Raw genomic sequence first — 50,192 nt, 5'->3', positions numbered from 1 at the left:
CACCAACTGGAGGGCCGAACCCGCATCTGTTGCAATAGATTGGGATGACTTGTGGCTAGGGTGAAAGGCCAATCAAACTCGGAGATAGCTGGTTCTCCGCGAAATCTATTTAGGTAGAGCGTCGAGCGAATACCCACGGGGGTAGAGCACTGGATGGGCTATGGGGACTCACCGTCTTACTGATCCTAACCAAACTCCGAATACCGTGGAGTACTACTCGGCAGACACACGGCGGGTGCTAACGTCCGTCGTGAAGAGGGCAACAACCCTGACCTCCAGCTAAGGTCCCCAAGTCATGGCTAAGTGGGAAAGGATGTGAGGATCCCAAAACAACCAGGATGTTGGCTTAGAAGCAGCCATCATTTAAAGAAAGCGTAACAGCTCACTGGTCTAAATAAGGGTCTTTGCGCCGAAAATGTAACGGGGCTAAAGCCATGCACCGAAGCTGAGGATGTGCCGCAAGGCATGTGGTAGCGGAGCGTTCCGTAAGCCTGTGAAGGAGGACCCGTGAGGGCCTCTGGAGGTATCGGAAGTGCGAATGTTGACATGAGTAACGACAAAGGGGGTGAGAGACCCCCTCGCCGAAAGACCAAGGGTTCCTGCTTAAAGTTAATCTGAGCAGGGTTAGCCGGCCCCTAAGACGAGGCGGACACGCGTAGTCGATGGGAACCACGTTAATATTCGTGGGCCTGGTGGACGTGACGGATCACGACTGTCGTACGATCTTATTGGATTGATTGTGCGGCTTAGTGGTTCCAGGAAAGAGCGCCACCATTATAGACCGTACCCGAAACCGACACAGGTGGTCAGGTAGAGTATACCAAGGCGCTTGAGAGAACTATGTTGAAGGAACTCGGCAAATTGCACGCGTAACTTCGGAAGAAGCGTGACCTCCAGATACGCAAGTGTTTGGAGGTGGCACAGACCAGGGGGTAGCGACTGTTTATCAAAAACACAGGGCTCTGCGAAGTCTTTAAGACGACGTATAGGGTCTGACGCCTGCCCGGTGCTGGAAGGTTAAGAGGAGAGGTGCAAGCTTTGAATCGAAGCCCCAGTAAACGGCGGCCGTAACTATAACGGTCCTAAGGTAGCGAAATTCCTTGTCGGGTAAGTTCCGACCTGCACGAATGGCGTAACGACTTCCCCGCTGTCTCCAACATAGACTCAGTGAAATTGAATTCCCCGTGAAGATGCGGGGTTCCTGCGGTCAGACGGAAAGACCCCGTGCACCTTTACTATAGCTTTACACTGGCATTCGTGTCGGCATGTGTAGGATAGGTGGTAGGCTTTGAAGCTTGGACGCCAGTCTGAGTGGAGCCATCCTTGAAATACCACCCTTATCGTCATGGATGTCTAACCGCGACCCGTTATCCGGGCCCGGGACAGTGTATGGTGGGTAGTTTGACTGGGGCGGTCGCCTCCGAAAGAGTAACGGAGGCGCGCGATGGTGGGCTCAGAGCGGTCGGAAATCGCTCGTCGAGTGCAATGGCATAAGCCCGCCTGACTGCGAGACTGACAAGTCGAGCAGAGACGAAAGTCGGTCATAGTGATCCGGTGGTCCCGCGTGGAAGGGCCATCGCTCAACGGATAAAAGGTACGCCGGGGATAACAGGCTGATGACCCCAAGAGTCCATATCGACGGGGTTGTTTGGCACCTCGATGTCGGCTCATCGCATCCTGGGGCTGGAGCAGGTCCCAAGGGTTTGGCTGTTCGCCAATTAAAGCGGTACGTGAGCTGGGTTCAGAACGTCGTGAGACAGTTCGGTCCCTATCTGCCGTGGGTGTAGGAATATTGACAGGATCTGTCCCTAGTACGAGAGGACCGGGATGGACATATCTCTGGTGGACCTGTTGTCGCGCCAGCGGCATAGCAGGGTAGCTATATATGGAAGGGATAACCGCTGAAGGCATCTAAGCGGGAAACCCACCTGAAAACGAGTATTCCCTATCAGGGCCGTGGAAGACGACCACGTTGATAGGAGGCGTGTGGACGTGCGGTAACGCATGAAGCTTAGCCTTACTAATAGCCCGATCGACTTCATCGTTCTCATTGTTCATGCTCATCAAACATGAGCCATCTGTCTTGTCCTGACGCGTGAAACACGCTGCTGACGGCCCGCACCACCCGGTGCGACGGCCGACCGGCCTGTACGGGTGCCATACCCGAACAGGCTCAAGACAAGCAAAAAGACGTGTTCAAAAAAAAGACTGTTGCCTATCGCCTACTGGCTAAGCCCTCAGTCACCAGCTTCTCGAACAATAAGCGGCGCACCACCATGCGCCGCGCACATTGCCCTTAGCCGACCTGGTGGTCATGGCGGGGCGGCCGCACCCGTTCCCATTCCGAACACGGCCGTGAAACGCCCCAGCGCCAATGGTACTTCGTCTCAAGACGCGGGAGAGTAGGTCGCTGCCAGGTCTGCTAAAGGCAATGTCAAAACAAATCTTCTCGCGCACAACAAAACCAACCGGACAAACATCCAGCATTGCAAGACCATGACGCGGGGTGGAGCAGCCCCGTCCGCCCGCAGCGCAAGCCACACCGCGCGAGGACGGACAAACAAAAGACCGGGCAAAAACAGCCGGTCCGCCAGGCAAACAGCCCAAGGCACGCTCGAAACTAACGCGGGGTGGAGCAGCCCGGTAGCTCGTCAGGCTCATAACCTGAAGGCCGCAGGTTCAAATCCTGCCCCCGCAACCACTGAAACTTGTAAATTCTCCCATTCGGGAAACTTCTTCAAAAGCTCCTCGGCGTAAGCCTCGAGGAGCTTTTTCTTTTTGTGCTCCGTGTCGATCTCGCCAGATGCAATGCGGGACATCAGGTCGTTCTGGGCGGCGGCGACGAACTGCTGCTGCATGATGTCGATCACATCCATCGAGGCCATAATGTTGGCAATGTCGCCATGCACCTGCAGGCTTGCCGGCTGATGGCCAGGTGTCTTGCCGATCACGACCGTCTGGATGAGGCCGCGCACGATCGGCATCAGCCGGCGCTTGGCCTGTTCGTCGGCATTGTTGCGGGCAAGGAACAGCAGCTTGCGGATGGCGATCTCGGTATTGGCCGCATTGAACTGTGCCTTCAGCCTGGCAATTTTCTCCTGAAAATCCTCCGCGGCGGGTTCTTCGGCCGCGGAAAGTTCCATGACCAGCCTCTCACGATTGACTTCCAACTGATCCAGGTGGTCGTCGAGGATCGCAAGACGCGGCCGGCCTTCGGCATGCCGGTCCTGGATCTGTTGCATCAGGCTTGCCTGCTGCGACTTGATGGTCGCAAGCTCGGCGGTCAACTGGTTCTTCCGGGAGGGAGCGCTCTCCAGCTTGCTCACCTCGTGAGCAACCATCTTCTGCGAAATCCGGTCAAAAATGTCGAGCGAGTAGAAGGCGGCCGGAATGCAGTTGAGGACGCGCTCTTCGAGTTCATGGCGAGTGATTGTCTTGCTGTTGCCGCAGCAGGCGCCGCCGAGGTCGTCGATCGGCAGGCGCTTCTTGCGGTTGGTGCAGCTATAGCGATCCTTGCCGGAGATGGCGTAGGGACCGCCGCATTCCGCGCATTCCAGCATGCCGCTCAAAAGATATTCCGGCCGGTGCGTCGCATTGAGCCGGTTGCTCTGCCCGAAATCGAACAGCTCGCCCACTTGCCTCTGCCGATCCTTGACGCGCTGCCACAGCTCATCCGATACGATGCGCATCTCCGGGACTTCCTTGAATACCCACTCGGTGGCGTCGTTGGCACGGGCGGTTCGTCGTTCGGTCTCCGGGTTCTTGCGGTACTGGCGCCTGTTCCAGACGATTCGGCCGATATAGCTCTCGTTGTTGAGAATGCCGCTGCCACGGCGGACATGGCCGCGGATCGCCGTATCGCGCCACTTGCGGCCGCGCGGGCCGGGGACGCGTTCATTGTTGAGGAGGTGCGCGATGTCGCGCGGAGACATCCCGTCGGCATAGAGCTGATAGATGCGACGAACAATCTCCGCCTTGACCGGATCGACATCCCGCAGACCTCGGATGCGGTCACCGTTGGCATCACGCTGCTGCGACAGCTTGTAGCCGTAAGCGAGGCAGGTCGATGCCTTGCCCTTCTTTACAGCCATCTTCATGCCTTCGCGGGTGCGGTAGCGGATCTGCCCGACCAGTTCATGGCTGAGGGCTGCTCTCAGCGCCATCTCAAGATCGGTGACCGGCGTGCCGGCATGGACGGTCCAGATGTCGGTGTCGCGATAGCGCAGTTCCTTGAGGATCTTGGCGCTGTGCTCGATGTCGCGCGACAGGCGGTCGACCGTCACGCAAAGCACGACATCGATGCGCTCGCGCTTCACATGCGCCATCAGGCTCTGGATGCCGGAGCGGAGTTGATAGCTCGTGCCGCTGACCGCGGCATCGGAATAAGTGGCGGCCAGCTTCCAGCCCTTCTGCCTGACGAAGGCTTCGCCCAGCTCGATCTGCGTTTCGATCGACACTTCGTGCTGGCGGTCGGTGGAGTAGCGGGCATAAAACAGGACGGTCTTGGTCATGTTCTGGATTCCATCTCAAACGATATCATGGGGAACACTGGCCGGCAGCGCCGGCCAGTGTGATGTCTTGGCGATGGCGTTACGGCGATGCCGCGGCACGCCGGCAGGCTAAATCCTGGCGCAGCTTCACGCGCTTCCAGAGTTCATCGCTGACGATCCTCAGGGCTGGCGCGAGATCATACTCACGACCCGGTACCCAGGACCGGCCGATATAGATCTCGTCATTGAGAATGCCGGTTCGCCGATTGCGGCCGCCGCGGATGGTGGCGTCCCGCCACATCCTGCCATGGGGGGTGGGAATGCCTGCAGCGTTCAGGGCGTCGGCGATTTTTGCCGGCGACATTCCGTCGGCATACATCTGGAAAATCCGCACGACGACTGCGGCGGTCTCGTCTTCGAGAGTCCTGAACCCAAAAATGTACGTCCCATCGGCATTGTAGGCTCCGGTGTAGCGGTAGCCGTAGGGCAGGGGCACAAGATGCTCGACCTCATAGAGGTCATCGGGCATCGGCGAACGACGGCGACCTCGTGCGAGCGTTCCGTCGGGGTCGTTGTAGTAATAGTCGATGAGATCTGCGGCCTTGATCCGCACGCCGGGATCGGCGGCCCAGACCTCGACGCCTTTAGCTTCGAGTTCATGCATCAGCCGTTCCGCGACGGCGAAACGCGAGCACAAGCGGTCCAGCGTATGACACAGGACGATATCGATCGATCCGATATCGACCTCTTCGAGGAGCTTGTGGACGCCGGGCTGTGCGGTGAACACGACTTCGCCGATGTCTTCGTCAAGGCAGGTCAGTTCCAGGTTCCAGCCGTTCTTCTTGATGAAGGCCTTCACATGGAAGAGCTGCGAGTCGGCGCAGGCGGTGTTCAGCGTGCTGTGGGGATCGCGGAGGTAAGCCAGTACTTTCTTCGGCATGGTACTCTCTTGGTGTTCGGGGTGATTTTGGATTATCGTAGCCTGGCGCGGAACGCGTGGGAGCCCGCGCCAGCCGCCAGGTCATCATGTCCAGGCGGTGGTGCGTGATGGGGGCAGCGTCGAGCGAGCTGCCCTTGCGTGTCGAAGCGTATCGAGGACTGGGGGCGAGATGGTCTTGCGCGGCAATAATTGCCGCGATCACGCTCGCCACGCGGAGGTCGCTAGTGCCCCATCGCCGCGCGATAGGCGGCGGCCGCGTCGGTGTTGCCGGCAAGACGGTTGTCCGAACGCGGCATCAGGATCTGATCCTCGACGTTCTCGCGGCTGCCCAGCCAATACCAACCCGTCTCATTGGGCCGAATTACAAACACCTCGTGCGGCGTGATCTTCACGCGCGCCGCCTTGGTCTCGGCCTTGATCGCCTCGTGGAAGAGCCGGTCGAGCTTGGAACTCGCACCCGTCTTGGGCGCCGGCGTTCTGGAGGCGATCTTCGAGGGCGCGATCCGCTTGGTCAGAACGAGAACACGACTGACCTTCTTGCGGCGGCCTTTTGCGTCGTCGATATCGATGACGATACCGCGGCTGAGAACATCGCAGAAGACGCCGCCGCTCACAGCGACGGCGTGCGTGCTGAGAAACACGACGCTGGGATGGTCGCGCTCCACGCCGGTGCGGCTCTTCAGATAGGCGGCGAGCGTCGGCTGATCAGACAACCAGCGCCACTGCCCGACATATCCAAGCAAACGCAAAGCCTGCTCGATCTCGTTACCCTGCGTGTGTCTGATCGGCGGGGTGTAGGAGAAGTCGAGCCAGCCTGCGCCGTAACGCACCTGGCGGATGGCATCGGCAGCCTGAGACACGGTCACGCCGGTGAGGGAGGCGATGACGACGGTCCCGGGATAGAGGCGAGACCTGGTATCCTTGATGGCGTCGCTGAGGTGGCGGAGTTTGATTGCTACGAGGGTGGGCGCAAGTTTGGTAGGAGTCTGCACGGTACTGTCCTTCGGGTCCAAAGTGGATTTTGAAGGAATGCGCTTGCCACTGTGGATCCCTCAGGCGTCCGCTCGCCCTCGATCCGATCATCTTATGCCTGCTTAAAGCGCACCACACGGAATAAGGTGCTGCAGGCTGCGTCGATATCTATCTTCATCGGTACTGCCGGTCGTTTCCCGATACCGCGGCAGAGCACATTTGAGCTTTTACCACCTCTGCCTCACATCGGAATGAGGAGTGGCGCCGGGAGTTGGCCTTGCGTCGTCCGTCCCAGGATGTCGTTTCAAAAAAAAAGTTTACTCCCAACTTCCCTCGCGCAAGCAGGTCTGTTGGTGCGCATTCCAGCTTTGGCGATTGCCACTGCTAACTGTTCCTATGAAACAAAAGAGATGAGCCGGTCAATCTTGCACTCAGGATTCTTTCCGCTCAGACTGAACAAGAGCTGAGCTGATTCATTTGAATTTTAATAAACAAATGCTCAGGCAACGTCTATGCCGGCCCACGCTGTCGAACCGATCCCGCTCAAGCCATCATAGAACGATGGCGCTGTAATAACTCTGGAAATCCGATTCAGAATCGAACGGCGTTTTATGAAGTAACGGGGGGAAACGTGTCAGAACTTGCAAACGCCGTCAGGCGTTGACCGGCACCTATTGATGGAAAGGTGAGATCGACGCAGAGCAGGCTGATGCCGCCTCAAGGGTCCCGATCGCGATCCTCGGGATGGAGAAGGTGGACCTTGCGACGAAACGGCCAGTCGCCTGTGCGATACTTGGCGACGAGTTCCTCGAAGACGATGTCGGACTCCCGCTCGTCAAATCCCTGCTCTAAAAGCATCCTGACCACCCGGTCCTGAAAATCCTCCAGCACCTCTTTCGCGTCCCTGGCCGCCATGCTGGAAATCGTCATGAAGAGCGCCGTGCGGGCAATATCGTCCCGGTTCGGACGCCTTGCCTTGCGATCGGCGTCACGCAGCTTCTGCTGGCGTTCGCGCTGCTCGCGATTGCGGACCTCTTCTGACTTTCTGGCCATGATGCCACTCCCATACGCCTTGCGGCCTCCTTGCCAGACGGGCGCCTTACCGGCAACGCCGCTTGTGCCGGAATCAGTAATCTTGGCTCGTGAATCGGAAATCCGCAGTTCGGAATCGCGGATGCGCAACTTGAGATGACCTGCGGGCACGTCGAGCTGGATCGAGACGACGTGCGTAGACGAAACGGCGTTTGCGGAATCATGGCTTCACAGCTCTGAATCGGAAATCCAGAGACCGGAATCAAAAATGCGCAATCTGTCTCGATGTGCGGGCACGTTGAGATGACATACCCGCGCATTGAGACGATGCCTGCCAGATTGTCTTCTTTGCCGGATCCTGTTCATCAGCGCTTCGTATCGTGCTTTCCGCTCCAGGCGGCGGTTCCTGCCGCGCCTCGCTACCGGGCGTGTCTGTGGGAGGGACTGAAGAGAGTGATTGCGGTCTGAATCCGGGAGGAATTGTTGGAAAGCAACGCTAAAGTAAAAGATATTTTGACGATATCGAAATATGGTTAATTTGGACGTTTGGGGAAATGATAACTGTATTTATAAAAGTAAATAATTACACAGTACTCATGCGATGATCAGTGGCCGATTTGACAATTATTGGTGATGCGGTGACCATATGTGTGTTCGATGTTTTAGTCGAACGTACAGTATCAGTAACCAGTGAGGTTTTATCGTGAGTAAATCCAAGTTTGTTCTGCCTGCCGCCTTCGCCCATCACTATGAAAAGCTTGGGATCGCAGATGCGGCTCTTCGTGACCAGCTCGAAATCGCTGCCGGGAATATCTCTGATCTCGGCCGCCGCACGACCGAGCAGAGCTACCTACTCGGGGAGTATCTTGTTGCCGCTTCTGGACTGCTCCCCGACGGCCTCTTTGACAAGTGGGTCAAGAGGCGGTGCAGCTTGGCCGCCCGCACTGCGAGGGCCTACATGTCCGTCGCGCGCAATCTCGGCGATTACCGGGATGATCTGGTCGACTTGTCGGCCAGCCCGACGGTGATGTTCCATCTGGCGCACGCGCCGCACGACAAGATCCGCGATGTGATCGCCCATGGCGAGGAGCATGGTCGGCTTCGCGTGCTCGATGTGAAAACCATCCTGGGGGGAAGCGAGGAGGGTAAGGTGAAGACTGCCCGCGGTGACCTCCATGGAGCGGGGGGTGTGACCGGCCTGAAGGCGCTGATCGCGGTCAAGACCCGTGATGGCCTGAAGATGTTCGTGATGCATATCGAGGTCATTGTGCAGGCCATCAACACGGCGCTGGAACAGAAGCGGGTGATCAAGGAGGCGCTGGCCAGGGAGGTTGAAGATCTCGCTCGTGTCGCGCGCATGGAACTGGAGAGCCTGGCGCAGTTCGTGGAACCGGACAGCGACCTGCGTCGCCATCCGCGCTCGACCCAGTTCCCGAAGGAGACCGAGTGGGCGGTGGTGAACGAAACGCTGCAGAAGCTTGGGCTCTTCGATGCCTGGCCGAAATCCAAGGCATTGCCCGGTTGGCTTCGCGATGAGGTCTTGCCGGTCCTTGAATGGTCGATCTCGAAGGAGCGCAAGCCGAAATGGCCGCTCGCGCAGTCGGTAGAGAAGATGGTCGTCGCTGATGGTGAGATCGAGCAGACCCCTGAGGCGGAGGCAGAGCAGGACAAGGATCAGGCCGAAGTCTCGGTCGGGACCGATCTGGATCGCTTCACCGAGCGGTTCGGCGAAACGCTTGAGCGGGCGACAGACGGGCTGATGGTCGTCAGCCGCGAAACACCCAAGCTCCGCAAGCAGGTCGTGGCGGTTCCGCCGCTGGCAGCGGACGATGCGGCGGATGATCTGAACGAAACGCTCCTGGATGAAGTCGCATCCGCACCGGCGGTGACCGCGTAAAGCTTCTGACATGCTGGGAGGCCGATCGAGCGGCCTTCCAGCCAAACTTTCAAGGGCCGCTTGTCGGCCCTTTGCTTTGCCCGGCTTTGGCCTCGAGATGTTTTGGCCGCGGGCGGGCGTTCGAACTTCGGCTGATAGCTAGACGGAACCCATCGTGAGCCCGGCGTTAACCTTGTTCCGGTCCTGTTCTCATTTTTTGGCCCAGGGGTCCTTGAGCCCGAGCGCCGGTCCTGCCAGGGTAAGTGCGTTCCGGATGGCCGGAACAAAGCGGCCCCTGCCGATGCTGGTAACATCGACAAGGGCCTGACCGTCAACCTTGTACAAGAAGGAATCGGGCTATGAGCACGAATACCGTTTCTGTCCCCGCTGGGGAAGTTCTCCGCTCCATGATCGCCGCGGCCGAAGCTGCCGCAGCTTCCGGATCCCGCCCGCGCCCGTTCGGCTTTGGCCGCAATGCGGCTCCGACTGCGGTTCGCGAACCGGCGTTGCTGCGCCGTCACCCGCATCTGGTTCGCTTCGCCGATGTCGAGGCCGATCTCGACCTGCTGATCGATCGCGCCATTGCCGCCGTTGCCGACGGCGAACCGATCGAGGACGCGATCCTCGGCCATTATGTCCACATCGCTTCCCTTGTCCGGGCGGTGTCGTTCCGCGAGGGCAAGCTGTTGGAGCAGGCGGTCGAACGGTTGGCGAGAGCCAATCCCAACATCCTCGTATTGACGCAGTCGTTGAAGCTGCCGCTGGTCAAGGCCGCCATGGAAGCGGTGGCCGGAAACGACTGGTCGAGCCTCGACGGCGTGAAGCTCGATTGCGAGGCCCCGGCCAAGGGCAGCTACACACCCGACCTCATCATCGTGAACCGAGCCCGGCACACCGCCTACATCCTCGACTTGAAGCGGTCGTTGGCATCCTATGGCGACACCAGCCGGCTCGAAGAGTTGAAGCTCAAGATGATGGCCTCGGCCATGGTCCTGCCGGACTGGCTCTACAAGAACCAGAAGCGGCTGATGGTGGATGCGGTCGAAGTCGCCATCGTCGATGGCGCCAGCCGTCCGAGCGATCATGCCACTGGCATCTGGGCGCTCTCTGAGATTGACGACCTGCTGGAGATCGATGGTGTGGCCGACTGCATGGCCGAACTTCGTCTGCGCTTCGGCATCCGGGTGCAGCAGCTTCTCGAAACCGAGGCGCGCAAGGCGCTTGGTTTGGACAAGATGCCCGTCATGCATCCGGCAGCGATGTCCACAACTGTGACTGCGGCGCTCCATCCGCGCATCAACCTCAATGGACCAAGCCGGACTTATGAAGAAGATCTGGCTGCCCGGTCTTGCTACGATGACAATCTGCGCGATCGTCTCGATGATGACGGCTTCAGGGACGCCGATGAAGCCGAGGATGATGAACCGGTCCCCATGTTTGTTCGGGTTGGCTTTGCCCGGCGCCCTCGGCACTGATCGAGCACGTCATCCGACTGCCGTTTATGCCTATTGCCTGATGGCCTGACCGCCGCGCCCTGACGCTTGCCGTCAGGCGCCTGATGTCGACCGCCATGCGTGCCCATCAGTCCTTAAGGCCGCGGCTTTCCCATTCCATCTCTCATTGACGCTGGACCCGAGCGCGGTTCGGCGAAGGAGTTCCCATGTCTTCCGACATCACTCCGGATGTGCCGCGGCGCATCCGCTGCGAGGCGATCGAATCGCCCTCGACGTCACTGAACCCTACCTGCCATCGTTCGCATGGCACCGTCCTCCGCTATCCCGGATCTGGTCCACTGGGTCTGCCCAACGACGATCCGGCCTTCCTGATCGGACTGACCCTAGGTCATGTCAGGCAGGGCGCTGGTCTGACCGGCACCGTGCCGGACACGGTCATCAAACGCCTGCAGGCGCAGGCCGGGCTTGGCAATCCCGCCTGCCGCCTGCTGCTCGACTGGCTCGCGCACCGCAACCGCGATCTGGTTGCTTCGTCTCGACCTGATCCGAGCCAGCCGCATCGGACACAGCATTGCCTGGGCCGTCGCCTGATCCGGGAGCGCCGACAGGCGGGGCCAGGGAGCTTGAAGAAACGCACGGCGCTGAAGGCGGGATCATCCGGTCCCAAAACGGCAATTATTGCTGCGATGAAAGAGGGCAGGGCCGATGAATAAACTCGCCCGTCTTCTGCTGCGCCGTCTCGACCGTGTCGCCCGTCGGGACGCCCAGCGCAATGCTCATGCCAATGGTCTTCTGTCTCTGAAGATCGTCGAGGTCGATGGTCATATTCTCCGTCGCTACAGTCCCGCATTCGATACCGATCGCATGCGTGGCGATCGGGATCGGGACCTCGCCTGGATCCGCCGCACCTTCGCGGCCTATCTGTTGCCGCCACCCCAGCAGTCCGACATTGTGGTGACAGAGGCTAAGGCGTCGACATCGTTCCTGCCGTCTTTAGACCGGCTCGGTCAGGTGACCGCCGAGGAACATGCCGCAGCAGTCGATCACAGACGCCGGGCGTACGCCGTCAGCCTCGTTGGCCGGGCGGGCAGGGCACCGCTGGTCAGTAACGTCGTGGCGGCTCTGGTGCTGGCCCGCGCAATCGAAAACACGCGTATGCCACTTGCGAGGATTGTCCAGGCGATTGCCATGGCGGCGCCCGTGGTCTCATTGCACGCACCCGTGCCCGGCTTCGAACGCGCCATGCGGCGGCTGCTCGAATTGCCGGGCTTTCTTCCCGGGACTGTTCCGAACGGCATCGACGGTGACTATGTCTATGACGATGGCAGCTTCGCCGCGGCCGAAGGCATGGGGCGTCCGTACATCCAGTTCATCGGCGGGTCGGTTCATCGCCTGACAGGCGCCACGCTTCAGCGGCGGCTGGTCAATGCGCTGACGCGGGATTATCCGGTCGTGGCGATCTCGGAGACGGCACAGCACATCCCATCCGAAATCAGCATCGCCGCCGATGTCGCCCTGGTGGGCGGGTTCCTCGACTACCCCTTCATCAGCATGATGCTTGAGGCCATGTATGGTGACACCGGTCTGGCGGCGCTCACCCGATGGACGACCGCTTATGACGCGCATTACCTGACGATCGATGACGTCGTGCTGGCGTTCCGGCCGGGTCGAGGCGCGTCCGAGGCGATCGACGTGCTGGCTTCACTAACCGAGCGCAATCGTGTTGCCGCTCGCGATGGTGATGATGACGATGACGAGCCGCGATCCAAGGCCACCGGAAAATCTTCGAAGTCGAAACAGGATAGGACATCTTCGGAGAAATCCTCCTCCGGGAAAGACAGTGGCGGCGGCTGGAAACGTGACAAGCCGTCGGGGGCCGAGATCATCCAGCCGGAGCCATGGGGGCCGGGGGAAGACGATCGCCCGTCGCTCGTGGTCGAGACCTTGTCCGGATATGGCAAGGCCAAGACCTGGGCGCTGGAGCTCAAGGCCGATCTCGCCGATCACAGGGCAGGGGCTCTCGCATGGTCTGATATGAGCACCAAACTATTGCTGCACGGTCCGCCCGGGACCGGCAAGACGACGTTTGCGCGGGCGCTGTGCAACAGCCTGCAGGTGCCGCTGGTCGTCACATCGGTCTCGACCTGGCTGCAGGGCGGCCATCTCAACGATGTCATAGCCAAGATGGCCAAGACGTTTGCCGAGGCGCGGGCCATCGCCCCGTCCATCCTGTTCATCGACGAGATCGATGGCATCGGCAAACGGCAGCCGGCCGAACGGGAATATGCCGACTATTGGAATACGGTGGTCAACAAGGCGCTGGAGTTGCTCGATGGGGCCGTGAAATCCGAAGGGCTTGTCATCGTCGGCGCCACCAACAGACCGGACCAGATCGATGATGCGATCAAGCGCTCCGGGCGGCTGGAGACGCACATCGAAATCCCCATGCCCGACGTCACAGCGCTTGCGGCCATCTTCATGCATCATCTCGGTGACGATCTGGCGGTGCTGGTTGGCGATGCTGGAAAACTGAACGGCGAGGCTCACGACGAGGGGGAGGCGGACGCCGCGGGAATGCATGTGGAAGGCCCACCGCCACCAGAAAATGATGCCAACAGGGACATCGATGAACACGGCTCAGGTGACACCCGGAAAGGAACAACGACATGACAACGACATCGAAGCATATCGAACCGGGCACACCTAAGGCGGCCGCGTCGGTGCTAAAGCGGCTGGCAACGAGGGCGATGGGCCTGACGGGCGCCGACATCGAGCGGATCGTTCGCCAGGCACGCCTGAAAGCCCGACGGGAAAAGCGGCCGATCCGGTTCGACGATCTTGAGGAAGGTATCCGCATGGATCGGCCGCAGGTGCCTTACGATCTGCGCTGGCGCTTCGCGATCCATGAAGCCGGACATGCGGTCGTTCATCATGCGCTGCGGCTCGGGCCGATCCACGGCCTGAACATCGACACATCCGGAGGCGGTGGCTATAGCCAGCTTGGCTTCACCGCATCCGGCAGCGATACGCTCGGCTATCGCGAGGACATGCTTGCCATGCTGATGGCCGGGCGGGCTGCGGAACAGATTGTGGTCGGTGCGGTCTCCTCGGGCTCCGGCGGCGCTGAGGACAGCGATCTGGCGCGGGCGACCAGGCTGGCGCTTGCCATGCAGCGTTCCCTGGGCTTCGGCGCGATCCAGCCGCTGCTCTATCGTGACGACAAGGATCCGACCGCTGTGCTCGACAGCAATCCGGACCTCGCGGCCCGCATCCATGCACGGCTGGAAAAGGCTCTGGTGCGGGCAGTCGAGGTTCTGAGCAAGAACAGGGACAAGCTCGATGCCCTCATCAACGCCCTATTCGATGCCCAGGCGCTGGATGGGGCGCTTGTGAGTGAGATTTTAAGGGATGGTTGATCTTTGAGGCAACGAACTGTCTCCCCTCAATGGAGATGTATCGTTCTCATTTGGTAAACCGATCGGCCGACCTTCAGAAGGAGATAGACCGGTAATGCGGCATGCATTCCCGGTCTATTCTCAAAGCACCAACTGGGCAGTTCTGCCTTTCAGATGTCGGGGAAGTCGACGTCAGTCCCCGCAACGTTGTTGATCAGATTGGTGAAGAAGTTTTCCGCAACGACAGCGGAAATTTCTATGATCTGGGCATCGGTGAAGCCGGCTTCACGAACAGCGTCGATATCGGCCTGGGAAACCTTTCCACGTGTTTCCGCCACCTTTTTCGCGAATGCCAGTGCTGCCGCTGCCTTCGGCTCCTCTGAAGTGCCCTGCCTTGCCAGTTCGATTTCCTCGCGGCTGAGCTTGAAAAACGTGTGGCCGGTAAACGTGTGGGCGGCATTGCAGTATTCGCAGCCGTTAACCGCGGCAACCGCGAGCGCGATCCGTTCGCGGGTTTTGACGTCAAGCGCCTTGCTCAGCCCTTGGTTCAGGCCGGCATGCGCACCGATGACGGCGGGACTGTTGGACAGGACACGGAAAAAGTTCGGCACACGACCGAGCTTTGCATTGATCGCGTTGAGTGTCGGCTGGGATGCCTCTGGAGCTGAGTGAGGCTCAGGGATGGAAATGCGTGACATGGGAGGTCCTTTCGGGTTTTGATTTGATGGGATTGTATTTGAGACGGAAACGCTGACGGGCAGGTTGCCGCCGCCTGCAGCGACACCCTTATGTTAGGCGCCGACAGGAATAGGGTTATCGAAGATACTCTGGTTGAACGCCTGGAACAGGGCATGCTCATTTGCGCCGGGATTATCCCGCATCGGCCGGATGGCATCGACGATGACCTCCGGATCATCGGTCGAAAGGGCCGCGAGCGTCTGTTCAATGAACTGCGACAGTGGCATGGCACGCGGATCGCCGCTCTTGTAGATGAGATCCGTATCCACCCAGGGCGGTGCGATTTCCTGCACCCTGACGCTGGTGTCGCGCAGTTGGAAGCGCTGCGACAACGCATAGGAGTGAAGGGCCGCCTTGGTGGCAGAATAGATTGCGTTGCTGGCAATCGGCACAAAAGCCAGAACACTGCTCGTGTAAAGGACGGTTGCTTCCGGCTGCGTCTTGAGATGTTCGATGAAGGCGGACGTCACCCGAAGGGGACCAAGCAGGTTTGTCGTGATCAGATCTTGTGCCACAGTGTCGTCGATCGGGCCGGAGACATCGTCGAAGGGCATGAAGCCGGCGTTGTTGAACACCACGTTGAGAGAGGGATAGGCACCGATCAGTTCGCGTGCGGCCTTCCGGATGCTGTCCAGATTGGTCACGTCCAGCTCTATCGATGCCATGCCGGGGTTGGCTTCCGTGACCTCTCTTAGCAAGGCAGTCCGCCGTCCCGAAATGATGACCTGATTTCCAAGCCGGTGAAATGCTTCAGCCATGCCGCGGCCGATGCCGCTGGTGCCGCCGGTGATGAAGATGGTGTTGCCCGTGAGTTTCATGGCAATTGTCCTTTGCAATTGGGGGAGGGGCTAGAAATTCAGATCGTGGTCTTGAAGCGAGGTGCTGCCTGCGTTGCAGACAGTTGCGGCCCCAGCGCACGACGCGCGGCTTCAAAGGTCTGCCAAAGCTCGACATCTCTCAAGGCGGGGATTGTGGTCGTCTCACCCTGATCCAGTCCGGCAATAGCAGCATCGACCATATCGTCCGCCTGCATCACGATCTCGGAGGGCAAATTCTCGACCGGCAGGCCACCGAGAGCCCAGAAGTCGGTACGGGTGGCGCCGGGCAGGACGGCCTGCGCGCGGATGCCCTTGTCGGCAAGCTCGTGGTTCAGCGAGGTGGTGAAGGCCTGGACGAAGGCTTTCGTGCCGCCATAGACCCCGTTCAGCAATTCTGGCGCGACCGCTACGATCGACGAGATATTGATTATGGTGCCGCTGCCGCGCGCGACAAAACCCGGCACCGCGGCGTAGGTCAACCGCATCAGGGCGGTCACGTTGAGGCGCACCATGGCCTCCATGCGCTCGACATCGCTGTCTAGCAACGTCGTGTGGGTGCCAATTCCAGCATTGTTGACGAGCATGGTGATGCTGGCATCCTCGCGCAGTGTCTTCTCCACGCGGGCCAGATCAACCGGGTTTGCGAGGTCGGCAGCAAGCACGTCCACGGCGCGCCCGGTCTTGTCCGAAATCGAAGATGCAAGCGCCTGAAGCTTGTCCGTATTGCGGGCAACCAGCGTGAGATCGTAGCCGCGGGCGGCAAGGCGATCGGCATAGATTGCGCCGATGCCGGTCGAGGCGCCGGTGATAAGGGCGGTTCCCAAGGTAGCCATGTCTTTAATCCTCTTGAAAAGGAGCGCCAGTCGCTCCCGACGAGAATGTTATGGACGAAGATCCTCGTGTCCGATATGACGTATAAACTACGTTTTCAGGACATGAAGGCAGAGATGGTATGCCGCATATTTCCATGGTGCTCACCCCCGGTTTTCAGTTCCTGGCGCTCGGCGTGCAGGCGGCCTTCGAACTGGCGAATGCGTTGAGGGAGGACAGCTATTACGCCCTGTCCATTGCATCGGTCGGTGGTGGTCCCGTTCTCTCCTCGAGCGGCTTTGCCGTGCCGACCACGAAGCTTTCCGATCTGGAGACGGTGGATACACTGCTGCTTCTCGCAGGACTGGTTCCGCCTCCGCAGCAGGATGAGGCAACGCTTGACACCCTGCGCGCGACGGCACGGCAGGCGCGGCGCGTTGCCGGTCTGTGCACGGGCTCGTTCCTGCTTGGGCAAATGGGGCTTCTCGACGGGCGACGGGCCACCACACACTGGTCGTATGCGCGGCAGATGCGTGAGACGTTTTCCAATGTGCGGGTCGAGGAGGATCGCATTTTCATCAATGAGGGTCCGGTGTGGACCTCGGCAGGACTGACGGCTGGCCTTGATCTCGCCGTCGCCTTGATCGAGAAGGATCTCGGCCGAGACATGGCCAGTGCCATTGCCCGGCGCCTGGTGATGCATCATCGCCGCGCGGGCGGCCAATCCCAGCATTCGGAACTGCTCGAACTCGCGCCAAGCAGCGACCGTATCCAGAAGGCGTTGATTCATGCGAAAGCGCATCTTTCCAATCCTCTGACAGTGGATGAACTGGCGGATGTAGCCGCTCTCTCGCCCCGTCAGTTCAGCCGCGCCTTCCGCGCTGAAACGGGGCAGACGCCTGCCAAGGCTGTAGAGCAAATCAGGCTCGATGCGGCTCGCCTGATGATCGAAGAAACACATCACTCCTTCGATCAGATCGCGCAGCAGGCGGGCTTCATCGACCTGCGGCGCATGCGCGAAGCGTTCATGCGCCAATACGGTCAACCGCCACAGGCGCTGCGGCGGCTGGCGAGAGCACCATAGTGCCGCCTCCGCGAACGACTGACGGCTTCATACGAGCCGGATGTCGGAGAGATCGATCGACACCACCAGCGGCTCGGCCATGGCTTGACCGTCTGGCTGACGCGGAAAAATCCGCCGGATCGTCGGGAATTTCAGGCCCTGCACTTCGACATAACGATCGATGTAATGCGCTCCGGGTGTGTTGCCTGCAATTTCCACGTCATAGTCATGACGCTTCAGTAGACCGTGAGCATCCACATAAATCGTCTGGATCGTGCTGTGGGTGGCGATCGTCGGCGGGAATGTCACCTTCAGCCGGGTCCAGGTTTCCTCTTTTTCCTGCCAGGGGCCAACCTCCTCAACCTGCACGCCGGGGGCGGCCAGAAGGAACGGCATAGTGAGATAGGTCCACATGGCAATGCCCGCGAAGTAGGCGAGTTGTATCTGGCTCCACGGGGTATCCAGCGCGTGCCCCGCAAAGGAGGCGCGAGGATTGTAAAGGCTTTCGATTACGTTGCCGGCTGCGTCCTTCAACTGAACGAGGTCTGGCGTGAAGGATGAGACAAGGCCCTCCTCCCCAAACGGATGATGTGACGCCCACTCCTCATGGAGGCCGACGGTGACGTTGGTATCGTCCAGACGCCCGGCGTGGCCCTTCAACATCCACAGTGCACCGCCCTGCTGCAGATGCGCTGTCAGCATGGAGAAAGACGACCAGCGCTGAAGTCCACCATGAGCGTTAATGATTTTCTCGACGAGCGGATGCATGGACTTACCTATTGAATGATGGAGTTGACTTGCCTCCTTTCTACCCCAGCGTAATCGCCCACATATTTGATGATCCAGCCGCAACAAGTGCCGGAGAGCGGACAGCTACGCAGCCTCAGGCCGTTTGGTAGCGACCGCCAAGCAGACCGAATGCAGCCGGATTGTTCAATCGCGCATGCCGAACATGCCCCAGGCTGGGCGACTACCGTCCACCCGCGGCGATGTGCGTGGCGTTCATTTATCTTAGTTTGAAATCAGGAATGACGGCTCATGCGGGTCTTGGTCCTGTTTGCGCATCCGGCGCAGCGGAAGAAAAGTATCAACCTGGCAATGGCAGACCGCGCGCGCCTTGTGGAAGGGATTACGGTTGCTGATCTTTATGCAGAATATCCCCGTTTCTTGATCGACGTGGATCGCGAGCAGCGACGCCTGCTGACGCACGACGTGATCGTCTTCCAGTTTCCGCTCTTCTGGTACTCAACGCCTGCACTTCTCAAACAGTGGCAAGATCTGGTTCTCGAGTATGGCTTCGCTTATGGGCCCGCCGGCAAGAAATTGGCAGGCAAGCATGCACTTGTCTGCGTCACGACCGGAGGAAGCCGCGATGACTATTCGGCCATCGGCGGCAACGAGCATCCTATTGAGGAGTTTCTGCTTCCTTTGCGGCAGACGTCGCTCCTCTGTGGGATGGACTTTCTGCCGCCGTTCGTACTTCACGCCGCCAATCATATCGAAGCCAGCAGGGTACAGGCACACATCGAAACCTATCCTCTCTTGCTGACGGCTCTGCGGGATGACCATTTCGATTTTTCCGCTGCTCACACCCACCAAGTTCTGTCGGTGGACGATCTCGTTCGCCTGATGGGAGGATAGGCCGATGGAGGAACTGGCATTCTACGCATTCGCCTACCTGGCAGCAGCCGTCTTTACGGTGATTATCTCGCAACGGTTGGGACTTGGTACCGTTGTCGGCTACATCGTTGCCGGTGTCATCATCGGCCCTGTTCTGCAGGTTTCGACAGGGGGGACGGGCTATCTGGAGCACTTCTCGGAATTCGGTATCGTCATGATGCTGTTCCTGATCGGGCTGGAGATCGACCCGCAAATGGTCTGGAAACTGCGCACCAAGCTGCTCGGTCTTGGAGGTCTACAGGTGGTTGCGACGGTCTGCCTCCTCACCGCTCTCGGCGTGGCCCTCGGCTTTACCTGGCAGCAAAGCGTGCTGTTTGGTTTTATCGGCGCCCTGTCTTCCACCGCCATCGTGCTGCAGACGCTGGAAGAAAAGGGCGTGCTGGACTCTGACGGTGGAATAGCAGGCTTCGCCGTTCTTCTGTTTCAGGATTTCGCCGTCATCCCCATGCTTGCCTGTATCCCGTTGATGACGGACGCCGGAAGCGCAGCCCCTTCAGGCCATGGTCCCACCTTGCTTCAGAGCCTGCCTGGCTGGGCCTCTGCTCTCCTGACACTCGCAGCCGTGGCCTTTGTGGTGATCGCCGGACAGTACCTGTCGCGCCCCGTCTTCCGAGTGATCGCGCTTCTGCGTCTCAGGGAAATATTCACGGCGATGGCGCTGCTGCTGGTGGTCGCCATCTCGCTGCTGATGTCTGCGGTGGGATTGTCGCCAGCGCTAGGCGCGTTTCTCGGAGGTGTGGTGCTTGCCAACAGTGAATTCAAGCATGAGTTGCAAAACGATGTGGAGCCCTTCAAAGGGCTGCTGCTTGGCCTGTTCTTCATGACGATCGGAGCCAAGATCGATCTTGCAATCCTGCGTGACAACTGGCTGATCATATGTGCTGCGACCCTGGGTCTGGTGATTGTCAAGGTCGCCGTGCTGTTGCCTCTCGGCTGGCTTTTCAAACTTCGGGCCGCGGCTGGGTGGCTGTTTGCACTCGGCCTTGCCCAAGCTGGAGAGTTCGGTTTCGTTCTGCTCTCTATTGGACGAGACCGAGAGATCCTGACGGAACAGATGACGTCCGTTTCCATCCTTGTGATTACGATGGGGATGATTCTGACGCCGTCGCTCTTTGCGCTCTATAACCGTATTGCAGTGCTGATCGATGACCGACAAGGACAGGCAGAGTCCGAACAGCCGGATGAAGCAACGATCATCATCGCCGGCGTCGGGCGTTTCGGACAGATCGTCAATCGCATGCTGCTGGCCAACGGCCACAGGCCGGTCGTTCTCGATTACCGGGCCGATGTGGTAGACGACGTCCGCAGGTTCGGTGTCAGATCATTCTTCGGCGATGCCAGCAGGCCCGATCTTCTGAAATCGGCCGGACTTGCAAAAGCAGGCCTCCTGGTTGTGGCGATCGATGATCGCGAGCGTGCCAACGAGATCATCCGTCATGCGCGCCAGCACAATCCGGATATAATCATCATTGCCCGAGCCTATGATCGGCTCCACTACTACCAACTGATGGAGGCTGGCGCTACCCATATCGTCCGCGAGCTGTTTGGGAGTTCAATCGAGGTGGCGGGCCTCGCGCTCCAATCGCTTGGGATGCATCCCTACGAGGTGGAGAAACGCAAGAGCATTTTCGTCGAGGAGGATGTCGCCGGCCTCAACCGCATGGCATCCCTGGTGGATGCCTCGATGCGCGCACCCGACAATCCCACCTTCATCGCCGGCTTTAACGACATTGGCCGTGTTATCGAGAGCGCGATGCGCGGCGAACGCGCGATTTATGATGACATCGTCCGGCGGGGTTGGAGCCTGCCGGAGCTAGATGAGGTTCATTCGGTCCAGAATGCGAAAGATCGCATTTAGCGATAGGCGCTATGTCTTCTGAGATGAGGGAAACGCAATCAATCAGGCATTATAGCCGCCGTCGACATCGATGATCGCCCCATTGATGAACGAGGCCGCCGGACTTGCCAGAAAGGCAATGGCCGCTGCCGCCTCTTGTGCAGTTCCTAGTCGCTTCATCGCGTTCGCCGCGATTTCCGCTTCCAATTGCGCAGCGGGAGCGTCCATAAGCAATGCGTCGATAGCGCCGAGTTGAACGACGTTCACGGTGATACCGCGCGGTCCAACATCGTGCGCAGCGCCTTTGCAAAAGGCGACGATAGCGGCACGGGTGGCAGCATAATCGGCAAGCCCAGGCGTTCCGACACGATCGGCGACAATCGAACCGACGGCGATCACGCGGCCTTGATCGTTCATGCCTTTGATCGCCGTCCGGATGACTGTGATGGCGGCCCGCACATTGATTGCGAATTGAACCTCAAGCGCATCTTCATCAAGGTCCAGATCATCGACCTGCCATTGGAATTTCCGCTCACAATTGACCACCAACACATCAAGCTTGCCAACGGTGCCAATCACGCGCCGGACAAGTCGAATACATTCTTCGCTATTGATGGCGCTTGGGATGGGGAAGACGGAGATTCTGGTGCCGTTGCGGCGAAGCTCCTCGACGAAATCTGGCTCCGGTCGATCTGAACGGACGGAAATCGCAAGCTCTGCCCCGTCCGCGGCAAGCGCGCGTGCGGTGGCAGGACCAATTCCTGTATCCGCGCTCGTAATGAGGGCAATCTTTCCCGCTAGTAGCTTGGCTTTGTCATGATCCATTTCGCGAACGGCCTCCCCTTTCCATTGGTTTTTATGCGCACGACGAGGAGGCACGTTAGGCATCTGGTTGTGATGCCTATTGTCGAATCGTGCGCAGATATGACGGATCAGCAGATCAGCTTCGGGCTTTCCGAAGGATCTTCGACAGACGTCAACTGACCGGTAAACTCAAAGCAGGCTGCGGATCGGCAGTGTACGGGCCGCTCAAGGCTGCACTCATCTGCCGCCATTGATGGGGCGTCATGCCCGCAATACGGCGGAAAAGCTTGCAAAGATGTGCCTGATCGCACATGCCGCAGGCGTGGGCGATCTGGCTCAGCGGTTCATCGGTCGTGCCTATCAGATCCTTAGCGAGAGCGATGCGTCTGGATAGGACATAGGCATAGGGTGCTTCTCCGAAGGAAACCCTGAAATTGCGGGAGAAATGGCTTGAACTCAGATGGACCAGTGCACCGAGATCCGTGATCCTGAGGCTCGAGTGAATGTTCTGCTCGACATGCCGGACAATCTTCCTGATCTGCCAGCATGCCAAACCATTGGCGCGATTGCGTCCGGGCAGTTTCGGTGGCTTTGAAACCCCGCCCATAGCATCCTGCAGGTGACGAAGGCTGAGCTCAAGGCCTGCGGGAATATCGGGGTTATGGCTGGCAAGCTGAGGTGCGTTGGCAGACTGTGAAGGGATTGTCGCTGTCATGGGAGTGACCTCGCTGTGTGGCTTCCAGCAAGGTGCAGCAGGGTGACGGTGACTGCGAGTTATTCGATGTTAAGAGTCGTTGCCCACCGCTCTAACACCAGGTCAGGACGTTGGCGAAGCTTGCGCAAGCATCTGCCGCACGGCAACCAGATCAGCACTTTCAGGGTCTTCGGCAAAGCGACCGAACACGTCCCGAAGCTGCATGAGAGAGTTTTTGGCAAGCTCGGGCTCATCTGTCATGCCTGCGAGAGCCACCAGAACGCGCATTTCGACCGTGAGAATGTCGTCCTGACGTGCCTGCATCAGTGCCTCCTTTAAGCCCGCGACATAGGCCTTTCGGTCGCCTGTCTCGTGCCATAGGCAAACGGCCCGCAGGCGCAGGAGATCGGCGCGATTGACCCTTGTTGCCGTACGCTGGGCCCGAGAAAGCGCTGCCTCCACGATGTCCAGTGCATTGCGGTACCGTCCAGCGGCGGCGTAGGCCTGCGTCAATTGACCTAACATCAGGATCTCCTGGACGCGGCTGTTGGTCTGCACCAGCTTGGCAACGCTCCGCTCCAGGAGCTCGATCCCCTTGTCCACGTCTCCCTTGAGCACAGCAATCGTGCCGCTATGACCTTCGGCAACGAATCGAAACGGAAGAAGCGCCGTGCGCGTTGCGCATTCGAGAAGCCGCTCAGTCCGTTGCTCAGCCACCTCTATGTCGCCAGCCCACAGCGCTAGCACACTAGCCCAGACTAGCGCCGTCACCAGTGGAACCGGGCTGCCGAGCGCCTCGGCTTCCTCAACCATTTTATACGCCATGGTCCGTGCCTGCGTCCGTTGCCCGTGTATCCATAGAGAAAGCACGTAGGAGGTGTAGGTCCAGATGCGGAAGTCCACGCCGATGCGGACGAGACGGTTTGGTCGTTCGAGCGGAAGCAAAGCTAGCGCTCGCTCCGCATGATGCCGGTTCTTCGACAGTTCGCTTGAGAAGAAGGCGACGATGGACATCATGCTCTCCAGCATGCCTCTGTCTTGCAATCCCTCCGCCATTCCTTCGGCGCGCCGGATGGACTCGAGCATGCCCTCCACGTTTCCCGCGCGCAAATGAAAGGCGAAAAGCGCCGCCACGGTACTTGGCCAGAAGACGGTATCGCGGAGTTTCTGCGCCATCGCCAGGGCGCGGTCGATCGCCTGACCAACCTCCTCAGAATTGCCGCGCATGAAGAGCAATGGCATGGCGAAATGGGTCAGAAGCGCCATCTCGACGTGAGTGCCCTTTTGATGTGCGGGCAGACGCTCCAGCGCAATCGAGGCCCATTTGGTGCATTCGGCCATAAGCGACAGATCCGTCATCAGATCGGCAGCGGCGATGGCGAGCGCAACGGCAATATCGACGTCGCCCACCTCCGAAAAACTCCAGTCCAGGGCCACGCGCACATTGTCGATATCCAGTCGCAGATGGGCTATCGTTTCATCTGGGCGTTGTTGAATTTCAGTGGTCAGCAGCGAGAGAAAGTAAGCCGCATGCTGACGGCTGAAGATCGCAGATTCGTCGGCCTGCCGCAGCCGTTCGGATGAATATTCGCGCGTCGTATCGAGTAGCCGAAAACGGACCTCGTCATGCGTGACATCCGCAGATACCAGGGATTTGTCGACCAGATTTGAAAGCAGTTCCGCGACGCTGTGGCGCGCGATAGTCTCATCGCTGGCGATCTCTTCGGCCGCGCTGAGCGAGAACGAGCCGGCAAAGACGCTAAGCCGCCGCAGGACGATCTTTTCATCGTCCTCCAGAAGATCGAAGCTCCAATCGAGTGTCAGGCGAAGCGCCTGATGGCGCGGATGCGCAGTCCGGCGCCCTTTGTTGAGGATACTGAAGCGCTGATGAAGATACCCCGCGATCCCCTGAACGCCCAAGGTCGCCACGCGCCCGGCGGCAAGTTCGATCGCCAGAGCCAGCCCATCAAGGCCGCGACAGATCTCAGCCACGGTGGCGGCATTCTCGTCCGTCAGCCGGAAGCTTTCCGACTGGGCTTGTGCGCGGTCCACAAACAGCGACACCGCGGGGTAGGCCCCAACGCTGTCGGCTGTCGCCTCCTCATCCTCGGGCGGCACGGCCAGTCCCTGCAAACGCAGGACCTGCTCGCCCTGGACCCGAAGCGGCTCACGCGTGGTGGTGAGCAAATGCACCTGTGACCCACTGAGGAAGATTTTCTCGGCCAGTTCGGCAACGGCACCAATGACATGTTCACAATTGTCGATGACGAGGAGGGCCTTGGTCGTTTCGAGAACGGCCAGAATGCTCGCCGTCTCATTCTCGCCCCTCACGGGCAGACCCAGGACCGTTGCGAAGGCACCTGTCACCATTCGCTGATCACGCAAGGGTGCCAGATCGATAAACAGAACGGCATCGCCGAATTCAGCTTGAAGGCTCTGGGCAACCGCGAGCGCGACGGTGGTCTTGCCTATGCCACCGGTCCCGACGATCGAGAGAAAGCGCTTTGCTATCAGCTCATGCCGAATTCGCCGAACCTCTTGCTCTCGTCCCACGAGCTTCAGGGGGCGCAGAGGAAGCGGATCGAAGCGTGGGAACGCCTTTTTAGGCGTCGATATAAGAGTGGATGGATCAGATTGATCTTGCGTGACTGTCGCCGTGAAGCTGTAGCCTCTGCCTGGAACATTGATGATATAGCGATCTGCATCAGAAAACTGCGCAAGAGCCTTGCGCAGTTCTGAGATGTGCACTCGCAAACTGACCTCTTCGACATGGACTACGCCCCATACTTCGCGCATGAGGTCTTCATTGCGGACGATGTTGCCTGCCTCTCGGACAAGACAGTACAGAATATCCAGCGCCCTGCTGCCGAGACGGATCACGTGTCCGTCGTGACTGAGCTGGCGCTCGCTCGCAGACAAGCGGAAGCCACCGAAAAGAAGGATGTCACCGCTTGCCAACACTTGCTCCTATCCGCCAGGTGCCACGGGACCGTCCAGGCAAGACGCCGGATCAGTCGCGCACGATGACGAATATTCGGTTGCAGCGGAGTCTGCAACCGAAGCGGCTTGGACAGAGGTGAATGGCTCTAGCCGAAGTGGCTGGAACCATCCGCTTTGTGTACCTGCAAGTCGTTAGAATTGCTTCATTCCTGCAGGAAGCGATCGATCTCGGCGGCGAAATCCTCGATGAATTGAAACAGGAATGCGTGCCCTGCATCGGGATAGAGGACAAGTTTTGCATTGGGTGCCCTCTGCGAAAGCAGATAGGAGCGATAGGCGGGCAGCATGACGTCGTGGGCACCATTGGCGACAAGCACCGGCAGCTTCAATTCGTCTGCGCGATCAAAAATGCCAGTCCAACCGGAAACTGCCTTCACCTGTCCCATCATACCGGCAGCATTCACCTGCGGGCCACGGTCTGGTAGCGACATGATACGGGCCAGCGAAGCACGACCGGCGGCAATTGCCGTTGTTGTTTCCGGATAGAATAGAAACAGAAAGTCCTCGTCGTCGTTCTGGCCCTTGGTCATGATCTGCGGCACCCGTGGATGCTGTTGCGGGCCATCAGCGACAGGTCCCGGGCTGGAGCCTGCAATGATCAATCGACGAACGAGGTCGGGGAAATCAAGCGCGAACTGCTGCGCCACTACGCCGCCCAGCGACCAACCCAACACGTCAACAGGGCTCAAACCAAGGAGACGGATGACATCGGCAGCAACGGCAGCCATTGCGGGAATGGTTTCGGGCACGCTGCCTTCGGAGCGGCCGATACCGGCGCTATCGAAGCGTATGACTCGACGGTTTCTGGAAATGGCGGCGATGAATGCTGGATCCCAGTCGTCCATCGTCCCGCGAAACCGCTGGAACAGGATCAGGGGAACTCCGTCGGAGGGGCCATCCGCACGCCAGGCAAGCCGACCATGTGGTGTTTCCAGCCAGCGGATCAAAGAGTGTTCCGACATTGTTGTCTCCCGTGCGAAGGCGCAATCACGCTCGAGAAGAGCTAGCGGCGGTGACGCGAGGCGGATTTGACGATTCTGCCGCAAAGTGCGTTCGACGCCGGGAAATCGCGCCGTAATGTTCGACTGCAGGATGATACAATCCGGGCTGTCTCCGGCACCCCTACCTTCGCGACATCATCCAAGGAAGGGAGACTACGACATGACCAGCGCATCGCTTGCCGCCTATGCCGACCCGGAAAATCCGGCACTGCCGAAGGTGGGAATGGACATCGAACCGGGGCGAACAGCTCTGCTAATCACGGATCCGCAAATTGATTTCCTCAGCCCCAAGGGCGCAGCCTGGAGCGCGTTCGGCGAGAGTATCACCGAACATAACACCGTCGAGAACATTGGTCGGCTCCTGCAGGCGTCCAAGTCGGCAGGCATTGAGGTGGTGATCTCTCCCCACTACTATTACCCTTTCGACCACCGCTGGGACTTTGCCGCGACCGGCGAAACGCTCATGCACAAGCTGCGTATGTTCGATCGTCGGGACCCGCTCTCGCTGGATGGCTTCGATGGTTCCGGCGCCGATTGTATGCCGGAATACAAGGAGTTCATTCAGGACGGGAAAACCATTGTCTGCTCGCCGCACAAGATCGCCGGACCGCAAACCAACGACGTCGTCTTTCAACTGCGCAAGAAGAAGATCGACAAGGTGATCCTGGCCGGCATGGCTGCGAATTTCTGCGTGGAATCCCATCTTCGGGATCTCGTCGAGAAAGGTTTCGAAGTGGCGGTGGTACGGGATGCGACTGCTGGCAGCAAGTTGCCGGAAGGGGATGCCTACCTTGCCGCGCTGGTCAACTTCCGCTGGTTTGCCAACGATCTCTGGACGACCACTGGAGCGGTCGAACGTCTGGCGCGCGCGCAGTAACCTCAGGCAAGCCAAGCGAAGAACCCGGCCGAGACCCCTGCGCCGGGTTCTTCGCATTCTACAATTTCCGCGAAAGTCAGCGCAGCTTACCCTCTTCCGCCTTGTAGAAGTATTGGCTCGCTACCAGCCAGCCCTTCAATGGCCTGAGCGGCGGTATGCAGGTGAGCAGCGTGAACGGACCGGTGACGAACACCTGCACCCAGAGTGACGCCTGAAAGCTCACCTCCAGCCACACGCCAAGGAAGACGCTCGGAATGCAGGCGAAGCAGATGACGAAGAAGGCAGGGCCATCGGCGGGATCGGCAAAGGAATAATCCAGCCCACAGACCTCGCAGGAGGGCCGCAGCGATAGGAAACCAGAAAAAAGATGCCCTTGGCCGCAACGCGGGCAGCGCCCTCGGATGCCTGTCCGCCAGGGCTCGATCGGCGGATAAAAGCTGTCTGGCATCTGTCTCTCCTTGCTCTTGGTCAAGACGAGAAGAATAGGCCGTTCGGCTATCAGAGCCTTGTATCATCGTGCCCAACAGCAGCACTGCTAACCATTGATGACATACGGATCGTCCCGTCTCGCGAAGGGGCGGAAGATACAATCTTGGTCCGGTCCGACGCTTTAGGGTTTGCGCATGCCGTCTCGAGTACGGCCAGACCAACCTCTCAAGTCTACGGAACGACGATGAGCGACGATTTCCAGCTCGAACTTTCGCGAAGGCAGGCGCTGATCGCCGGCGCATCGCTTTCATTCGCAATGGCCACACCGGCCCTGTCTGCCTCCAACACAAAGCTAGAAGGGATTGATCCCATGACCGAAAATTTCATCAGGACGAAGGATGGCGTGAACATCTTCTACAAGGACTGGGGCAAGGGTCAGCCAATCGTGCTTCATCACGGCTGGCCGCTGTCTTCGGACGATTGGGATGCCCAGATGCTGTTCTTTGTCCAGCACGGATTCCGCGTCATCGCACACGACCGTCGTGGACACGGACGATCTCAGCAGGTCAGTGAGGGCCATGACATCGCCCATTATGCCGCCGATGCTGCGGCGCTCACTGAACATCTTAACCTGAAGGACGCCGTTCATATCGGTCATTCCACCGGTGGCGGCGAAGCAGCCGCCTACGTGGCGCGTCATGGCAAGGGGCGGGTTGCCAAGCTCATCATGGTTGCCGCCATCCCGCCGCTGATGCTGAAAACCGCCACCAATCCGAACGGCACGCCGATAGATGTGTTCGACGGCTTCCGTTCAGCGCTCGCGGCCAACCGTGCACAGTTCTACATGGATGTGGCGTCCGGTCCCTTCTACGGGTTCAACCGTCCGAACGCGAAGTTATCCCAGGGCTCCATCCAGAACTGGTGGCGTCAGGGCATGATCGGCAGCGCCAAGGCCCATTACGAAGGCATCAAGGCGTTTTCCGAGACCGACCAGACCGAAGATCTGAAGAAGATCGATGTGCCGACGCTCGTCATGCATGGCGATGACGACCAAGTGGTGCCAATCGCTGCATCCGCTGAGCTTTCCGTCAAGCTGCTCAAGAAGGGCACGCTCAAGGTGTATAAGGGTTACCCCCACGGCATGCTGACAACCAATGCCGATGTGCTCAACGCCGACATGCTGGCCTTCATCAAGTCCTGATCTTCCCGGCAGGCGGGTTTGCCCCACCCGCCTGCCGGTCTTCGACCAATTTGTCCATTGCGCCGGCGCTGCAATCCGGCAGCAAATTCACGAGGTCTGCCATGCGAACGATACTTCGCGGTGCCGCTGCCACGGCGCTTCTCCTGACATTGTCTAACGCGTCGGCCTTTGCCGATGGCAATGCTGAAAACGGCAAGAAACTCTTCACGCGCTGCAGCGCCTGCCATGCGATTACCGACCAGAACAAGGTTGGTCCGGGCCTGCAGAACATTGTCGGTCGCGCTGCAGCTTCCCAGCCGCAGTACAAATACTCTTCGGCCCTTGCCGCCTCCGGCCTCACCTGGGACGAGGGCACTCTCGATGCGTTTCTCAAAGCACCGACGACCATTGTCAAAGGCACGCGCATGAGCCTTGCCGTGCCGAAGGATCAGGATCGCGCCGACATCATCGCCTATCTGAAAACGCTCTCCGCGAACTAACCCGAGGACTTTTCAAGAGGACATTCAGGATGAAAACTCTCGTTATCAATGGCGTTTCGCACCAGGTAGAGGCGCCGGACGACATGCCGCTTCTATGGGTGCTGCGTGATGTTCTGGGCATGACCGGCACGAAATATGGCTGCGGCATCGCGCAATGCGGTGCCTGCACGGTGCATCTGGGCGACGAGGCCGTTCGTGCGTGCCAGACCACGATGGACATGATCGACGGCCAGCCGATCACGACGATCGAAGGTGCCGCCATGAACGCGATCGGTGCCAAGGTACAGGCGGCCTGGTTGGAAAAGGAAGTCGTACAGTGCGACTACTGTCAGTCCGGCCAGATCATGTCGGCCATTGCGCTGCTTTCCGCCAATCCGAAGCCGACCGATGCGGACATCGATGATGCCATGGCAGGCAATATCTGTCGCTGCGGCACCTATGTGCGTATTCGCGAAGCCATCCACGCTGCGGCGTCGGCCTGAAGGAGGCAATGATGATCAACAACCTTCATTCGCGCCGCAGCTTTCTCAAGGGCACTTCCCTTGCAACCGGCGGCATTCTGCTTTCGCTGCAATTGCCGGATGCCGGTCGCACCCGCGCCGCTTTTGCGGCGTCCGGCCCCGCTCCCTTCATTCCAAACGCTTTCGTCAAGATTGATGACCAGGGCGTCACTCTGATCATGCCGCATACCGAGGTGGGGCAGGGCATTTACACTTCCAGCGCCATGATGATGGCGGAGGAACTGGAACTCGATCTCGACCAGGTGAAAGTCGAAGCGGCGCCTCCAGACATGTCCAAATACATGGACCCGAATCTCTATGATCAGGCCACTGGCGGCTCGATGTCGACCCGTTCGGACTGGATGCGCCTGCGCCAGGCTGCTGCGGCCGCCCGGATCATGATGGTTTCGGCGGCAGCCGCCCGCTGGAAAGTCGATCCGTCGACGCTCACGGTGGAACGCGGCATCATTCACAACCCATTAACCAAGGCACAGTTCACTTTTGCCGAGATCGCTCCTGAGGCCGCGACACAGGCAGTACCGACGGACATCAAGCTCAAGGAGCCTTCCGAGTTTCGCCTGATCGGCACCCGCGCCAGGCGCGTGGATACGGCCACGAAGGTGAACGGTGCCGCCATCTATGGCATCGATATCCGCCGGCCGGGAATGAAGTTTGCAACGCTTGCCATGTCCCCCGTCAAAGGCGGTACGATCGCGTCGATGGATGAGAAGGCAGGGCGGGCGATACCCGGGGTGGTTGATATCGTGCGGTCCGGTAATGATGCCATCGCCGTGATTGCCGAGCATATGTGGGCGGCGAAACAGGGGCTTGATGCGCTTGCTATCACTTGGGACAACGGCCCCAATGGAACAGTGACATTGGAGAGCATCGTCGCCAAGATGGATGAGGCGTCCAAGGTGCAGGGCGTAGTCATTCGCAACGAGAAGAGTGCAGAAGCGGCGATTGAAAAGGCGAAGACGAAGCTTTCGGCCATTTATCAATCACCCTTCCTGTCCCACGCTCCCCTGGAGCCACTGAATTGCACGTTGCACATCCGTGCCGATGGCGCAGAGCTTTGGGTCGGCACTCAGGTGCCGGTGCGGGCGCAGAAAGCCGTCGCCGATGCCATCGGGCTTGCGCCGGAGAAGGTGGTTGTCCACAATCAGTTGATGGGCGGTGCCTTCGGCCGCAGGCTTGATGTCGACAGCATCGAGATCGCTGCAAAGCTGCTCAAGGATATCCGCTACCCGGTTAAGATGGTCTGGACCCGTGAACAGGACATGACCCACGATTATTACCGGCCCTATTATTACGATCGTGTGGCGGCCGGTTTAGACGATAGCGGCAAGCTCGCGGGCCGCACGCACCGTGTCACCGGTTCTTCCATCTACGCGCGTTGGGCGGCGGCTGCCTTCAAAAATGGGATCGATCCCGATGCCGTGGATTGCGCGGCCGAAACACCCTATGACGAAGATGCGGTTCTCGCCGATTACGTCCGCCAAGAGCCGGATGGAATGAACACGAGTTGGTGGCGTGGCGTCGGTCCGACACACAATGTCTTCGTCATCGAGAGTTTCGTTGATGAGATGGCAAACGCCACTCGCCAAGACCCGCTGGAGTTTCGCCGACGGATGTTGGGCCGTAATCCACGGGCGCTTGCCGTTTTGAACCTCGCTGCGGAAAAGGCCGGCTGGGGTCAAAAATTGCCCAAAGGTCGCGGTCAGGGTATCAGCCTGCAATTCGCTTTCGGCAGCTATCTCGCTCATATCCTCGAAATCGACGTCGCGGCCGATGGCTCGATTGGTCTCATCCGGTCGGTGATTGCGGTAGATTGCGGCATCACGATCAACCCGGACACGGTTCTCGCCCAGATGCAGGGTGGCATTATCTTCGGCCTGAGTGCTGCCATGTTCAATCGTATCACGCTGACGGATGGCGCTGTGGATCAGACCAATTTCGATACCTACCGTGTCATGCGCATCAATGAAGTACCGAAGGTCGAGGTCTACCAGATCCACAACAACGAGGCACCCGGTGGTGTCGGTGAAGCCGCCACGGCGGCAGCCGCCGGCGCTCTGGCTAACGCCATCTTTGCCGCAACCGGGAAACGGTTTCGCAGCCTGCCTCTGGCGGATGCCATGGGCGCCTGAGCGATAAAAGATCGAAAGGGTCGCCATGGAAACGTGGCGGCCCCTTCATTTGCCCCGTACGGGGTCGCCGCAGATCACCAGAGCCCTGAAAAGGAGATGGAGCCAGAGAGGGCGTCTCTGGCTCCATTCTGTTATCCACGGCGCAAACCCTGGGTCTGTCCTTATGCCTTGCGGATATGATTGCGATCCAGTCCGATCGAAATCACCTCCGAAATGGCCGCAATGGCGCCGATGCCCCAGACCGTTCCCGTGCCGATGACGCCGGCACCCATGGCAGAGCCGATGGAAAAGCCGAGATACATGGTGGAGGTATTGAGCGCCAAGGCCACCGATGCCTGCGACACTGGCCCCGCCGCGATCAGGCGTGCCATCTGGGCGGGAAAGAAGGACCAGACGCTGAAACCCCAGACGGCGATTGCCGCAAGCACCGGCACCAGCGCCAAGGAGGGCGCCAACCGCGTGGCAAGGGAAAGCGTGGCAAAGGATGCCCCCAGCAGAACGAGAGACCAAAACACCACCCGGTTTGACCCGAAGCTGTCATTCAAGCGTCCGCCGACCGTGACGCCGATGGCTGCTGCAATGCCCCACATGGAAACGGTCGCGCCAATTCCGGACGATCCAAAATCCAGAACCTCCGTCAGATAGGGAGCAACGTAGGGATAGGCCGTATAGGCGCCGATGGACCAGAAGAGCGTGACCCCAAGAAGGCGCAGCACCGGCCGTTGTCTTATCACGCCGACCCGTTCGGACAGCGAGGCAACCGCAATCTGTAAGCCCGCATCGCGGCGTACCCCGGAGAGAATGCCGAGGATCGCGACGATCCCCATCAGGGCCACCGCCAGAAATGTTGAACGCCAGCCGAAGGTGTGGCCGACCACGGCACCCAGCGGCAGGCCGAGTGCAATTGCGATCGTCATGCCACCGCTGACGATCGCAAGTGCACGCCCACGCTTTTCCGGAGAAACGATGACACCGGCAAGCGAATTGGCACCCGGAACATAAAGCCCCGAGGCAATGGCCATCAGGATGCGGGCCAACATCAGCGTGGCGAAGGAGGATGAAAAAGCCGCAACGAGGTTACCCGCCGTAAACAGCGTCATGGCGACCAGCAGGGTGCTCCGACGCTTCAGGCTTGCGGTCATAACCGTGGTAATCGGCGAGCTGATCGACATCACCAGCGTGAAGACGACAACGAGAGTCGCGGTGGCCGACAGGCTCATACCGAGATCCTGCGCAATGGTCGGCAGAAGTGGGGCGATCATGAAGCCTTCGGTGCCGATGGCAAACGTGCCAAGCGCCAGGAAGTAAGGCGGCAAAAGCGAGCGGCTCTCTACGGCGGTCCCGCTTGACCTGATCGGGGTGGTTAAAGGGGTATCATTGGGAGACATGGAGTCAAACTTTTTTGCCTGCAAAGCCGTCGATCAAGACGGTTGCAGCCGTTTCAAACGGGAAGGAGAGGGGGTGGCTTGGGCGAGAGAAGGCGAACCTGTCGAAACGCCCTTATGTTATTCGATAGCGGTGCATGATCTTCGTTCCTCAATGGAGAGCCTCAGCCTAGGTCCGCTGCGGCTGGCTTGATAGGAAGATCAGGGCGCAAAAAGGAAAGCGCACGGTGCCGATCCGGCTGTTCGAACCGACAGCAACATGCCGCAGGCTATGCCTGCGACAGGACCTTGCGATGTCACGGAAGAGACTGCCGGAGGGCGTGCCGCCACGTCATTCCTGACGACCGGCCTCGTCAAGCTGACTGAACTCGTCATCGGTCAGTTCGACACCGGCCGCCGCCACATTCTCTTCCAGATGCGATACCTGGGATGTGCCCGGGATGGGCAGAATGACGGGACTGCGCTTCAGCGTCCAGGCCAGGGCGATCTGGCTGGCGGATACACCTTTCTGATTGGCCAACTGAGAAAGGATCGATCCCGGTTTGGTCAGTTGTCCGGCAGCCAGCGGATACCAGGGAATGAAGCCGATGCCATTTGCCGCGCAGTAATCCAGCACGTCTTCGCTGCCACGATCGGCAAGATTGAAACGGTTCTGTACGGTGGCGACAGGAAAGACCTCTCGCGCGGCCTCGATGTCCTCGATGGTGACCTCGCTGAGGCCTGCATGGCGGATGATGCCCGCCGACTGTAACTGACGGATGGCATCGAACTGTTCGTCTCGCGGCACGCGCGGATCAATGCGGTGCAGTTGCCAGAGGCCGATCTGCTCGACCCCTAGCTTCCACGCGCTGCGATAGGCTTCCTGGATGAGATACTCTGGGCGCCCCAGAGGATGCCAAGCATCTGGCCCCGTCCGAACGAGTCCTGCCTTGGTTACGATCACCAGCCCATCATAAGGGTACAGAGCTTCGCGGATCAGTTGCTCCGAGATGTCAGGGCCATAGGAATTGGCCGTATCGATGAAATTGACACTAAGTTCCGGCAATCGACGCAGGGTCTCCAGCGCGCCGGCGCGGTTTGCGGGCTCTCCCCAGATGCCGCGCCCGGTGATGCGCATGGCACCATAACCCAAGCGATTGACCTCAAGGTCACCACCGATCCTGAACGTTCCCGACTGCTTAGCATTTGCGTTCGACATTTCATCCTCCTGCGGCAAGCGTCCGGTCTCGATAAAGCTATGTCCGATCGACGGATTGTCGAATCCGCTCCTTGGGATGACGGGTGCTGCGCGGATCGCCGAAGGGCACGATCGTCCAATCATGGAACGTCCGGTTCGGCTAATGCCTCTCGAAAGTCCTGGAGAGCAGCCGTGAACCTGATCCCATCCACCGACGCGAAGCCGCCTGATGAGCCCGCCACGATCGCCATCCCCGTTATTCCGGCCGCCGCCTTCGGCATCGTCCTCGGATTGGGTGGCATGGCAAATGCCTGGCGTGCAGCGGAGCATCTCTGGCATGTTCCCGCGCTCGCGGGACAATCGATCGCCCTGTTCGCGATCGCAGTCTGGATTCTGCTACTGATCGGCTATGCTTGGAAATGGTTCTACCTGCGCCAGAAGGCACTGTCTGAAATTGAACACCCGGTCCACTGCTGTTTTGTAGGTCTGATCGGCGTCTCGACGATGCTGGTAGCGGCGCTTTGCCTGCCATACTCCAGCAATGTCGCCCATTTGCTTTTCTGGTTTGGCGCAGTGTGGACGGTGCTCTTTGCGGTGTGGCGTACTGGTGGCCTGTGGGCGGGTGGGCGCGAGCCGACCGCAACAACGGCGGTTCTTTATCTGCCGACCGTTGCGGGCTCCTATGTCGTTGCCATCGCAGGTGCGCCACTGGGTTATTCTGACATCGCCCAACTGGCGTTCGGTGCGGGGTTCTTTTCCTGGCTCGCGATTGAATCGGTGCTTCTGAACCGCCTGCTGACGGCGCCAAGCCTTGCGGAGCCGTTGCGCCCGACGATCGGTATTCAGCTCGCCCCTCCGGCGGTGGGCGCCGTTGCCTATCTCAGCGCGACTTCGGGGGCGCCCGACATGCTGGCTCATGCCATGCTCGGTTACGCGCTTTTGCAACTGCTGCTGATGATCAGAACACTGCCATGGGTCATGCACCAGCCCTTCACCGCAGCCTACTGGGCCTATTCTTTCGGCCTGACGGCGCTGGCGACAGCAATGATCCGCATGGCCGATCGAGGTGACGCGGGCATTGTCGCTGACCTAGCCTTTCCGATCTTCGTCTCCGTCAACCTAGCGATTGCGCTTCTTGTTGTGATGAGTCTGAGTGCTTTCGTTAGAGGCAAGCTTTTTCCGACCTGACGTCTGAACGATTGAAGAGGATGTCGCCGGAGCCGCCATCGAAACAAGAATCGACTATAAAATTAGCCGATCTAGCCCGCTATTATGGAAGATTTTGCTTTTGTTCTGGCTTTAGGAGCTAGAATTATTTTTCGTAAATTTGTCACAATCTGCCATGTTAATCTCATCCATGATATATTGTTTTCCTCGTGCGTTTTTAATGACTGTAGGTCCAGGAGATCTTCTGGTCAGAAGACGAACTTGTTGGAGGCGAAGGTGGTCGTCTCCACGGCCGCTTTGCGGGTATCACATCATTTATTTCAGATCGGAGTCAGCAGATTAAACAAAACTCTACGCTCAGCGCTTGGCGGCATGGGTTATGCCGGAAATAATTTCCGCAATGGGGCCGGGAACGGACCGGCGGGTTTTGGCACCAAAGCGGGCCAAGCCGACGCTCTGCACCAAGGCACGCCCGGCCGTCTCCGGCCGACGGCAGCCTCAAGCACGCGATGCAAACAACATCTGCATCGCGCCCATGGCGACAGCCACCATAACCTTGCCCACTGCTCTCAAAAGCGGACACCTCCGCGAGGCCAACTTGGGGTTGGTGCCCGTTCAGTCGGTTGCGAAACTGCCAACAGAAGCCTTGCCTCTCACCACGCCTCCCAGTGTTGTCGTCATCGCGTTTTCAAAAGCCATCACGACTTCCCTGGGCTTATCTGCCGACCTATGCTCGAAGAGTAGCGCGTCGTGCATTGGAAGGACGATGATGACGTCATCCAATTCGCCAACGTCTAGCAGTGCCCTCTTGAAGATAAGGGATGCGGTCCCCTGAACGACTTGGCTGACAGCAGATCGTTGTTCTTTAGCTGTCAGCGGACCGCCGCGCTCGCGTAGATAATGGTTGCCGAGCAAGGTCGCTACACGTCCATTGGCTTGGAAATCGGCCCAGACCGACCTCTTCCAGGACTCGTACTGCGCGAATAGTCCGAAAGCAGTCTTGGCTCGAGGCCGATCTACGCCAAGCGAAACCGCTGCGTCGATCAGCGCCTTCTTGCTCATCCCATAGGCGTAGGACAGAAAGAGCTGCTTGGCAGCCTTCCTGTTCCCTGAGAGCCCGAGATGCGTGGTAGCGAAAAGGTCATACATATCACCTGCGGCGTAGAGCTTCATCAGCTCGCAATCCTTTGAGAGCGCCGCCATGATCCCGACCTCGTACTGGTCGAAGTCCACGTAGCTCAACTGATAGCCCTCGCGCGCGGCGATGATGCCGCGATACTTCTTTGAAATATTCTGTAGACTGGGGCTGCGCAAATGGATGCGCGAGGTGCGGGAACCAAATACATCCAACACCGGCCGCATGATGGTGGTCGACAGGGTAAGCGACCCCAGCACGCGCCGTGCGGCGTCCGCCGCCTGCAAGGCTATGGTGTCGCTCCCAAAGTCCCGTTGGTGCGGTACGTACTCGAGGAGATATTCAATAGAAACATCGTCCAGTTCGAACCCATCCGAACGCAGCTTTTCCTCCAACGCCGATCTGCTCGGATTTTCCAGCGGCATGTCGTGCTTCGCAGAGTAATCCTTGAGGCATATGAAGTAGTCGTGTTCCGCCTCGGCGCGCATCTGCGACAATCGTTGCCTGTTGATAAAGATACCAACGGCCATCGCGCTTTGAAGGAGCCGGTAGACTGGTACTTCAATGGTAAAGAAGCGTTCCGCTTCGCCTGCAACCTTCGCGCGTTCAAGTAAGGCAAGATACATTTGTTCAAGCGCCGCCGCTGCCTTGGACGCAATTTCTGCGTCGAACGGTATCCCCTTATTGAACATCCGCTTGTAAGCGGAGCATACCTCCTGCTCGGCACCATACTGTTCAAAAACAGCGGTTACGTCTTGCTTCTCGCGTGTCAGACGGTCTTCAGGGTTTCCACTGGTGGATATTCGGAATTCGTCTAGGTCAACGACAGTACTTGGGACCGCTCCTGTCTTATCGAAAAGCGCATCACGTATCATCCAGAAATCATGACAGACTATGGCGCCGGAGAATTTGACGACGTCCTGCGCGTGAGTTTCGAGCAGCCTTCCGTCTTCGAACCAGTAGAAACAGTCTGCGCCCCGCCCAGTAAAGTCTTTCATGAAGAGGAGCAGTTTCCAAGGTTGGTCAATCATACTCACTGACCTCGTTGACAAGGTTCAGCAGATCGGGCGCCTCCCGTTTTGCAAAGGGAAGACCGTCCTCGCTAGTGTGGCGCTCGGCCCTTGGCCCTGTGCCTTTGAGGTAGATCGGCACATGGCCGTGTAGAGGCTTGAGGTCCTCTTTGTGAAGCACCGAGGAAGCGATCAAGAGGTAGCGGGCGTTCTGATATGGCAGTTCGTTGAACTTTTCGATACAGCCGCGGATAAGTTCCGTCTCATTGACACACCGCAGCCAGATTAAAATGGCAGCGGCCTCGCCGGTCCTAATGTCCTCGAGGAGCTTCCTAGCCGCGAGGTCAACCAATCTATCCGATCGGTGTCTCCTCGATCCAAGCAGCATCCAAATATTGTAGTTCTGCCAATCGTGGATGGCTCGTTCGTCCGCCAGCAGAAACTCCTCCAGAGCTGGAAGGCACTGGCCGTCTCGGTCAAGCGTTGAAATAAGCCGACAGTATTGATCTGTGGATACAGCATGTTCCGAAAGCGATCGGGAAAGCGTATCGAGCAGCGTAGCTGATAGTGCGTCGCCGACGTCGAAGAGACCAGACTCCACAATCTGGGCCACGCGGTTCACCGCGAAGCGGAACTGTCGCGTCTGAGTGTCCCCAGCTTCGATGCAACTGTTCAGGATACCGAATATGTATTCGACAGATCGGGTCACAATTCTGCGGCTCCGAGATTGCCACATCTGATTAATGGCGGTGGTCGCGCTGTCTTGCGAAGGGAAATAGGCCACCAACTTCTCTTGTGGAACGTCAGGCGGCAATATCTCGGTCTTGCTAGCGTTGATGTTCAAGCCGACTTTCCGTAACTCCCTGATAATGTCCTGAAGTGCGCGGCGCGCGTGGATCTCTGAGTCAGCCAAAACGCGAATGTCATCCACGTATCTGTAATAATCGTAACCCTTCTTGGCCATTTCGCAGTCAACGGATGAGAGCAGGATGTTGGAAAGGAAAGAAGATGCGTCCCGGTTCTGTGGTAGGCCATGGTCGCGGCTGAACGTCCATTGTCCCAGAAGCCTGTCTAATGTACTGATAGCATTGCGAATATGGAGCTTCTCAGGGCCGGTCGCTACGATCTCTGGGATAGCCCTCTCCAAGGCTGCGATAATTTGTGCTCGCGAAATGTTCTCGAAAAAGTTGCTAAGATCGGTCACCAGCAGGTGCCGGTTCGAGCGGGCGAATGTCAGAGTTACGCCCTCAAATGTGAACCATCGGTCGATCTTATTCTTGAACAAGTATTTGGAGCTCTGCGGCGCAGGATCGTAGCGGTAGCTGAGCACTCGGTGGCTCAGCAGACTGTCATAGTAGGGGATAAGGAATGTGCAGATCGCCTGATAGACGAAACGATCAAAGAAGTCGGTCTCAAGACCGTAACGTTCTCCATAACCCTTCTTAGGAATGTTACGCACAACGCTGCGCGTGCCCAAGTACACACCGTTCCATTCCTGCAGCAGGGACAGAACGATGTGTTTGGCCTCGTCCGGATTCTTGAATAGGTCGTCATATTGCAGACAGTCGAAGTACCAGTCGTCCCTCATGTCCTGCCGCAGATGCTTGAGCACGAGGTCAAACTGGATAGGAAAGCCCAAAGCTTGCCCTTTTTCCCAAAATGCAGCACTCAGGCTATATTCGGGGTCATCACCTTTTTGACTGTAATCTGACATGAAAGGTATTTCTCTTTCGGAGGCAAAATCTCACATCCTTGTCCAGTTCTACCAGTTGATCGCTTGCTTCATCATGCTTTGAAGCCCTAAATTTCTGAGTTTAAGAGCGATGGTAGAAGACTGATCGATTGCGCCCTTTCGATGCAGGGCGTCGTTGTACACCACTCCTAGCAGAAGGCATGCTTCCGGGACGAGAATACCTATAGACTCTGCAAACTCTAGTTTGTTTGCAGTGCCATTACACTCGAGCAGAAACCTCTCTCGCTCCGGTTGATTCTGGATTTTAGAGTAAGTGCATCGCTCGATCTGCACTCGGACATAGGCACAAACTGCGAAAGGATCGTAGCTTCCGCCGCCAGCAACACACTTGTCCCATTCTTCCTTCAAAAACGCGTAGAAGCCGTGACTTTTGCCGTGTTTCTTGGGTATTCCGTATGTGGAGTTGAATATCTCCGAGATATCACAGTCATCGGGATGATAATGAAGGAAGTGTCGAGAAAGGTCTGCCGCCCAACATGTATCGTCTCGGTGCACGATGACCTTCCGCATAGTTTCACTAATTTTCTGCGTGGTGTCTCCAAGGTATACGGTCTGCTGGCGCTTAAGCGCGTAGCCTTTGAAATACACCGGGTCTAAGTGGGTCAGTAGACAAATGTAAATCTGCCTACCCTCTGCTCGATACGTGTCGATTAACTTGCTCATAAAATATTGAGCAACAACGATGTTCGCGTCATCAAGATAATCGAAGACTTCATCTATCAACAGGATGCAGGGTCTCGTGCTAGTTGTCTCGCGCGTTCGTAGCAAATTGCAGCCGAAGTACAGAAGATCGCGCTGCCCATTTGAGAGCGATGAGGCGTCGGGGAAAGCGACTAGGACGCGACCTTTGGTTTCTTTTATTTCAGCAGTTACCCAAGCTCCATTTATGTCTCCGATGAAATCTTTCAAAGATTTGAGGCGTCGGGAATAGACGGCGTACTGCAACCATTTCTTCAGGTTTGGCCTGTCGGACCCGCTCAGGTCCTTCAGTATGTAGCATATGATGGCGCTATCAAGCCAAGTGTTCCCTTGCCCGTGCTTCATCACCAGATCAAAGACCGCCTTGAGATACGGCAGTTCATCAAATTTCCGAGCGTATTCGGCTGCGACCTTGTCGCTAATTGATGCTTTTGTTCCCTCTAGACCCTTTACCATCTCGATCATTTCTTCGAACAGGTCAGAAGATTTTTTTTGCTTAAGCTTGTCAATAGAGGTGATCACGCTAAGTAATTCGCTTCTGAGAAGCTCGTCGTCGCAACGGGTAGATAGATTAGGGACAACTTTTGAATTATCCCCGAATAACGGCTTGTAATTATTTATATCAAAATTTATTTTTTCTTTTTCAAACATAGGCCCAAGGTCAAGTGACGGAATCTCTAGGTACGGCTTAGCAATTGTGACGCCATTTATTTTTGGAAGTTTAGCTTTCGGTTCGATGTTTGACTTAATGACATGAATATCGAATTCGCCGGATATTTCATTCAAGTTTGAATTTGCATGCAGCGTCTTCCCGTCGCACTCAATGGAAAGACGTGATACCGCCGCATCTTTTTTCTTATGCTTGTCTTTTTCGTCAATATTGAGCTTGCTGCCTCTAGCGCAGTTAAACGCAGTAGATATGCTGCTCTTGCCAAAGCCATTTGGGGCAACAAGGATGTTAGTGCAATTTGGGCGAAGATTGACCGTCAAACTCACCTTTTCGAAACCGCGAATATTTTCGATGTGAATTTTGGAGATCGTCATACCTCACCCCCCGAATCGTCGCCAATGTAGTTATTCGAGCTTAAGGCGAACTTCCACGCTTCAGCAAGCGAAAGGCGTACTGCCAGTGTTTACGGAGCAGCCCGTCGCAAGCCTTTCTCGCTTGCGGCAACTCAGCGTCCTCAAGGCTCTAGTGTCGTAGTCGCACAGCCATTGGAGTCGAGGGTATGTCATCAGGAGGCATCGTCGATGTCATGTCCGCTTTTGGGATCACATAAGCTGGGGACTTACGACCGAAATTGGGGCGCAATACGGTCCTTCAGATCGATCGACTGTCGTTTCCAGTTTGCCGGGCGATGTATTATGTTGCGAACCGGATTCTACATCACGAAGGCGCTCTGAATTGGCAAGTCTCTGCGCAATCAGGCCCCCGCAACCAACGATCCCTGCGATCCCAATAAAGCCCCCTTCGCGGGGCTTTTTGCGTTTCTATAGCTCGCGGCAGGGGCGGATAGGTAAGCCATGCAATCCTCTACATTGGCTCGTAATCACGGCATTCGGCTGAGGCACGTTCCAGAAGCCCCCTTACGATCAAGGCCAGGCCGGTTTGCTCGGAACTCCATCTGCGGCATTGAACAGCAGGATTGCGAAGCTTTGGGCGGGGGTGAGGCTGGAGCCACCTGTGCCGGCGGATGCCAAGCGGAAAGTCGAGGCGAGACTTCCACCCATTGCGATCGCACCTTTTGCCTATGGTTCGTGTCACATCCGGCCCGGGCCTCCTCGAAAAGCGCAGATGTACGGGCATGGCGCGTCATGAGAAGGCTTCATCCACACCTGGAATCTTTTTTGCGGTCAAGGAGCATCGTCGGCATCTCTATCTGACGAGACTGCCGATAGCCCGGCCCGTCTCTCGAAATCTTGAAGAGGGCGGGGAGGCGGAAGATGGTTGCCGTGCGGCGTTCTGCGCGATATCGATCGCGCAATGTCTCTGGTGCGGAAAGGGAGGAGAGTGTGACGACAAGGACCGGCTTCTCCATCCTGTCTTCAGCCGCTGCACTGAAGCGGCGACGTTCCGGGATCGGGCGGATGCTGTCCCGCCTGCGGCGTGGTCGGATCGGCCTGGCCGAAATCGGATTACGCCCGCGCAACCCGAATAAAGCAAGGCTGCGAGAGGCCTCTTCCATCTCGCTCCTCGCGATGGCCTGTCTGGTCGCTCCTCTATCTTGCCATAGGCTCTCGGCGGCGCAGCTGCCCGGCGGCACGGGGTCCTTTTTCGAGCCGCATGGGCAATGGACCGTCGCCTGCCGCGGCCAGAACGGCGTCGTCGGCTGCGTTCTGAGCCAGGTCCAGACGGATCCGCAAAGTGGCAAACCCATGCTGTCGGCGGAGCTTCGCCCTCTCCACCTCGGAGAGGTCGAGGGCGCGCTTCTCCTGCCCTTCGGCCTCGCGCTTGCCAAAGGTGTTCAGATAACAGGCACCGGCCTGTCTCAACCGCTGACCTTCGCCTTCTCGACCTGCCTTCCCGGCGGCTGCATCGTGCCGCTGCGTTTATCCCGGGAGGTGGTGACCGCGCTGACGGACGCAGCGGAGACGCCGGCGGCCATTCTAACGGTGAAGGCGGAAACCCTCTCATTCCGCGAGCCGGTCTCGATGCGCATTCCGCTCGCGGGATTGTCGGCCGCCCTGGCGCGTGCGGCCGAACTCTCGCATTAATCATGAATGCTGCCCGGCGTGCGAGGCGGGCAGCATTGATGTGCCTTACCGGGCGAGCCATCCACCATCGATGGCCAGAATCTGGCCGGTGACATAGCTACTGGCCGGCGCGGCGAAGAAAAGCACGGCGGTGTCCAGGTCCGACGGCTTTCCCCAGCGGCCGGCCGGTATCCTCTCGAGGATGGCGCGGCTGCGCTCGGGATCGTTGCGAAGGGCTTCTGTATTGTCGGTATCCATGTAACCGGGCGCGATGGCATTGACCGTGATGCCGCGCGGAGCCAGTTCATTGGCCATGAGTTTCGTCAGCCCGGCCACGGCGTGTTTGCTCGACGTGTAGGATGCGACGCGGATTCCGCCCTGGAAGGACAGGAGCGAGGCAATATTGACGATCCGCCCGGCGATCCCTTTCTCCAGCATGTGTCGAACCACGGCCTGTGACAGGATGAAGGTGCTCTTGAGGTTGATGTTCATGATGTCGTCCCAGTCAGACTCCGAGAACTGGGCGAAATCGGCGCGGCGGATCTGGCCGGCATTGTTCACGAGAATGTCGATCGTCCCCTTTTCCGTCAGGGCCTGAACCACAGCATCCAGGCCGGAGGGATCCTTGAGGTCATAGATGACTTCCTCGAAGCTCCGGCCGGTCGTTTCCACCGCCGCTCTGGTTTGCGGCATGGGTTGCGAGCCCAGCGCGATGATATCGGCTCCGGCGCCCGCAAGCGCCAGGGCAAGGCCTTGGCCAAGGCCGGTGCGCGCGCCGGTGATCAGCGCCCGCTTTCCCGTCAGATCGAAGAGAGACATGGCCTGGAGAGACATGGTCCGCCCCCTCACTTGAGGTCCGTCATGGGCACGAAGTCCATGTCGGTGAAGGACTGGTTGTCGCCGGCCATGCTCCAGATGAAGGCATAGGCGCTGGTGCCGGATCCGCAATGGATGGACCAGGGCGGCGAGAGGACGGCCTGTTCGCTGCGCATGATGAGATGGCCGGTGGCCTGCGGGCGGCCCATCAGATGCACGACGAAGGCGTTTTCGGGAATTTCGAAATAGAGATAGGCTTCCATCCGGCGGTCATGCAGATGGGCCGGCATCGTGTTCCAGACGCTGCCGGTCTCAAGCCGCGTGAGGCCCATCAGGAGCTGGCAGGTGGGCAGAACCTTCGGGTGGATATATTGGTAGAGCTTGCGCTTGTTGCAATTCGCCTGATCGCCCAGATTGTTCTCGATTGCATCGGCCTTCGTGATGGGGCGCGAGGGAAAGCTCGAATGGGCAGGGACGCTGTTGATGTAGAATTTCGCGGGCTGGTTCGGGTCGATGCTCTCGAAGGTGATGTCACGCACGCCCATGCCAAGGTAGAGGCCATCCTGTTGATCCAGCTCGTAGGCTGTGCCATCGGCCACCACCCGGCCTTTGCCGCCGATATTGATGAGACCAAGCTCGCGCCGCTCGAGCAGGAAATCGGTACCGACAGTCTTGGCCAGATCCGCTCCGATCGAGAGGGGCGCTGCCGTCGGCATGATGCCGAGCAGCAGCATCCGGTCGTAATGGGTATAGACCGCGTATATGTCCCCGGGCGCGAACAGCGTCTCCACCATGAAATTCTCGCGCAGCTGTGCGCCGTTCATCGCCTCCGACTGGCTGTAATGCACCGCGTGCCGGGTCTCGATGGTCGTTGACATGATGGCTTCTCCCTTGGGTCGTCATTCAAAAAGATCGGGATATTGCATTTCGAGCTGAGGCAGGTCGTGCAGCAATTCCGACAGGTGGCTGGTCATGGAGTGGACGGCACCCGCCTCATCGCGGCGATCGATAGCACCGAGAATGGCCTGGTGCTCGCCGACAAGGCGGGACAGCGCGTCCGGCGCCTGCAGCGAAAGGCAGCAGGCCCGGTCGATATGCGCCTTCAGGTCCTCCACCACCGACCAGGCCATAGGCAGACCGGCGCCCTCGGCCAATAGTTTATGGAAGGCGGTGTCGGCCTGGCGAAAGGCGCTCCTGTCTCCCGCCGCTGCCGCCCTCTTCTGCTCGCCCAGGCTCGCCTCCAGCCGGCTGCGGGCCTGGACGTGAAAGACACGGCAGGCCGCCTTCACGACGGCGGTTTCGATCGTCTCGCGAATGAACGCCGCCTGCATCAGCTTATCGACGGAAATGCGGGCGATCACTGCGCCGCGCTGAGGCAGGATCTCGACCAGCCGGCTCTTGGCAAGCCCGATCAACGCCTCGCGGCCGGGCTGGCGTGAGGAGCCATAGCGTTCGCCGATCTCCTGCTCGGAAATGCGTGTCCCAGGCGGCAAAGCGAGCGCCAGGATATCCGCCCGCAATTGCCGCTCCACCTTGTGCGCCATGCTCTCCGCCTGAGCCCGCATGCGAACCGATCCTTCTTACAAATCGTAGACACTTCCATACAATCCGCGAGCGACAAGCGCAACCGCATTCGCCTGCTTCAGCGTCGGTGCGGATCAATGGGAGTTTTGGGCAAGATGCCGGTCAGGCCGGAGGAATTTCTTCCAGGCTGTGATGGAGCTTGGGCATGACCTCACCCTGTTTTAGCCAGCTCAGGGCAATGGGCCAGAGACTGTCGCGGAAACGGTCATGAAAAAAGGCGAAATGCCCGATCTGGGCCTGCCCAAAGTCTTCGGGCCCGAGATGCAGGTGAAGACGGCGCGTGCGAGGGAAATAGGAAAGAAGCCGCCTGATGGCAGGCACCGTGCCATAGGCATCATCTGAAAGTCCGATAGCCAGGATCGGCGCCCTGACTTGCGCAAAGCGTGGCGGCAAAGCCATGCCCTCCGGCCTGCGATCAGCGCCGAGCGGCCGCCGCCGCAGCGAGGTTTCGAAGCGCGGGCCCATCCTGCTCCATCCCATGGCGACGCCAGCCGGCGTGTCCTCCATCCATCCCAGCCGCTTGGCTGGAAAATAGCCCAGCAGCTGCGTGACCAGCGGCATAAGGACATGCCATTTCCAAAGCATTGCCAGCCGGGCCTGGGGCGCATAGTCCCGCCAATAGGCAAATTGCGCACCCACGGTCAGGATGCGTTCGATCGCCGCATTGGACGGCGCCGCGCCGATGGCGAAGCCGCCGATCGAGTGACCGACGACAGAGACGGGAGCCCCGGGAAAGCGCGTTTCGACATATCGCAATGCGCCTTCCAGATCCTTCTCCCCCCAGTCGATCCAGTCCGCTGCAAATCCGCGCAGGCTCTGCGGCCGCGACTCGCCGATGCCGCGATAGTCATAGGTAAGGACGTTGAAGCCGTTCTGGAACAGATAGGCGGCGAAGCGCGCATAATAGCGCGAGCGCACGGATGTGGCACAGGTGATGATGACGGTCGGGCGCTGGTCCGACAACTGTTCCCTGCACCAGAGAAAACCTCCTAGCGCATAGCCATCCGTGGCGGGAAACCGCAAGGGCGAGCCCTGAAGATCCGACCCGGCAACATCACTGGCATTGACATCCACGGCAGCATCCCCCTGTTGCCAATCCCATCATTGAGGCAATAGCCGCCTTGCGCAAGAGGCGACCTTTGGGAAAGCCGCCTGGCCAAGGGCCGCTGCCGCTTCACCGTTGCCGAGGCCGGGAATGGCAGCGGATAGACGGGAGCAACAGGACGGAGGGACAGACTAGACGAAAGACCGGAGAAACGGGAACGTCAGGGGGACCGGTGGTTGCCGGCTCTGGCCGCAAAGACCCCGCACAGTGCCACCAGGAGCCAGCCAAGGATCATTGCCATTCCGCCGGCGGGCGCGGCCATTGGAAACAGGCTTGTGGCTTCGAAATGGCGTAGCAGCAGATCCGTCGAAAAGACGATCGTGCCGGCAGCCAGAAGGCCGGCCGCGACTGTGGCCAGTCTCTGCCGTTCGCTCAAGAGATAAAGCCCCATCAGAACAGGCGCATGCGCCAGGCACATTGCAGAGGCGGAGCCAAGCAGGCGGGCATCGCTGCCATGGCTGGCCGCTGCCGCGAGGCCGACGCCGGAGGCGCCGATAATGCCGGCCAGAATGAGGATGGCAGAGCGAATGGTCGGGCTTCTCATGCCTGCTCCTCCCGGTTCTGCATATGGTGCGCCAGGCGCTCGATCGGCGCCCAGATGATGTCCCGAAGCTTCGGGTTGTCGATGGTTTCCGCCATGGCCTGCGAGAAACAGAGCAGCCATTCATCCCGTTCCCTGACGCCGATCGACGCCATGAAATGACGGGAGCGCAGCCGTGGATGCCCATATTTTTCGACATAGACGGGAGGGCCGCCGAGATAGCCGGTAAGGTAGTCGTAGAGCTTGGCTTCGCTGCCGGAGAGGTCGGCCGGATGAACGGCGCGGCAGCGCGCGGCTTCCGGCAGGCTGTCCATGAGTGCGTAGAACCGGCGGGTCAGGGCCCGCACCGTCTCGTCCCCGCCGATTGCCTCATAAAGCGTGATGGTTTCGCCAGTCATCGATCCGTCGTCCTCGTTGGGGAAGCTGTTGCACGCAATCCCGCTGACGGCAAGCCGGTGCACTGACTTCCAGGGCCTCCCAGGGGGCTCCCAGGGGGGCATCCAGGAGGCGTCCAGGATCCATGCTGCAGGCTCGTCTTGGACTGTCGTATAGAACCAGAACAGGCGCGACGGCAAGCGTCAAGCCGCCGCAGGTCGATCATCGATGCTGCCGCTTCACGCCGAGGATCAGCGCGGTTTCCTACAGGAAAACCCGGCCGGCCTGAAAGGGCCGACCGGGTCTATCGTCACATCCGCATCCGGCTAGCGGTCCGGTCTGGTCCAGCCTGCCATCCAGGCTCGGACTTATTCCGAACCCGGATCGATATCCTTCGTATCCGGATCGGGAAGGGCACCGGCCCCCGGCGTCTTTTCCGGATCGACCTTGGCACGGGCATCGGGCCCAGCCGGGATGACGCCCTGGCGGGGATGATCCGGGGCCTGTTCTTCGCCCACGGCGCGCTGTGCATTTCTGTCTCTGTCCATCGGCAACTCCTTTTAGCGTCGACGAAACAACGAGGGCGCGAGGACAAGGTTCCGGTCATGGCGCCGGGCGTGGGCCTCAGCCCGTGCTGCCGCTTTCGATTGCGCGAGAAGAAGGGCTCAGGTGGAGGAGGGGCTAAGGGCATCCTCCACGATGGTGTCGGGTATATCGTCGAAGGACGCATAGTTCAGATTGTAAAGCCGGGAATAGAGCTTGCCATTGGCCATCAGCTCGGCATGATTGCCGCTCTCGATCAGTTCGCCATTTTGAAGAACGATAATGCGGTCGGCTTCGCGAATAGTGGCAAGGCGGTGGGCAATCACCAGCCCGGTCCGGCCTTCCAGAAGCTTGACCAGCGCCTTCTGGATCAGCATTTCCGTATAGCTGTCTATATTGGCGGTCGCTTCGTCCAGCACCAGGATCTTGGCATCCGCCACCAGGGCGCGCGCAAAACTGATCAATTGGCGCTGGCCGAGGGAGAGATTGCCGCCGCGCTGGCCAAGCAGGCTGTCATAGCCATCCGGCATGCGCAGGATGAAGTCATGCGCCCCGACGGCCTTGGCAGCTTCGATGACCTGGTCGCGCGTCGCATCCGTCTTGTGATAGCGAATATTCTCAAAGACGGTTCCGGTGAACAGGAAGGGCTCCTGCAGCACCATCGCGATCTGCCGGCCAAGGGAATCCTGGGTGAGGTCGCGCACGTCATGGCCACCCACCAGAACGGCACCCTGCTGGACTTCATAGAAGCGGTGGATCAGGGACATGCAGCTTGATTTGCCGGAGCCGGTGGGTCCGACAAGAGCCACGGTCTCCCCCGGATTGACCTTGAAGCTGACATTCTTGAGAACCGGATGCTTCGGATTGTAACCGAAGACCACATTGCGGAATTCGACCGATCCATCCATGGCGGGCGACAATTCGGTGGCATTCTCCTTGTCGGTGATATCGACCCGAACATCCAGCACATCCGTCAGCCGCTGGCCCGAGGCCATGGCGCGCTGCATGACCGAATATTGCAGGGTCAGCGAGCGGATCGGATCGAAAAACCGCTGGATGTAGAAGAGAAAGGCAATCATGACGCCGATATCCAGCGCCTGGCCCAGCACACGCGCACCGCCCACGACAATAACGAGGGCCATGGCAATCCCCGTCAGCGTGTCGACAATGGGGATCATGATCTGCGCCAGACGGGCCGCCTTGAGATGGTTGACGAGGTTGGTCCGTGCCTTGTCGTCGAACAGGGTAAAATTCACCGCCTGCCTGTCCATTCCCTGCACGGCGCGCACGCCATGTATGGCTTCGGCCAAAGCGCCGCTGGCAACCGAATTCGATTCATGTGCGGCCATGAAGGATTTGCGCGCCACCGGCAGCCAAAAGATCCGGACGATGAAGAGAATGGGCAGGGCCGACAAAGTGAGAAGACCCAGGTAGAAATCGAGATAGAGCATCACCGCGACGATGCCGATCAGAAGCGTGATATCGCCGACGGAAAGGACGGAAGTTTCCAGGAATTCCTGCATGGAATTGACATCGCCCTGCAGCCGCGACATGAGGCGTCCGACCTCGGTCTTGTCCATGAATGACAGCGAGACGCGTTGCAGATGCGAGAACATCGCGCGACGGATATCGAAGAGAACATCCTCCGCCACATTGCCGACCAGGGTTTCCTGCGCAAAGCTGGCGGCGAAATTGACGAGGATCGCAATGCCGAAGGCGATCAGGGCGTAGAGCAGGGCGGAACGGTCGCCGCCCGGCTGCATGCCGTGATCGATGGCATAGCGGATGATCAGCGGGATCAGCAATTGCATGGCCGTAAAGGCCAGCACCGCGACCACGGCAAGAAAGACCTTCCGGCGATAGGGACGAACGAAATCCCAGATCCTGGCAATGATGTTGCGGTCGAAGACCTTGCCGAAGATCTCTTCTTCGATCCTGTGCGAGCCGACGACAGCGCGGGGCGGACGG

At 58.9% G+C, this 50,192-nt stretch carries 42 protein-coding genes, 1 tRNA gene and 2 rRNA genes (2 of these 45 cut by a window edge); 18 read left to right on the top strand and 27 right to left on the bottom strand.

From position 1 onward, the window contains the following. From QTJ18_RS21220 to QTJ18_RS21210, 3 genes are all read left to right on the top strand, one after another. Nucleotides 1-2,045 (top strand): 23S ribosomal RNA (locus QTJ18_RS21220); it begins 981 nt to the left of the window's first position. 259 nt (nucleotides 2,046-2,304) lie between these two features. After that, nucleotides 2,305-2,419, top strand: a 5S ribosomal RNA gene (gene rrf, locus QTJ18_RS21215). Nucleotides 2,420-2,624: 205 nt separating this feature from the next. Beyond that, nucleotides 2,625-2,701 (top strand) — tRNA-Met (locus QTJ18_RS21210). Here QTJ18_RS21210 and QTJ18_RS21205 read toward each other — a convergent pair. From QTJ18_RS21205 to QTJ18_RS21190, 4 genes are all read right to left on the bottom strand, one after another. Beyond that, the gene (locus tag QTJ18_RS21205) at nucleotides 2,658-4,511 is read right to left on the bottom strand and encodes a recombinase family protein (RefSeq protein ID WP_252755258.1); all 1,854 of its coding nucleotides are present in this window, start codon (nucleotides 4,509-4,511) and stop codon (nucleotides 2,658-2,660) included. The two genes, QTJ18_RS21210 and QTJ18_RS21205, sit on opposite strands and share 44 nt — an antisense overlap. A 79-nt stretch (nucleotides 4,512-4,590) precedes the next feature. Further along, nucleotides 4,591-5,430 (bottom strand): recombinase family protein, encoded by an 840-nt coding sequence (locus QTJ18_RS21200; RefSeq protein WP_252755178.1) that lies wholly within the window; start codon nucleotides 5,428-5,430, stop codon nucleotides 4,591-4,593. A gap of 221 nt (nucleotides 5,431-5,651) precedes the next feature. Continuing rightward, entirely contained in the window at nucleotides 5,652-6,422 is a 771-nt protein-coding gene (locus QTJ18_RS21195; protein WP_252755179.1) for a hypothetical protein, read from the bottom strand. Nucleotides 6,423-7,119: 697 nt separating this feature from the next. Beyond that, nucleotides 7,120-7,584, bottom strand: a complete 465-nt coding sequence (locus QTJ18_RS21190) for a hypothetical protein (protein WP_252755180.1) — start codon at nucleotides 7,582-7,584, stop codon at nucleotides 7,120-7,122. 808 nt (nucleotides 7,585-8,392) lie between these two features. Here QTJ18_RS21190 and QTJ18_RS21185 point away from each other — a divergent pair. The 3 genes from QTJ18_RS21185 to QTJ18_RS21175 all read left to right on the top strand — a co-directional run bounded on the left by QTJ18_RS21185 (nucleotide 8,393) and on the right by QTJ18_RS21175 (nucleotide 11,477). Continuing rightward, nucleotides 8,393-9,331 (top strand): hypothetical protein, encoded by a 939-nt coding sequence (locus QTJ18_RS21185; protein WP_252755181.1) that lies wholly within the window; start codon nucleotides 8,393-8,395, stop codon nucleotides 9,329-9,331. 338 nt (nucleotides 9,332-9,669) lie between these two features. Beyond that, on the top strand, nucleotides 9,670-10,785 hold the full coding sequence (locus tag QTJ18_RS21180; RefSeq protein ID WP_489667271.1) for a hypothetical protein: 1,116 nt from the start codon (nucleotides 9,670-9,672) through the stop codon (nucleotides 10,783-10,785). A gap of 185 nt (nucleotides 10,786-10,970) precedes the next feature. Then, nucleotides 10,971-11,477, top strand: coding sequence for a hypothetical protein (locus QTJ18_RS21175; protein ID WP_252755183.1), 507 nt, complete (start codon nucleotides 10,971-10,973; stop codon nucleotides 11,475-11,477). Here the strand turns inward: QTJ18_RS21175 and QTJ18_RS21170 are convergent. Beyond that, nucleotides 11,440-11,589 (bottom strand): hypothetical protein, encoded by a 150-nt coding sequence (locus tag QTJ18_RS21170; RefSeq protein WP_252755184.1) that lies wholly within the window; start codon nucleotides 11,587-11,589, stop codon nucleotides 11,440-11,442. The two genes, QTJ18_RS21175 and QTJ18_RS21170, sit on opposite strands and share 38 nt — an antisense overlap. A gap of 39 nt (nucleotides 11,590-11,628) precedes the next feature. On the opposite strand from QTJ18_RS21170, the gene QTJ18_RS21165 reads away from it, so the two are divergent. Both QTJ18_RS21165 and QTJ18_RS21160 read left to right on the top strand, forming a co-directional pair. After that, nucleotides 11,629-13,434, top strand: coding sequence for an ATP-binding protein (locus QTJ18_RS21165; RefSeq protein WP_252755185.1), 1,806 nt, complete (start codon nucleotides 11,629-11,631; stop codon nucleotides 13,432-13,434). After that, nucleotides 13,431-14,180 carry an ATP-dependent metallopeptidase FtsH/Yme1/Tma family protein gene (locus QTJ18_RS21160; protein ID WP_252755186.1) on the top strand — a complete coding sequence of 250 codons (750 nt, stop codon included), beginning with the start codon at nucleotides 13,431-13,433 and terminating at the stop codon, nucleotides 14,178-14,180. The genes QTJ18_RS21165 and QTJ18_RS21160 overlap by 4 nt, the downstream gene beginning before the upstream one ends. A 149-nt stretch (nucleotides 14,181-14,329) precedes the next feature. Here the strand turns inward: QTJ18_RS21160 and QTJ18_RS21155 are convergent, their stop codons facing one another. The 3 genes from QTJ18_RS21155 to QTJ18_RS21145 all read right to left on the bottom strand — a co-directional run bounded on the left by QTJ18_RS21155 (nucleotide 14,330) and on the right by QTJ18_RS21145 (nucleotide 16,548). After that, nucleotides 14,330-14,857 carry a carboxymuconolactone decarboxylase family protein gene (locus QTJ18_RS21155; RefSeq protein WP_252755187.1) on the bottom strand — a complete coding sequence of 176 codons (528 nt, stop codon included), beginning with the start codon at nucleotides 14,855-14,857 and terminating at the stop codon, nucleotides 14,330-14,332. Between the two features lie 93 nt (nucleotides 14,858-14,950). Further along, on the bottom strand, nucleotides 14,951-15,715 hold the full coding sequence (locus QTJ18_RS21150; RefSeq protein ID WP_252755188.1) for an SDR family oxidoreductase: 765 nt from the start codon (nucleotides 15,713-15,715) through the stop codon (nucleotides 14,951-14,953). A 38-nt stretch (nucleotides 15,716-15,753) separates the two neighbouring features. After that, nucleotides 15,754-16,548 (bottom strand): SDR family NAD(P)-dependent oxidoreductase, encoded by a 795-nt coding sequence (locus QTJ18_RS21145; RefSeq protein ID WP_252755189.1) that lies wholly within the window; start codon nucleotides 16,546-16,548, stop codon nucleotides 15,754-15,756. A gap of 119 nt (nucleotides 16,549-16,667) precedes the next feature. Here QTJ18_RS21145 and QTJ18_RS21140 point away from each other — a divergent pair, with 119 nt between their 5' ends. Then, nucleotides 16,668-17,609: a GlxA family transcriptional regulator gene (locus tag QTJ18_RS21140; protein WP_252755190.1), complete on the top strand. Its 942-nt coding sequence runs from the start codon at nucleotides 16,668-16,670 to the stop codon at nucleotides 17,607-17,609. Nucleotides 17,610-17,636: 27 nt separating this feature from the next. Here the strand turns inward: QTJ18_RS21140 and QTJ18_RS21135 are convergent, their stop codons facing one another. Next, nucleotides 17,637-18,356 carry a hypothetical protein gene (locus tag QTJ18_RS21135; RefSeq protein ID WP_252755191.1) on the bottom strand — a complete coding sequence of 240 codons (720 nt, stop codon included), beginning with the start codon at nucleotides 18,354-18,356 and terminating at the stop codon, nucleotides 17,637-17,639. Nucleotides 18,357-18,626: 270 nt separating this feature from the next. On the opposite strand from QTJ18_RS21135, the gene QTJ18_RS21130 reads away from it, so the two are divergent. Together QTJ18_RS21130 and QTJ18_RS21125 are read left to right on the top strand one after the other, a co-directional pair. Then, on the top strand, nucleotides 18,627-19,229 hold the full coding sequence (locus tag QTJ18_RS21130) for an NAD(P)H-dependent oxidoreductase (RefSeq protein ID WP_252755192.1): 603 nt from the start codon (nucleotides 18,627-18,629) through the stop codon (nucleotides 19,227-19,229). A gap of 4 nt (nucleotides 19,230-19,233) precedes the next feature. Further along, nucleotides 19,234-21,126 (top strand): monovalent cation:proton antiporter-2 (CPA2) family protein, encoded by a 1,893-nt coding sequence (locus QTJ18_RS21125; protein WP_252755193.1) that lies wholly within the window; start codon nucleotides 19,234-19,236, stop codon nucleotides 21,124-21,126. Between the two features lie 42 nt (nucleotides 21,127-21,168). Here the strand turns inward: QTJ18_RS21125 and QTJ18_RS21120 are convergent, their stop codons facing one another. The 4 genes from QTJ18_RS21120 to QTJ18_RS21105 form a co-directional block, all read right to left on the bottom strand. Further along, nucleotides 21,169-21,930 (bottom strand): SDR family NAD(P)-dependent oxidoreductase, encoded by a 762-nt coding sequence (locus tag QTJ18_RS21120; protein ID WP_252755194.1) that lies wholly within the window; start codon nucleotides 21,928-21,930, stop codon nucleotides 21,169-21,171. A 151-nt stretch (nucleotides 21,931-22,081) separates the two neighbouring features. Further along, nucleotides 22,082-22,624, bottom strand: a complete 543-nt coding sequence (locus tag QTJ18_RS21115; protein ID WP_252755195.1) for an AraC family transcriptional regulator — start codon at nucleotides 22,622-22,624, stop codon at nucleotides 22,082-22,084. A gap of 102 nt (nucleotides 22,625-22,726) precedes the next feature. Further along, nucleotides 22,727-25,561, bottom strand: a complete 2,835-nt coding sequence (locus QTJ18_RS21110; protein WP_252755196.1) for an ATP-binding protein — start codon at nucleotides 25,559-25,561, stop codon at nucleotides 22,727-22,729. Nucleotides 25,562-25,746: 185 nt separating this feature from the next. Further along, nucleotides 25,747-26,565, bottom strand: a complete 819-nt coding sequence (locus QTJ18_RS21105; protein ID WP_252755197.1) for an alpha/beta fold hydrolase — start codon at nucleotides 26,563-26,565, stop codon at nucleotides 25,747-25,749. Between the two features lie 199 nt (nucleotides 26,566-26,764). Between QTJ18_RS21105 and QTJ18_RS21100 the strand changes: the two genes are divergently transcribed. Then, a complete protein-coding gene (locus QTJ18_RS21100; RefSeq protein WP_252755198.1) occupies nucleotides 26,765-27,481 on the top strand; it encodes a cysteine hydrolase family protein in 717 nt (238 codons plus the stop codon). 76 nt (nucleotides 27,482-27,557) lie between these two features. On the opposite strand, the gene QTJ18_RS21095 is transcribed toward QTJ18_RS21100, so the two are convergent. Next, a complete protein-coding gene (locus QTJ18_RS21095) occupies nucleotides 27,558-27,929 on the bottom strand; it encodes a DUF983 domain-containing protein (RefSeq protein ID WP_252755199.1) in 372 nt (123 codons plus the stop codon). Nucleotides 27,930-28,154: 225 nt separating this feature from the next. On the opposite strand from QTJ18_RS21095, the gene QTJ18_RS21090 reads away from it, so the two are divergent. The 4 genes from QTJ18_RS21090 (at nucleotide 28,155) to QTJ18_RS21075 (ending at nucleotide 32,240) form a co-directional block, all read left to right on the top strand. Next, nucleotides 28,155-29,111 carry an alpha/beta fold hydrolase gene (locus QTJ18_RS21090; RefSeq protein ID WP_252755259.1) on the top strand — a complete coding sequence of 319 codons (957 nt, stop codon included), beginning with the start codon at nucleotides 28,155-28,157 and terminating at the stop codon, nucleotides 29,109-29,111. Nucleotides 29,112-29,212: 101 nt separating this feature from the next. Then, complete coding sequence (locus tag QTJ18_RS21085) at nucleotides 29,213-29,590, top strand: c-type cytochrome (protein ID WP_252755200.1); 378 nt, start codon at nucleotides 29,213-29,215, stop codon at nucleotides 29,588-29,590. 29 nt (nucleotides 29,591-29,619) lie between these two features. Next, the gene (locus QTJ18_RS21080) at nucleotides 29,620-30,072 is read left to right on the top strand and encodes a (2Fe-2S)-binding protein (RefSeq protein ID WP_252755201.1); all 453 of its coding nucleotides are present in this window, start codon (nucleotides 29,620-29,622) and stop codon (nucleotides 30,070-30,072) included. A gap of 11 nt (nucleotides 30,073-30,083) precedes the next feature. Then, nucleotides 30,084-32,240 carry a xanthine dehydrogenase family protein molybdopterin-binding subunit gene (locus QTJ18_RS21075; protein ID WP_252755260.1) on the top strand — a complete coding sequence of 719 codons (2,157 nt, stop codon included), beginning with the start codon at nucleotides 30,084-30,086 and terminating at the stop codon, nucleotides 32,238-32,240. 161 nt (nucleotides 32,241-32,401) lie between these two features. Here the strand turns inward: QTJ18_RS21075 and QTJ18_RS21070 are convergent, their stop codons facing one another. Together QTJ18_RS21070 and QTJ18_RS21065 are read right to left on the bottom strand one after the other, a co-directional pair. Next, nucleotides 32,402-33,556 carry an MFS transporter gene (locus QTJ18_RS21070; protein ID WP_252755202.1) on the bottom strand — a complete coding sequence of 385 codons (1,155 nt, stop codon included), beginning with the start codon at nucleotides 33,554-33,556 and terminating at the stop codon, nucleotides 32,402-32,404. A 400-nt stretch (nucleotides 33,557-33,956) separates the two neighbouring features. Next, nucleotides 33,957-34,823: an aldo/keto reductase gene (locus QTJ18_RS21065; protein ID WP_252755203.1), complete on the bottom strand. Its 867-nt coding sequence runs from the start codon at nucleotides 34,821-34,823 to the stop codon at nucleotides 33,957-33,959. A gap of 171 nt (nucleotides 34,824-34,994) precedes the next feature. Between QTJ18_RS21065 and tehA the strand changes: the two genes are divergently transcribed. Next, nucleotides 34,995-35,990, top strand: coding sequence for a dicarboxylate transporter/tellurite-resistance protein TehA (gene tehA, locus QTJ18_RS21060; protein WP_252755204.1), 996 nt, complete (start codon nucleotides 34,995-34,997; stop codon nucleotides 35,988-35,990). A gap of 594 nt (nucleotides 35,991-36,584) precedes the next feature. Here tehA and QTJ18_RS21055 read toward each other — a convergent pair. From QTJ18_RS21055 to QTJ18_RS21045, 3 genes are read right to left on the bottom strand one after another with little or no spacing between them, the layout of a single operon-like run. After that, complete coding sequence (locus tag QTJ18_RS21055; protein WP_252755205.1) at nucleotides 36,585-38,135, bottom strand: DNA polymerase; 1,551 nt, start codon at nucleotides 38,133-38,135, stop codon at nucleotides 36,585-36,587. Next, on the bottom strand, nucleotides 38,128-39,828 hold the full coding sequence (locus QTJ18_RS21050; RefSeq protein ID WP_252755206.1) for an RNA-directed DNA polymerase: 1,701 nt from the start codon (nucleotides 39,826-39,828) through the stop codon (nucleotides 38,128-38,130). The genes QTJ18_RS21055 and QTJ18_RS21050 overlap by 8 nt, the downstream gene beginning before the upstream one ends. 48 nt (nucleotides 39,829-39,876) lie before the next feature. Continuing rightward, entirely contained in the window at nucleotides 39,877-41,610 is a 1,734-nt protein-coding gene (locus tag QTJ18_RS21045) for an ATP-binding protein (RefSeq protein ID WP_252755207.1), read from the bottom strand. 969 nt (nucleotides 41,611-42,579) lie between these two features. Between QTJ18_RS21045 and QTJ18_RS21040 the strand changes: the two genes are divergently transcribed. After that, a complete protein-coding gene (locus QTJ18_RS21040; protein WP_252755208.1) occupies nucleotides 42,580-43,281 on the top strand; it encodes an invasion associated locus B family protein in 702 nt (233 codons plus the stop codon). A gap of 45 nt (nucleotides 43,282-43,326) precedes the next feature. On the opposite strand, the gene kduD is transcribed toward QTJ18_RS21040, so the two are convergent. The 8 genes from kduD to QTJ18_RS21000 form a co-directional block, all read right to left on the bottom strand. Continuing rightward, nucleotides 43,327-44,094 (bottom strand): 2-dehydro-3-deoxy-D-gluconate 5-dehydrogenase KduD, encoded by a 768-nt coding sequence (gene kduD, locus QTJ18_RS21035; RefSeq protein WP_252755209.1) that lies wholly within the window; start codon nucleotides 44,092-44,094, stop codon nucleotides 43,327-43,329. A gap of 11 nt (nucleotides 44,095-44,105) precedes the next feature. Further along, the gene (gene kduI / locus QTJ18_RS21030; protein WP_252755210.1) at nucleotides 44,106-44,954 is read right to left on the bottom strand and encodes a 5-dehydro-4-deoxy-D-glucuronate isomerase; all 849 of its coding nucleotides are present in this window, start codon (nucleotides 44,952-44,954) and stop codon (nucleotides 44,106-44,108) included. A 21-nt stretch (nucleotides 44,955-44,975) separates the two neighbouring features. Continuing rightward, nucleotides 44,976-45,641 carry a GntR family transcriptional regulator gene (locus QTJ18_RS21025; RefSeq protein ID WP_252755211.1) on the bottom strand — a complete coding sequence of 222 codons (666 nt, stop codon included), beginning with the start codon at nucleotides 45,639-45,641 and terminating at the stop codon, nucleotides 44,976-44,978. A gap of 121 nt (nucleotides 45,642-45,762) precedes the next feature. Next, nucleotides 45,763-46,734: an alpha/beta hydrolase family protein gene (locus QTJ18_RS21020; protein ID WP_252755212.1), complete on the bottom strand. Its 972-nt coding sequence runs from the start codon at nucleotides 46,732-46,734 to the stop codon at nucleotides 45,763-45,765. 191 nt (nucleotides 46,735-46,925) lie between these two features. After that, nucleotides 46,926-47,309 carry a DUF423 domain-containing protein gene (locus tag QTJ18_RS21015; RefSeq protein ID WP_252755213.1) on the bottom strand — a complete coding sequence of 128 codons (384 nt, stop codon included), beginning with the start codon at nucleotides 47,307-47,309 and terminating at the stop codon, nucleotides 46,926-46,928. After that, nucleotides 47,306-47,704 carry a globin domain-containing protein gene (locus QTJ18_RS21010; RefSeq protein ID WP_252755214.1) on the bottom strand — a complete coding sequence of 133 codons (399 nt, stop codon included), beginning with the start codon at nucleotides 47,702-47,704 and terminating at the stop codon, nucleotides 47,306-47,308. Before QTJ18_RS21010 ends, QTJ18_RS21015 begins: the two co-directional genes overlap by 4 nt. Before the next feature lie 345 nt (nucleotides 47,705-48,049). Beyond that, entirely contained in the window at nucleotides 48,050-48,229 is a 180-nt protein-coding gene (locus QTJ18_RS21005) for a hypothetical protein (RefSeq protein ID WP_252755215.1), read from the bottom strand. A 117-nt stretch (nucleotides 48,230-48,346) separates the two neighbouring features. Next, on the bottom strand, nucleotides 48,347-50,192 hold the 3' portion of the coding sequence (locus tag QTJ18_RS21000; protein ID WP_252755216.1) for an ABC transporter ATP-binding protein. Its footprint extends 50 nt past the window's final position; only the last 1,846 of its 1,896 coding nucleotides appear in the window; its start codon lies beyond the right edge, outside the window — the gene reads right to left on this strand; the stop codon is at nucleotides 48,347-48,349.

This window comes from Rhizobium sp. SSA_523 (assembly GCF_030435705.1).
Taxonomy (GTDB): Bacteria; Pseudomonadota; Alphaproteobacteria; order Rhizobiales; family Rhizobiaceae; genus Neorhizobium.
This window is presented reverse-complemented; position numbering and strand designations above follow the sequence as displayed.

Coding starts and splice junctions, on each gene's coding strand:
- QTJ18_RS21120 (WP_252755194.1), bottom strand. CDS start 21,930: ATGGATCATGACAAAGCCAAGCTACTAGCGGGAAAGATTGCCCTCATT.
- QTJ18_RS21180 (WP_489667271.1), top strand. CDS start 9,670: ATGAGCACGAATACCGTTTCTGTCCCCGCTGGGGAAGTTCTCCGCTCC.
- QTJ18_RS21025 (WP_252755211.1), bottom strand. CDS start 45,641: ATGCGGGCTCAGGCGGAGAGCATGGCGCACAAGGTGGAGCGGCAATTG.
- QTJ18_RS21045 (WP_252755207.1), bottom strand. CDS start 41,610: ATGACGATCTCCAAAATTCACATCGAAAATATTCGCGGTTTCGAAAAG.
- QTJ18_RS21140 (WP_252755190.1), top strand. CDS start 16,668: ATGCCGCATATTTCCATGGTGCTCACCCCCGGTTTTCAGTTCCTGGCG.
- QTJ18_RS21155 (WP_252755187.1), bottom strand. CDS start 14,857: ATGTCACGCATTTCCATCCCTGAGCCTCACTCAGCTCCAGAGGCATCC.
- QTJ18_RS21205 (WP_252755258.1), bottom strand. CDS start 4,511: ATGACCAAGACCGTCCTGTTTTATGCCCGCTACTCCACCGACCGCCAG.
- kduI (WP_252755210.1), bottom strand. CDS start 44,954: ATGTCAACGACCATCGAGACCCGGCACGCGGTGCATTACAGCCAGTCG.
- QTJ18_RS21135 (WP_252755191.1), bottom strand. CDS start 18,356: ATGCATCCGCTCGTCGAGAAAATCATTAACGCTCATGGTGGACTTCAG.
- QTJ18_RS21145 (WP_252755189.1), bottom strand. CDS start 16,548: ATGGCTACCTTGGGAACCGCCCTTATCACCGGCGCCTCGACCGGCATC.
- QTJ18_RS21150 (WP_252755188.1), bottom strand. CDS start 15,715: ATGAAACTCACGGGCAACACCATCTTCATCACCGGCGGCACCAGCGGC.
- QTJ18_RS21085 (WP_252755200.1), top strand. CDS start 29,213: ATGCGAACGATACTTCGCGGTGCCGCTGCCACGGCGCTTCTCCTGACA.
- QTJ18_RS21185 (WP_252755181.1), top strand. CDS start 8,393: ATGTCCGTCGCGCGCAATCTCGGCGATTACCGGGATGATCTGGTCGAC.
- QTJ18_RS21050 (WP_252755206.1), bottom strand. CDS start 39,828: ATGTCAGATTACAGTCAAAAAGGTGATGACCCCGAATATAGCCTGAGT.
- QTJ18_RS21080 (WP_252755201.1), top strand. CDS start 29,620: ATGAAAACTCTCGTTATCAATGGCGTTTCGCACCAGGTAGAGGCGCCG.
- QTJ18_RS21055 (WP_252755205.1), bottom strand. CDS start 38,135: ATGATTGACCAACCTTGGAAACTGCTCCTCTTCATGAAAGACTTTACT.
- QTJ18_RS21095 (WP_252755199.1), bottom strand. CDS start 27,929: ATGCCAGACAGCTTTTATCCGCCGATCGAGCCCTGGCGGACAGGCATC.
- QTJ18_RS21165 (WP_252755185.1), top strand. CDS start 11,629: ATGCGTGGCGATCGGGATCGGGACCTCGCCTGGATCCGCCGCACCTTC.
- QTJ18_RS21015 (WP_252755213.1), bottom strand. CDS start 47,309: ATGAGAAGCCCGACCATTCGCTCTGCCATCCTCATTCTGGCCGGCATT.
- QTJ18_RS21075 (WP_252755260.1), top strand. CDS start 30,084: ATGATCAACAACCTTCATTCGCGCCGCAGCTTTCTCAAGGGCACTTCC.
- QTJ18_RS21175 (WP_252755183.1), top strand. CDS start 10,971: ATGTCTTCCGACATCACTCCGGATGTGCCGCGGCGCATCCGCTGCGAG.
- QTJ18_RS21200 (WP_252755178.1), bottom strand. CDS start 5,430: ATGCCGAAGAAAGTACTGGCTTACCTCCGCGATCCCCACAGCACGCTG.
- QTJ18_RS21115 (WP_252755195.1), bottom strand. CDS start 22,624: ATGACAGCGACAATCCCTTCACAGTCTGCCAACGCACCTCAGCTTGCC.
- QTJ18_RS21005 (WP_252755215.1), bottom strand. CDS start 48,229: ATGGACAGAGACAGAAATGCACAGCGCGCCGTGGGCGAAGAACAGGCC.
- kduD (WP_252755209.1), bottom strand. CDS start 44,094: ATGTCTCTCCAGGCCATGTCTCTCTTCGATCTGACGGGAAAGCGGGCG.
- QTJ18_RS21100 (WP_252755198.1), top strand. CDS start 26,765: ATGACCAGCGCATCGCTTGCCGCCTATGCCGACCCGGAAAATCCGGCA.
- QTJ18_RS21010 (WP_252755214.1), bottom strand. CDS start 47,704: ATGACTGGCGAAACCATCACGCTTTATGAGGCAATCGGCGGGGACGAG.
- QTJ18_RS21170 (WP_252755184.1), bottom strand. CDS start 11,589: ATGACCATCGACCTCGACGATCTTCAGAGACAGAAGACCATTGGCATG.
- QTJ18_RS21090 (WP_252755259.1), top strand. CDS start 28,155: ATGAGCGACGATTTCCAGCTCGAACTTTCGCGAAGGCAGGCGCTGATC.
- QTJ18_RS21160 (WP_252755186.1), top strand. CDS start 13,431: ATGACAACGACATCGAAGCATATCGAACCGGGCACACCTAAGGCGGCC.
- QTJ18_RS21065 (WP_252755203.1), bottom strand. CDS start 34,823: ATGTCGAACGCAAATGCTAAGCAGTCGGGAACGTTCAGGATCGGTGGT.
- QTJ18_RS21105 (WP_252755197.1), bottom strand. CDS start 26,565: ATGTCGGAACACTCTTTGATCCGCTGGCTGGAAACACCACATGGTCGG.
- QTJ18_RS21130 (WP_252755192.1), top strand. CDS start 18,627: ATGCGGGTCTTGGTCCTGTTTGCGCATCCGGCGCAGCGGAAGAAAAGT.
- QTJ18_RS21125 (WP_252755193.1), top strand. CDS start 19,234: ATGGAGGAACTGGCATTCTACGCATTCGCCTACCTGGCAGCAGCCGTC.